The sequence below is a fragment of the Pseudomonas sp. PSKL.D1 genome, assembly GCF_028898945.1.
Classification (GTDB): domain Bacteria; phylum Pseudomonadota; class Gammaproteobacteria; order Pseudomonadales; family Pseudomonadaceae; genus Aquipseudomonas.
Window position 1 is genome coordinate 4,667,770 of record NZ_CP118607.1, and the last position, 57,671, is coordinate 4,725,440.

At 62.2% G+C, this 57,671-nt stretch carries 49 protein-coding genes and 1 pseudogene (2 of these 50 only partly in view); 11 read left to right on the forward strand and 39 right to left on the reverse strand.

What is annotated here, in order from left to right; all coding sequences use genetic code 11:
- From PVV54_RS20855 to PVV54_RS20930, 16 genes are all read right to left on the reverse strand, one after another.
- Positions 1–3,080: the 5' portion of an RHS repeat-associated core domain-containing protein gene (locus tag PVV54_RS20855; RefSeq protein ID WP_274907048.1), read on the reverse strand. The gene continues 1,156 nt to the left of window position 1, outside the view; 3,080 of the gene's 4,236 nt are visible here — the first part of the coding sequence; it begins with the start codon at positions 3,078–3,080; its stop codon lies beyond the left edge, outside the window.
- A 4-nt stretch (positions 3,081–3,084) separates the two neighbouring features.
- Positions 3,085–3,534 (reverse strand): DUF1795 domain-containing protein, encoded by a 450-nt coding sequence (locus PVV54_RS20860; RefSeq protein WP_274907049.1) that lies wholly within the window; start codon positions 3,532–3,534, stop codon positions 3,085–3,087.
- Positions 3,535–3,573: 39 nt separating this feature from the next.
- A complete protein-coding gene (locus PVV54_RS20865) occupies positions 3,574–4,155 on the reverse strand; it encodes a hypothetical protein (RefSeq protein WP_274907050.1) in 582 nt (193 codons plus the stop codon).
- 9 nt (positions 4,156–4,164) lie between these two features.
- Positions 4,165–6,000, reverse strand: coding sequence for a type VI secretion system tip protein TssI/VgrG (gene tssI, locus PVV54_RS20870; protein WP_274907051.1), 1,836 nt, complete (start codon positions 5,998–6,000; stop codon positions 4,165–4,167).
- 310 nt (positions 6,001–6,310) lie between these two features.
- Positions 6,311–6,970, reverse strand: a complete 660-nt coding sequence (locus PVV54_RS20875; protein ID WP_274907052.1) for a general secretion pathway protein GspN — start codon at positions 6,968–6,970, stop codon at positions 6,311–6,313.
- Complete coding sequence (gene gspM / locus PVV54_RS20880; protein ID WP_274907053.1) at positions 6,967–7,356, reverse strand: type II secretion system protein GspM; 390 nt, start codon at positions 7,354–7,356, stop codon at positions 6,967–6,969. The genes PVV54_RS20875 and gspM overlap by 4 nt, the downstream gene beginning before the upstream one ends.
- Positions 7,353–8,432, reverse strand: a complete 1,080-nt coding sequence (gene gspL / locus PVV54_RS20885) for a type II secretion system protein GspL (RefSeq protein ID WP_274907054.1) — start codon at positions 8,430–8,432, stop codon at positions 7,353–7,355. The genes gspM and gspL overlap by 4 nt, the downstream gene beginning before the upstream one ends.
- A complete protein-coding gene (locus PVV54_RS20890; protein WP_274907055.1) occupies positions 8,429–9,019 on the reverse strand; it encodes a type II secretion system protein in 591 nt (196 codons plus the stop codon). Before PVV54_RS20890 ends, gspL begins: the two co-directional genes overlap by 4 nt.
- Entirely contained in the window at positions 9,016–9,384 is a 369-nt protein-coding gene (locus PVV54_RS20895) for a type II secretion system protein GspI (RefSeq protein ID WP_274907056.1), read from the reverse strand. Before PVV54_RS20895 ends, PVV54_RS20890 begins: the two co-directional genes overlap by 4 nt.
- The gene (gene gspH / locus PVV54_RS20900; protein ID WP_274907057.1) at positions 9,381–9,812 is read right to left on the reverse strand and encodes a type II secretion system minor pseudopilin GspH; all 432 of its coding nucleotides are present in this window, start codon (positions 9,810–9,812) and stop codon (positions 9,381–9,383) included. Before gspH ends, PVV54_RS20895 begins: the two co-directional genes overlap by 4 nt.
- A 3-nt stretch (positions 9,813–9,815) precedes the next feature.
- A complete protein-coding gene (gene gspG, locus PVV54_RS20905) occupies positions 9,816–10,250 on the reverse strand; it encodes a type II secretion system major pseudopilin GspG (protein ID WP_274907058.1) in 435 nt (144 codons plus the stop codon).
- Positions 10,251–10,268: 18 nt separating this feature from the next.
- Positions 10,269–11,471 carry a type II secretion system inner membrane protein GspF gene (gene gspF / locus PVV54_RS20910; RefSeq protein WP_274907059.1) on the reverse strand — a complete coding sequence of 401 codons (1,203 nt, stop codon included), beginning with the start codon at positions 11,469–11,471 and terminating at the stop codon, positions 10,269–10,271.
- A 3-nt stretch (positions 11,472–11,474) separates the two neighbouring features.
- Positions 11,475–12,923 carry a GspE/PulE family protein gene (locus PVV54_RS20915; RefSeq protein WP_274907060.1) on the reverse strand — a complete coding sequence of 483 codons (1,449 nt, stop codon included), beginning with the start codon at positions 12,921–12,923 and terminating at the stop codon, positions 11,475–11,477.
- Positions 12,923–14,860 carry a type II secretion system secretin GspD gene (gene gspD / locus PVV54_RS20920; RefSeq protein WP_446731475.1) on the reverse strand — a complete coding sequence of 646 codons (1,938 nt, stop codon included), beginning with the start codon at positions 14,858–14,860 and terminating at the stop codon, positions 12,923–12,925. Before gspD ends, PVV54_RS20915 begins: the two co-directional genes overlap by 1 nt.
- A gap of 21 nt (positions 14,861–14,881) precedes the next feature.
- On the reverse strand, positions 14,882–15,307 hold the full coding sequence (locus PVV54_RS20925; protein ID WP_274907062.1) for a pilus assembly protein PilZ: 426 nt from the start codon (positions 15,305–15,307) through the stop codon (positions 14,882–14,884).
- Positions 15,304–16,941 (reverse strand): lipoprotein UxpA, encoded by a 1,638-nt coding sequence (locus PVV54_RS20930; RefSeq protein ID WP_274907063.1) that lies wholly within the window; start codon positions 16,939–16,941, stop codon positions 15,304–15,306. Before PVV54_RS20930 ends, PVV54_RS20925 begins: the two co-directional genes overlap by 4 nt.
- A gap of 225 nt (positions 16,942–17,166) precedes the next feature.
- Between PVV54_RS20930 and PVV54_RS20935 the strand changes: the two genes are divergently transcribed.
- Positions 17,167–19,245, forward strand: a complete 2,079-nt coding sequence (locus PVV54_RS20935; protein ID WP_274907064.1) for a PhoX family protein — start codon at positions 17,167–17,169, stop codon at positions 19,243–19,245.
- A gap of 57 nt (positions 19,246–19,302) precedes the next feature.
- Here PVV54_RS20935 and gspK read toward each other — a convergent pair whose 3' ends face one another.
- A complete protein-coding gene (gene gspK, locus PVV54_RS20940; RefSeq protein WP_274907065.1) occupies positions 19,303–20,268 on the reverse strand; it encodes a type II secretion system minor pseudopilin GspK in 966 nt (321 codons plus the stop codon).
- Positions 20,269–20,410: 142 nt separating this feature from the next.
- On the opposite strand from gspK, the gene tatA reads away from it, so the two are divergent.
- From tatA to PVV54_RS20960, 4 genes are all read left to right on the forward strand, one after another.
- Positions 20,411–20,629, forward strand: coding sequence for a twin-arginine translocase TatA/TatE family subunit (gene tatA / locus PVV54_RS20945; RefSeq protein WP_274907066.1), 219 nt, complete (start codon positions 20,411–20,413; stop codon positions 20,627–20,629).
- On the forward strand, positions 20,629–20,919 hold the full coding sequence (tatB, locus tag PVV54_RS20950; protein ID WP_274907067.1) for a Sec-independent protein translocase protein TatB: 291 nt from the start codon (positions 20,629–20,631) through the stop codon (positions 20,917–20,919). Before tatA ends, tatB begins: the two co-directional genes overlap by 1 nt.
- Positions 20,916–21,659, forward strand: coding sequence for a twin-arginine translocase subunit TatC (gene tatC, locus PVV54_RS20955; RefSeq protein WP_274907068.1), 744 nt, complete (start codon positions 20,916–20,918; stop codon positions 21,657–21,659). Before tatB ends, tatC begins: the two co-directional genes overlap by 4 nt.
- Before the next feature lie 165 nt (positions 21,660–21,824).
- Positions 21,825–23,774, forward strand: coding sequence for an HET-C-related protein (locus PVV54_RS20960; protein WP_274907069.1), 1,950 nt, complete (start codon positions 21,825–21,827; stop codon positions 23,772–23,774).
- Between the two features lie 76 nt (positions 23,775–23,850).
- Here the strand turns inward: PVV54_RS20960 and PVV54_RS20965 are convergent, their stop codons facing one another.
- Together PVV54_RS20965 and purL are read right to left on the reverse strand one after the other, a co-directional pair.
- On the reverse strand, positions 23,851–24,162 hold the full coding sequence (locus tag PVV54_RS20965; RefSeq protein ID WP_274907071.1) for an NGG1p interacting factor NIF3: 312 nt from the start codon (positions 24,160–24,162) through the stop codon (positions 23,851–23,853).
- Positions 24,163–24,165: 3 nt separating this feature from the next.
- A complete protein-coding gene (gene purL / locus PVV54_RS20970) occupies positions 24,166–28,065 on the reverse strand; it encodes a phosphoribosylformylglycinamidine synthase (protein ID WP_274907072.1) in 3,900 nt (1,299 codons plus the stop codon).
- Between the two features lie 242 nt (positions 28,066–28,307).
- On the opposite strand from purL, the gene mltF reads away from it, so the two are divergent.
- The gene (gene mltF, locus PVV54_RS20975) at positions 28,308–29,765 is read left to right on the forward strand and encodes a membrane-bound lytic murein transglycosylase MltF (protein WP_274907073.1); all 1,458 of its coding nucleotides are present in this window, start codon (positions 28,308–28,310) and stop codon (positions 29,763–29,765) included.
- A 16-nt stretch (positions 29,766–29,781) separates the two neighbouring features.
- Here the strand turns inward: mltF and tadA are convergent, their stop codons facing one another.
- Both tadA and PVV54_RS20985 read right to left on the reverse strand, forming a co-directional pair.
- Positions 29,782–30,261: a tRNA adenosine(34) deaminase TadA gene (gene tadA / locus PVV54_RS20980; protein WP_274907074.1), complete on the reverse strand. Its 480-nt coding sequence runs from the start codon at positions 30,259–30,261 to the stop codon at positions 29,782–29,784.
- The gene (locus tag PVV54_RS20985) at positions 30,261–31,643 is read right to left on the reverse strand and encodes a multicopper oxidase family protein (RefSeq protein WP_274907075.1); all 1,383 of its coding nucleotides are present in this window, start codon (positions 31,641–31,643) and stop codon (positions 30,261–30,263) included. Before PVV54_RS20985 ends, tadA begins: the two co-directional genes overlap by 1 nt.
- Here PVV54_RS20985 and PVV54_RS20990 point away from each other — a divergent pair.
- Positions 31,633–32,337 (forward strand): IclR family transcriptional regulator domain-containing protein, encoded by a 705-nt coding sequence (locus PVV54_RS20990; RefSeq protein WP_274907076.1) that lies wholly within the window; start codon positions 31,633–31,635, stop codon positions 32,335–32,337. The two genes, PVV54_RS20985 and PVV54_RS20990, sit on opposite strands and share 11 nt — an antisense overlap.
- A 5-nt stretch (positions 32,338–32,342) precedes the next feature.
- On the opposite strand, the gene PVV54_RS20995 is transcribed toward PVV54_RS20990, so the two are convergent.
- From PVV54_RS20995 to PVV54_RS21020, 6 genes and pseudogenes are all read right to left on the reverse strand, one after another.
- Positions 32,343–32,642, reverse strand: a complete 300-nt coding sequence (locus tag PVV54_RS20995) for a hypothetical protein (protein ID WP_274907077.1) — start codon at positions 32,640–32,642, stop codon at positions 32,343–32,345.
- A gap of 2 nt (positions 32,643–32,644) precedes the next feature.
- Positions 32,645–34,111 (reverse strand): annotated as a pseudogene (locus PVV54_RS21000) (DUF6861 domain-containing protein).
- 343 nt (positions 34,112–34,454) lie between these two features.
- Positions 34,455–36,032 carry a glutamine-hydrolyzing GMP synthase gene (gene guaA / locus PVV54_RS21005; protein WP_274907078.1) on the reverse strand — a complete coding sequence of 526 codons (1,578 nt, stop codon included), beginning with the start codon at positions 36,030–36,032 and terminating at the stop codon, positions 34,455–34,457.
- Positions 36,033–36,110: 78 nt separating this feature from the next.
- Positions 36,111–37,580, reverse strand: a complete 1,470-nt coding sequence (guaB, locus tag PVV54_RS21010) for an IMP dehydrogenase (RefSeq protein ID WP_274907079.1) — start codon at positions 37,578–37,580, stop codon at positions 36,111–36,113.
- Between the two features lie 86 nt (positions 37,581–37,666).
- On the reverse strand, positions 37,667–38,224 hold the full coding sequence (locus PVV54_RS21015) for a sugar ABC transporter ATPase (RefSeq protein WP_274907080.1): 558 nt from the start codon (positions 38,222–38,224) through the stop codon (positions 37,667–37,669).
- Between the two features lie 47 nt (positions 38,225–38,271).
- Positions 38,272–39,027 (reverse strand): sulfite exporter TauE/SafE family protein, encoded by a 756-nt coding sequence (locus PVV54_RS21020; protein ID WP_274907081.1) that lies wholly within the window; start codon positions 39,025–39,027, stop codon positions 38,272–38,274.
- A 113-nt stretch (positions 39,028–39,140) separates the two neighbouring features.
- Between PVV54_RS21020 and xseA the strand changes: the two genes are divergently transcribed.
- From xseA to leuA, 3 genes are all read left to right on the forward strand, one after another.
- Entirely contained in the window at positions 39,141–40,520 is a 1,380-nt protein-coding gene (xseA, locus tag PVV54_RS21025) for an exodeoxyribonuclease VII large subunit (RefSeq protein WP_274907082.1), read from the forward strand.
- A 3-nt stretch (positions 40,521–40,523) separates the two neighbouring features.
- Positions 40,524–41,351, forward strand: coding sequence for a M23 family metallopeptidase (locus PVV54_RS21030; protein WP_274907083.1), 828 nt, complete (start codon positions 40,524–40,526; stop codon positions 41,349–41,351).
- A gap of 401 nt (positions 41,352–41,752) precedes the next feature.
- Entirely contained in the window at positions 41,753–43,426 is a 1,674-nt protein-coding gene (leuA, locus tag PVV54_RS21035; protein ID WP_274907084.1) for a 2-isopropylmalate synthase, read from the forward strand.
- Positions 43,427–43,479: 53 nt separating this feature from the next.
- Here the strand turns inward: leuA and PVV54_RS21040 are convergent, their stop codons facing one another.
- The 4 genes from PVV54_RS21040 to zwf form a co-directional block, all read right to left on the reverse strand.
- On the reverse strand, positions 43,480–44,214 hold the full coding sequence (locus PVV54_RS21040) for a monalysin family beta-barrel pore-forming toxin (protein WP_274907085.1): 735 nt from the start codon (positions 44,212–44,214) through the stop codon (positions 43,480–43,482).
- Positions 44,215–44,446: 232 nt separating this feature from the next.
- On the reverse strand, positions 44,447–45,127 hold the full coding sequence (locus tag PVV54_RS21045; RefSeq protein ID WP_274907086.1) for a bifunctional 4-hydroxy-2-oxoglutarate aldolase/2-dehydro-3-deoxy-phosphogluconate aldolase: 681 nt from the start codon (positions 45,125–45,127) through the stop codon (positions 44,447–44,449).
- Positions 45,128–45,144: 17 nt separating this feature from the next.
- Entirely contained in the window at positions 45,145–45,858 is a 714-nt protein-coding gene (gene pgl / locus PVV54_RS21050; RefSeq protein ID WP_274907087.1) for a 6-phosphogluconolactonase, read from the reverse strand.
- The gene (zwf, locus tag PVV54_RS21055) at positions 45,845–47,314 is read right to left on the reverse strand and encodes a glucose-6-phosphate dehydrogenase (protein ID WP_274907088.1); all 1,470 of its coding nucleotides are present in this window, start codon (positions 47,312–47,314) and stop codon (positions 45,845–45,847) included. The genes pgl and zwf overlap by 14 nt, the downstream gene beginning before the upstream one ends.
- Positions 47,315–47,526: 212 nt before the next feature.
- Here zwf and hexR point away from each other — a divergent pair, with 212 nt between their 5' ends.
- Entirely contained in the window at positions 47,527–48,390 is an 864-nt protein-coding gene (gene hexR, locus PVV54_RS21060) for a DNA-binding transcriptional regulator HexR (protein WP_172960401.1), read from the forward strand.
- Here hexR and PVV54_RS21065 read toward each other — a convergent pair.
- The 8 genes from PVV54_RS21065 to PVV54_RS21100 all read right to left on the reverse strand — a co-directional run.
- A complete protein-coding gene (locus tag PVV54_RS21065) occupies positions 48,383–49,237 on the reverse strand; it encodes a D-hexose-6-phosphate mutarotase (RefSeq protein ID WP_274907089.1) in 855 nt (284 codons plus the stop codon). The two genes, hexR and PVV54_RS21065, sit on opposite strands and share 8 nt — an antisense overlap.
- A gap of 117 nt (positions 49,238–49,354) precedes the next feature.
- Positions 49,355–50,698 carry a carbohydrate porin gene (locus tag PVV54_RS21070; RefSeq protein WP_274907090.1) on the reverse strand — a complete coding sequence of 448 codons (1,344 nt, stop codon included), beginning with the start codon at positions 50,696–50,698 and terminating at the stop codon, positions 49,355–49,357.
- 41 nt (positions 50,699–50,739) lie between these two features.
- Entirely contained in the window at positions 50,740–51,894 is a 1,155-nt protein-coding gene (locus PVV54_RS21075) for an ABC transporter ATP-binding protein (protein ID WP_274907091.1), read from the reverse strand.
- A 3-nt stretch (positions 51,895–51,897) separates the two neighbouring features.
- The gene (locus tag PVV54_RS21080) at positions 51,898–52,743 is read right to left on the reverse strand and encodes a carbohydrate ABC transporter permease (RefSeq protein WP_274907092.1); all 846 of its coding nucleotides are present in this window, start codon (positions 52,741–52,743) and stop codon (positions 51,898–51,900) included.
- The gene (locus PVV54_RS21085) at positions 52,736–53,644 is read right to left on the reverse strand and encodes a carbohydrate ABC transporter permease (RefSeq protein WP_274907093.1); all 909 of its coding nucleotides are present in this window, start codon (positions 53,642–53,644) and stop codon (positions 52,736–52,738) included. The genes PVV54_RS21080 and PVV54_RS21085 overlap by 8 nt, the downstream gene beginning before the upstream one ends.
- Positions 53,645–53,798: 154 nt before the next feature.
- On the reverse strand, positions 53,799–55,085 hold the full coding sequence (locus PVV54_RS21090) for an ABC transporter substrate-binding protein (protein ID WP_274907094.1): 1,287 nt from the start codon (positions 55,083–55,085) through the stop codon (positions 53,799–53,801).
- Between the two features lie 104 nt (positions 55,086–55,189).
- Entirely contained in the window at positions 55,190–56,440 is a 1,251-nt protein-coding gene (locus PVV54_RS21095) for a D-mannose isomerase (RefSeq protein ID WP_274907095.1), read from the reverse strand.
- 106 nt (positions 56,441–56,546) lie between these two features.
- On the reverse strand, positions 56,547–57,671 hold the 3' portion of the coding sequence (locus tag PVV54_RS21100) for an ATP-binding protein (RefSeq protein WP_274907096.1). It continues 330 nt past the right edge of the window; only the last 1,125 of its 1,455 coding nucleotides appear in the window; its start codon lies off the right edge, out of view; it ends in the stop codon at positions 56,547–56,549.

The following is a 57,671-nucleotide window of genomic DNA, read 5'->3' on the forward strand; positions in this document are numbered from 1 at the left end:
TCTTCGCTGTCCAGCAGCGAGCCGGTGTGTTTGCTGTGCAGGCGGCCGTTGGCCTGGTAGGTGTAGCGGGTTTCGCCGCGTAGCTTGTCCAGCGTGCGGGCCAGTTCGCCGGCGGCGTCGTACTGGTAGCGGCGGTGGATCGGGTTGTAGGCATGTTCCACGTAGAGCGACGGGTGGATGCCGGGGTTCTGGATTTGCGAGAGCTTTTCGGCCGGCAGGGTCGTGGCGTATTGCCAGGCCTTGCGGCCCATGGCGTCGTAGCCGAAGCAGCTGGTGAGCTTGCCCTGGGTGCGGTAGACCTCGCGGTGCAGGTCGTCGCGCTCGAAGTCGCTGATCACCTGGCCGTCGAGGTTCAGCTGGTGCAGGTGGCCGCTGCCGTAGTACAGGTGGTTGAGCGCGCGGCCGTCCGGCAGGGTCAGGGTGGTGAGGTTGCCCAGGCGGTCGTAGGCGTATTTGAGTGTGCCGTTGGGGGCAATTTCCTCGGTCAGGCGACCCATGATGTCGTAGGCATATTCCAGCTTCTCCCGGGTCACGCCACGTTTCCGCGCTGTGTTGGTCGGTTCGCGCTGGATGCTCAGCAGACGGTCGGCCGGGTCGTACTCGAAGTCCAGCCGGGCATCGTCAGTGACCTTGGCCAGCAACCGGCCAATGGCATCGCGTTCGAACAGGGTGCTGCGCTCGGGCCGCTCACCCTGGTCGCCACAGCCGACCTCATCCAGCCGGGTCAACTGCCCGGCCACGTCGTAGCTGAAACGGCGGGTCAGGTTGTCCACGCGGATTTCTTCCGTCAGCCGGTCCGAGGCGTCGTAGGCAAAGCGGTAAGTGGCGTGGTTTTCGTTGACCAGCGCGGTCAGGCGCTGCGCGTGATCGTATTCGTAACGCACCCACTCGCCATTGGCATCCTGGCGGCTGCCCGGCAGGCCGCGGGAGGTGCGTTGCAGGCGGGTGGTCTGGCCTTTGCCGTCGGTGTGGGTCAGCACCTGGCCGAGCGCGTTGTAGGTGAAGGCTTCCGCCGTACCGTCGGGGTGGTCGATGCGCAGCACTTCGCCGTCGGGTTTGCGCTGCAGGGTGGTGGTGTGGTTGAGCGCGTCGGTCACGGCGACGAGGTGGTGGCGGTCGTCGTACTGGTAGTGGGTGCGTTTGCCCGAGCAATCTTCAAACCGCTCGACCTGGGCGTAGGCGTTCCACCACAGGTAGCGGGATTTGAAGTTGCTGTCGATGACCGTGTGCGGCAGGCCGTCGTCGCGGTTGAGGTACTGGGTTTTGTTGCCCAGCGGGTCGATCTCGGTGATGAGGTTGCCCTGGGCGTCGTAACGCGCCTGCCACACGCTGCCGTCGGGGAAGCGGGTTTCGCTGATCAGCGGCGTGCCGCGGTGGTACTGGTAGCGGATGCTGCGGCCAAGCGGGTCGGTTTCTTCGACCAGCCGGGAGAGTTCGTCGTACTTGAGCGCGAGCAAATTGCCGTCGGGCAGCTGGATGCCGACCAGGTTGCCGGTGGCGTCCAGCGTCATGGCGTAGTGTTCGCCGCCAAAGTCCTGGCTGGCGATGACGCGGTGGTCTTCGTTGTACTGCACGTGCAGCACGCGGCCCAGCACGTCGGTGGCCCAACTGCTGCGTTGCTCGAAGTCGTAGCTGAAATGGTAGCGCTCGCCGTCGGAGGTCCAGTGCTCGACCACGCGGGGCTGGCCGGCCAGGGTTTCCCAGCGGTATTCGCAGATCAGGCCCAGGGCATTGGTGTGCCGGGTCATGAGCTGGTCGGTGTAGGCAAACTGGCGTACCGCGTTGCCGTTGCGGTTGATTACCTCGTTGAGCTGGCCATGCTCGTCGTAGCGGTAGCGCACCAGGGTTTCGACGGCGTGGTCGGCCACCACGCGCTTGACCTCGGTGAGCCGGCCCAGCGGGTGGTCGTAGTGCAGGTGCACGCGCACGGCGCCGGGGGCGGTGATGTCGGTCAGGCGGTTTTCGGCATCGCGGGTGAAGTGCAGGTAGTGGCCGAGGGCGTTTTCCACCCGCTGCAGGGGCACGGCGGTGTTGTTGGCGGGCACTTCGCCGAAGTAGAAAAACACGTTGTCGAGGGTTTGCAGCAGGTAGTGGCCGCCCTGGGTGCGCACCAGGTGAATGCGTTCGTGGGGGTTGTAGATGCTTTCGCCGGGCTGCAGGTCGATGAACGGGACGCTGCGGCCCTGGTTGTCGGTGTGGTAGACGAAGCTGCCGCTGCGGCGCAGGGTTTGCTCCCACGGCAGGATCCAGCCTTGGCCCAGCACGCTGGGGGCGGTCAGGTCGCTGGCGTAGAAGCGCGACCATTCGATGGGCATCAGGCCCGGCAACACGAAGTCGGTTTCGTTGGCCAGCAGCTTGCGACCGCGCGTCAGGTCGACCGGGTTGCCCAGCAGCCCGCCCATGGCCCGCTCCACGGCAGGGCCGATGATGTAACGCCCGGCCAGGTAGCTGGCGGCAATGGTGGCACCCACTTGCAGTGCACAAGGCCCGGCTGCCTTGAGGCCGGCCTGCTTCGCCAGTTGCCCGACCGACCACACCGAGCGCCCCAGCGAGGCCACGACCATCAGGATGTCGACGGTGATGCGCAGCGGCTGCGGCACTTCGTCATCCACCGACAGGTAACGCTGGGTACCGCCACCAATGAACACATTGCTGGAGCCACTGGCAATGCTGGCGCCGCAGGTGAGCTTGTCGCCTTTGCGCGCCGCTGGCACCCCGTTGATGAAGACGTTGGACGAGCCTTCGGCGACCAGTGGGATGGGGTGCTGTTCGCACTTGGCCGTGCTCAGGGTGGCGTGGGCCGCATTGCGCCCGTTTATAAACACATTGGGTGAGCAGCCAATGCGCTCGATTTGCCCGGCCGGTGAGCGGTTTTTCATGCCGAGCGATTCGCCCAGCATCGGCAACGCGCTGGCGCCGATGCCGATGACCGCCGCCAGCAAAATACCGCCAAAACCGGCGGTGCAGAGGGTGAAGGTCGCCGCCGTGACAATGGCCAGGCCAATCACGGCACCGACCAGGAACCCGGCCAACGCCCCACTGTGTTCGATTTCGTCGTGTAACCGCGCAGCTTCGAACATGGCTTCAGCCCTGCATGGTGTTGAGCGGGTGAGGCTTGAAACTGCTCAACAACGCGCACCAGCTGTCGTTTTGCTGGCTGCTGAAGTCGGCCTGGCTGGTGAGGGAGAACACCAGAATGCGCCCCGGCGCTACCTCGAAGGCGGCCTGCCGTTGGTAGAGGGGCCTGCCTTCCTTCAGGTAGTAGCCATCGACCTGGATGCCGGCCAGCGGCTGGCTGGTCGAGAGCTGAGCGGAGGTTTGGCTGAGAATGGTGTAACCGCTAAGTTTGGATGCAATCAGCTTCACCTGACGCTGGACGTACGCGTCCAGGTCTTCGCCCTTCAACAAGTCATCCCGCGAGAGCGTGACGTTTTGCGGCGCAGGCATGCTGTCGCCCAGGATGAACAGGTTGACGGTGCGGTCCAGAAAGCCTTCTGGCAGCGTGAGAGTGCCTTCCTGCAGTAGGTAGTCCATTGCGTGCAAATTCCATGAGAACGTGAAAAGGGTCGGGCTTTACTGGGCAGTCACGCCCGCGAGCATGGCGTCGAAGGCGATCAGCCAGTCGGCGAGCTGCGGTATGTGGGGGTCGATTACCGTGAACACGCTCAGCCATTGGCGCGCGTTGCCATCAGCGGCATCGATGTGGCTGCAAGCCGCACGGCCGTGACGCGGCACCTGGCCAACCCTGAACTGGTAGTCGAGGCAGATGGCCGGGTGCCCTGCCAGCAAGGTTTCGGCCCGGCGCACCACGGTGATGTCACCGTGGTGCTGGCGAAGTTTTTCAATGAACTGGTCGACTGCCTCACTCAGGCTCAGGCCCTCGGCCACGCAGCGGCGGCGGGCACCGATGGCAACCTGACAGCCCGCGAACTCAAGCGTGGTTTCGAAGCGGCGGAACGCGAACCCCGTGGGTATCAGCAGATTCAAACCGGCAATGCGCAGGGCATTCTGCTCAAGGTCCAGTGCCAGTTCCGGCGGTGGCGCGTTGCGCGCGGCTTCAGCCGCGAGCCGCTCTTCCTCGGCTTGCTGGCGGGCGCGGGCCTCTTCGGCTTCTCGGTACTGCCAGAGCCGGTCGTAGATATTGCCTTTGCTCATCACCGCCCCTCACTCGTTGAGATCGACGCGGTCACCTTTGACGAAGGTGTTCCGGCCCAGAATGTCGATCTTGTCCGCTTCGAGGGTGATGCTTCGGGGGGTGAGCTTGAGGGTGCTGGTACCCACCTGCAGCAGGATGCTTTCGTGGGCGCTCACCTGAATGAACTGCTGGTCCACTTGCAGGGTGTAACTGCCTTCTTTCACGTTCACCCGGGTGTCTTTACGGATCACTTCGGTGTGCACGCCCCCGACGGTGATCGTGCGGTTGTTGCCCACCCCATGGGTTTCGTCGCACTCGACTTCCGTGTCCAGATTGCGCTCGGCATGCAGGCTGACCTGCTCGGCGCCCGTCTTGTCTTCAAAGCGCAGAAAGTTGGCAGTGCCGCCATTGCCCTTCAGTGAGCGGGTCAGCAAGCCACTTTGGGTCTTGTTCGCCGGCAGCGCCCACGGCGGTGTATTGCTGCTGTTGTAGACGCTGCCGGTGATCAGTGGCCGGTCGGGGTTGCCATCCAGGAACAGCACCACCACCTCATCGCCCACCCGTGGCAACTGGATGCTGCCAAAACCCCCACTGGCGCCGGCCTGCGCCACCCGTACCCAGCACGAACTGGCGGCGTTGAAATCGCCCAAACGGTCCCAGTGGAACTGCACCTTCACCCGACCCAATTCGTCGGTGAAGATTTCTTCGCCCGGGGGGCCAACGACGATGGCGGTCTGCGGGCCGTGCAGCGTCGGCCGGGGCGTGGCTGCCTGCGGGCGAAACGGGATTTTCGTGCGTATGCAGCTGAAGGTGTTGAAGTAGCTGGCTTGCTGGCCGCTGAGGTAGTTGTTGTGGCCTTCGCACTGCACGCGCAGCAGCAGGAAGGCGCGGTCCGTGTGGTGAGCCGGGTGCTGCAGCAACTCGAAACTGTAACCGGGGCGCATGGCGCGGCAGTTGCTGGCGCCTTCGAACACCTTGGCCTGCACTTCCAGTGCTTCGAGGCGCTGGCGCAGCAGGGCTTCGCCGTCGTTGTAGCTGCCATGGGTGTACTGGCCAGGGTCGTAGACTTCCAGGCGCTGCACATCGCCTTGCTCGTTCACGCTGCGCATCGTCACCGGCAGCCGGTTGCCGGGCTGGCGGTAATCGAAGGTTTGCGCGGCCAGGCTGCCGGATTGAACCTGGCGATTGCCGCTCCAGCGGGTGATGGCGTCGGCCGTTTCAGTCACCGCATTGCTGTGAAAGCGTACTTGGGGTTGCTCGGGGATTTCGCCGAGCTGGCGGGAGTCGTCAGCAATGACCAGGGTGTGGCCTTCGGCATCGTGTTCGAAGTAGTAGAACATCCCCGCCTGCTCCAGCAGGCGGTGCACGAAACTGAAATCACTCTCGCGGTATTGCGTGAGGTACGTGTGGCGGGTGTGTTCGCGGCCCAGGTTGAAGCGGTGGCGGGCGTAGTGCGGGTACAGGCTGAAGATTTCCCGCAGCACTTCTTCCACGGTGCAACCCTGGAAGATGCGTGTATCAACACGGTGCTTGAGCAGCGCTAGCCATGGGCTCAAGGTGGCCCCGTAGCGGTCCACGGCGCCATCGCTGCCCAGGCTGGCAAAACGGGTGAGATGGCCATTGATGAAGCGCGGTGCAGCGTTGGCCAGTTCGATCTCGATGCAGACTTGCTGGCCGATCATCGATTTGAGCGGCATCTGTGCGTGGCTGCTGATCAGTAGCAGGTCGTACTCAAAGGCCTGTGACAGGGCTTCGACGCCTGTGAAGCTGTCCAGCAGCAGGCTCGCCCCGGTGTCGGCAGGGTGGTGAAACTTGAACAGCCGGCGGTGCTGGGGGGTCAGCTGTGCGACCAGGTCCATGATCATTACGCACTCCTTGGCACGTTCGTACTCGAAGGAGGCGGAGGTTAGTTAAAGCGAAATTGACTGGCAATAAACACTTTTATCAGGCTAATCACTACGAAAAGACATTTCCTACAGAGCAATTCACTGCATCCTACACAAGCAGACGGATACGGCTCTGGACCGAAAATCTCACAGCTGCAACCAGCTCCCCAACGGCGAGGGTTTCAGCCGACCAAGCAATCAACGAGCGCTTGCCTGCGTAAGCGAGTCAAGCCCACGCTTACCCGAGTAATCGAAGCAAGCAGTTACAAAATGGCTGTAAATCACCTACCTACCACTTCACCTCACGCTGCCCGGAGGTCGCTTGCGGCCCCAGCCATTGCCCGCCACGCAGCGCCGGAAGCAGCGCCGCCTCTGGCTGCACGGCAAACGTCACCTGCGCCCGGCGCGCCAGCAGGTCGGCATCCAGTTGCATTTGATGCTGCCCCTGTTGCTCCAACTCCCCGCGCAAGCGCAAGCCTGCTCGGCAATCCAGCTCTAAGCCGCCCTGCCCCAAACCCAGCGACCACGGCTCGCTCAACGCCAGGTCGGTCACCGTGATGCGCCCCTGACTGGCTGTACATTGCCGGCCAGCGCCCTGCACACGCACCTGCCCTTGCCATTGCCCGGCCAATCGATAATCCGCCCGCACAGTCTGCCGTGAGCCAAGCGCGATGACCTCGCCCCGCCAGCGCCACGGCCAGCCTTCGACGCGCACCTGCCACCCCTGGCCTTGAAAACCGGCTTGAACGTTCGCCTGCAAGCGCCACGGCTGCACTGCCCAGCTCAGCGGCCCGACAGGGCCCCATTGCCGCGCCTGCCCTTGCCACACACTGCCGCTTGCATCATCCAGCGGCAGGCCAATGGCACGCGCCACCCACGACGCCGGCAGTTCGATCAGCAGCGTCAGGCTGAATACGAGCCCCAGCCATACCCGCCCCCAACGACTCATGGCTGAAGCACCACGCTGAAATGCAGGCCTTTTTCACCTCGCTCCAGCCCCCACTGCAGCGGCTGCGCACCTTCGGCCCGCAATGCCTGCAACCAGCCTTGCAGGGCCTGGTCATCCGGCACCTGCCCGCGCAGTTGCCACTGTTTGCCCTGGGTATCGACCTCGGCCAAATCCACCCGCCGCGCCTGGGCTGACTGGTTCAGGCGCTCCAGGCTCAGGGCCGGGCCAAGGCCCTGCAGCATGACCGCCTGTTCGGCCAGCCCACGCCACAGGCTGAGATCTCGCCACTGCGCCAAGCCTTCGCGTACCGACAAAAACACCAGCAGAACGCCAATCAGGCCCCACGCCAGCCAAAGGCGATGGTGTTGAATCCAGCCCCGGCTCATGTCGCGGCTCCCAGGTCGAATACCACGTGCGTGTTGTTTTGCACCTGCACCACGGCACCGGCTGCGGTGGCCATGTCAGCCCACGGTGGCGCATTCCCTTCCCCCTGAAGGTTCACGTGCCAGCGCTGCCCATCAAAGCGCACCGCTTGCAGGCGCCAGCCGGGGTTGCCTTGCAGCCAGGCCTGCAGGCGGGCCTGCAAGTCATCGAGCTGGCGCAGGCGCAATTGCTGTTGCAGTGACGCTTCGCGCAGGCGCCGGATGGCCTGGGCAGCCTCCCGTGGGTTGGCGTGCTCGCCCGCCACCGCCAGCACCTGAGCTTGCCAGGTTTGCACCTGGCGCCACTGCTGGCCGGCCCACAAGCCGCCCCACACCAACGCCAACAGCAGGCAGGCTGCAGTCAGGCGGTGCTGAACACGCGAAAGGGTCGGCACCGCCCATGCCCGACGGGGGCGTTCGGTCAGGCTTTGCAGCGTGTCCAGTGGCGCCAGTACAGGTGGCCAGTTACCCGCCAGTGGCGTCATGCGCAACGCAGACCAGGGTTGTTGCGGTTCATCGCCCAACCTGTGGGGCCAGGCCAGCCAGTGCACCTGCCCAGCCTCACTCAACCCTTGATAAAGGCTCATGCCAGCCCCCCGCTGCCACTGCCAACCGGTGCCGGGCTCTGGCGCCGGGAGCAACTGGAACTCGGCCCAGCAACGCTCTACGTCCAACCCCCAATCCACGCACTGCTCACGCCAGGTGTGCAGCGATGCCCGCGCCACCGTCAACAGGCGCAGTTGCCCGGCATGGCGGGACAAACACGCGCACACCACTTCATCGGGGTTTTGCTGCAAACGGTCTTCCAGCAGCATTGGCCATTCATCACGTTTCAACCCCGGTGGAGCGGCAAGCTGAAAATGGCTGCAATGCTCGCCCGGGATCACCAAGGCCACCCGGGCATCGAGGCTGGCCGGTGGCTTACCGTGCCCTTCCCGTTGCGCCTCGCCCTGCTCCACCAGCAGCCAGCTCCACACCTCGCCCGGGCGCAGCAACATCCAGGGCCGAGCCGGCGCGCGCCGCCGCCAATCACGTTTCATGAGCGCCCCCAAGGGAGTTCGAAGGTGCAGACATAGGGAGCTCCATCACGCTGCAATTCAAGACGCACACCCCGACCGGGGTGTGCAGGTTGATCAGAAGGCCAAGCCAGCCAGCGGCCGCCCTGGTGGTAAAGCACGTTCATGGCACTGACCCGCTGCAACTGCTCACGCAGCACCCAACGCGGTTCGGCGGCGGCGTACAGGTCTGCCGAACTTTCCAGCACCACGCGTTGTTCGCGGGCATCGAAGCGCAGGCGCTGACGCTGCAGCCGCGAGCCGCCCTCGGCTTCCGGCAGCGCAGTGCTGGCCACCCACAACAGCTGCTGGCGGTCGGGCTGCCAGTCAAGCCATCGGCTGGCCAACGGCAGGCGCTGTTCGTAAAGCCGCCGCAGCACGGGGCTGTCGAAACGCCGCTCCAGGGCAAGGCAAAATTCCAGCACGCCTGCCTCCCGCTGGTTCACCTGCAACCGCTCGCGCACGTTGAGCCAGCTGTTGACCAATGCTGCGAGCATCACCCCAAGCAGTGCAGTCAACGCCAGCGCCACCATCAGTTCGATCAGGGTCAAGCCCGCCTGGCGACGCTTCATGGCCGCGCCAGAAACACGGTGTACTGGCCCAACGGCAGGCGTTGGTCGCGGTCGGCGAACAGTTGCATCTCGCCACGGCGCAGGTCGCGCACACCGGTACGCCGCAGTTGCATGTGCCAATGGCAGGCCTGCCCGCCCTGGCTCAGCACGCCCTCGGCCTGATTGCTGGCCGGCCAGAACTGCTCCACTGCAAACCGCGCCTGCAACTCGCGGGCACACAGCACGCCAAGGCGATGCTGTTGCACGCTGTCCTGCACAGCCAGGCGCTGGCGCAACACCTGGCTGGTGATTACCGCCAGTACGGCGGCAATGGCCAGTGCAACGGTCACTTCCAGCAACGTGAAACCCTGTTGCTGGCGCCTCATTGGGACACCACCAAGCGGCCCTCGCGCCCCCATGTCCAGCGCTGGCTGCCTTCGGCCCAACGCCAATTGACCGCCCCGGGCGCTGCCCAGCCGTAGGGCGTGAACAGCAGGCGCGGCTGGGTACTGGGCGGCCAGTCCGGGCGCACGCCTTTGGGCCAGTTCGATATGGCGCTTTTCTCCACCACCCACTGGGCGCCTTCACGCCGCACGAACTCGGGCCGCTGGCCGTTCCAGCGCAGGCCACGCAACTGACCGGCATGCCGGGCCAGTGCACCTTGGGTACGGGCCTGTGCGGCCAATTGCTGCAGGGCCTGGTCGACACTGGCCTTGCCGCTGTCGAGCGATGCCACGGCAAGCCCGGTCATGAGCCCGGCAATGGCCAGCACCACCAACAGTTCGAGCAGGCTGAAGCCGCGCTGGCGCTGCATCACTCACAGTGCCCAGTTGCCCAGGTCGGCATCCTGGCCTTCGCCACCTGGCACGCCATCGGCGCCCAGCGAATACACATCAACGCGGCCATGCTCGCCCGGCATGCGGTACTGATACGGCGTGCCCCATGGGTCTTCGGGCAGGCGGCGGACATAGCCGTCACTGCGCCAGCCACGTGGCAGCGGCTCCTGGGTCGGTTTTTTTACCAGTGCGGCCAAGCCTTGTTCGTTGCTGGGGAAGCGCAGGTTGTCGAGGCGGTACATGTCCAGGGCCTGCTCCAGGGTGGCCAGGTCGGCCATCACCTTCTGCTTCATGGCCTTGTCCTGGTTGCCGAGTACGCTGGGCGCGACCACAGCGATCAGCAGGCCGATGATGAAAATCACCACCATGATTTCCATGAGGGTGAAACCGCGCTGGCGGTTGCGTCGTTGCTGCATGGGGGTACTCCTTGTCATTTACAGTTGCAGGCCCTGGTTGAGCTGCATGATCGGCAACAGCACCGCCAGCACGATGAACAGCACAACGGCGCCCATCACCAGAATCATCAGGGGTTCGAAAAGCGCCATGGCGGTGTCCACCTGGCGGGCAAAGCCGCGCTCCTGGTCATCGGCCACGCGCTCGAGCATGTTGGCGAGGGTGCCGCTGGCTTCGCCGCTGCCGACCATGTTCACCAGCAGCGGCGGAAACTGTTGGCTGGCGTCCAGCGCGCGGTGCAGGCTGGTGCCGCCCTGCACTTGCAGGCGCACCTGTTCCATGGCCAGGCGAATGCGCCGGTTGGCAACGGTTTCGGTGGCAACCTGCAGCGCTTCGAGCAGCGCCACGCCGCTGCCGCTAAGGATTGCCAGGCTGCGGGCCAGGCGGGCGCTTTCCAGCACTTGCAGCAGCGCGCCGACACGCGGCAGGCGCAGCAGCAGGTCGTCGCGGCGCAGGCTCCATTGGGGTTTACGCAACAGCCAGCCGCCCAACGCCACGCAGACTACCGCTAGCCCCAGCAGCCAGGGGCCGGCCTTTACCAGCCCTTGGCTGAGGCCGATCAACAACGAAGTAATCAGCGGTAGGCTTTGCCCGGCATGGGCAAATTGCTCGGTAAGCTTGGGCACCACGAAGGTCATCAGGCCAATGACCACCGCAAGCGAAACGCCCATCAGCACGCAGGGGTAGATCAGCGCAGTACGTGCCTTGTGCTGCTGCCGCTGCACTTGCTCAAGGTGGTCGGCCAGCCGCGTCAGCACCTGCGCCAGCCGCCCGGAGCGCTCGCCCGCCTCCACCAGCGCGCAATACAGCCCGGTGAACGGCGCGCCCTGACGAGCCAGGCTGCGCGCCAAGCCAAGGCCTTCTGCCAGGGAGCCACGCAGCGCCACCAGAACACCCTGCAGCGCGGGTTCGCGCAGTTGCCGTTCAAGGGTGGCCAGGGCATCGACCAGCGGAATACCGGCACCGGTCAGGGTCGCCAATTGACGCGTGAGTTCGCACAACTGGGCGCGGCTCAGGCGCTGGCGGCGCGGTTGCCGCACGCCCTCCTGCAGGCGCTGCACCTGGCGCGGGAACAAGCCTTGATCGCGCAACAGTTGCCGGGCATGGCGCTCGCTGTCTGCCTGCAGGCTGGCTTTGTGGGTCTTGCCGGCGAGGTCGACGGCCAGGTATCGAAAAGTCGCCATCGATCAGCCCTGCACCACGCGCAACACTTCGGCCAGGCTGGTTTCGCCACGGGCCAGGCATTCGCTGGCCATTGCCAGCAGGCTTTGCCGGCGCGGCGCCAGGTAGTCCTGCATGGCCAGTTCGCTGGCGCCGTCGTACAGCAAGGCAATCAGGCCGGCGTCGAGCTCAACGAATTCGTACAAGCCCAGCCGCCCCACATAGCCGCTGCCCTGGCACTGCTCGCAGCCCACGGCATGGTAGCTGCTGCCCAGTGCGGCCAGCTCTGGCCACAACTCGCGCTCTGCCGGTTGCACGGGTTGCGCCACGGCGCACTGGCACAGGCGCCGCACCAGCCGTTGGGCCAGCACGCCACGCAGGCAGGAGGCGATCAGAAACGGCTCGACGCCCATGTCGCGCAGGCGGGTTACCGCACCCACGGCGCTGTTGGTGTGCAGGGTCGACAACACCAGGTGGCCGGTGAGGCTGGCCTGCACGGCGATCTGCGCGGTTTCCTGGTCGCGGATTTCACCCAGCATGATGACGTCCGGGTCCTGGCGCAGGATGGCGCGCAGGCCACTGGCGAAGGTCAGCCCGGCGCGGGGGTTGATGGCGGTTTGGCCAATGCCGGCGATGGCGTATTCCACCGGGTCTTCGACGGTGAGGATGTTGCGGCTGCCGTCGTTCAGGCTGTTGAGGCTGGCGTACAAGGTGGTGGTTTTACCCGAGCCGGTGGGGCCGGTAGACAGCACGATGCCGTTGGGCCGAGCCAGGCAACTGCGCAGGCCTTGCAGCACGGCGGCGGGCATGCCCAGGTTGCCCAGCGCCAGCAGGCTGGCCTGCTTGTCGAGCACCCGCATCACCACACGTTCGCCGTGGATGCCGGGCAATGTCGAAACCCGCACGTCCACCTCGCGACCCGCCGCGCGCAAGGTAATGCGCCCATCCTGGGGTTGGCGCTTTTCGGCGATGTCCAGGCGTGCCATGACCTTGATCCGCGACACCAGCATCGCCGACAGCGCACGCGGTGGGCGCAGCACTTCACGCAAGTGGCCGTCCACACGCAGGCGCACGGCCAGGTATTGCTCGAAGGTTTCGATGTGGATGTCAGAGGCGCGCAGGCGCAGCGCTTGGCCGAACAGGCCATTGATCAGGCGGATTACCGGGGCTTCGTCATCACTTTCGAGCAGGTCTTCGATGCGCGGCATTTCGCTCATCAGGCTGTCCAGGTCGACTTGATCGCCAATGCCTTCAATCAAGGCCTCGGTGGCGGCATCACCCGCCTGGTAGAGCTGGCCAAGGCGCTCATCGAACGTGGCTGGCTCAAGGTACTCCAAGGCAACCGGGTGGCCGTGCACGCGCAGCAGTTCCTGCAACTGGTCACTGTCGGCATCGCGGCGCAGCCACAGTTGCCAGCCGCCGTCGACAGGTGCGATGGCCAGGCCGCTCTGGCGTGCCAGGCGATAGGCCAGCATCACCAGTTACCGCCTTCAAGACGTGCACGGCTGGCCGGGAACGCCTGCATCAGCGACGATCCTTCGGCCAGGTTCGGCAATTTGAGCGGGGTGGTCTGCTGAAGGGTGCGGTACTTGTCTTCACTCAGGCCCGCCAGGCTGGGGGCATCACGCAGGATGCGCGGGCGGATGAACACCATCAGGTTCTGCTTGGTGTTCTTGCTGGCGTCGGAGCGGAACAGCCGGCCCAGGTAAGGGATGTCGCCCAGCACGGGCACACGCTGGTCGCTGGTGCTGAGCTCGTCGCTGATCAGGCCACCGAGGATTACCAGGCCGTTGTCCTCGACCATGACCTTGGTCTTGATCTCACGCTTGTTGGTGATGACATCGCTGGCGGCGCTGGAGTCGGCAATGGACGACACCTCCTGCACGATGTCCAGGCGCACGCTGTTGTCGATGTTGATCTGCGGCTTGATGCGCAGCTTTACCCCCACCTCCTTGCGCTCGATGGTCTGGTACGGGTTGGCGTTGTTCTGGGTGACCGAGCCGGTGACAAAAGGCACTTCCTGACCAACCAGGATCGACGCCTCGGCGTTGTCCAGGGTCAGCAAAGTGGGGGTGGAGAGCAGGTTGAAACCGGTTTTGCCCTTCAGCGCGTTGATCAGCATGGCGAAGTTGAAGCCGCCGCCGATATGGCCGATGCCAGCGGTGGCGCCGGTGGTGGCCGACAACAGGTCGCCCAGCGCCTCGTTATCACCGCTGGCGGCGGCGCCAGCAATATTGGCGATGTTTACACCGTTGCTGCCGAAGTTGACGATACCGGCGCCGAACTTCTCGTCGGCAAACAGCCATTGCACGCCAAGCTCCTGGGCACGGCTGTCGGACACCTCGGCAATGATCGCCTCGACCACCACCTGGGCGCGGCGGATGTCCAGTTGCTCGACGATGGAACGGTACGCGGCCAGCTCGCTGTCTGGGCCGACCATCACCACCGCGTTGGTGCCCTCTTCGTACTCAAGGCGGATGCCCGAGTCGCTGGCGGTGGCCATCACCGGTTTGTCCTTGCCTTCGCCTTGTGCAGTGCCTTCGCTGCTGGGTGCCGCGCCTTCCTGGCTGAGGCCGCGCAGCACCTTGACCACTTCGCTGGCGTTGGCGTGGCGCAAGTACATCACCTGGGTGTTGCTGGTGTGCTGGTTGTCGCTGGGGCGATCGAGTTGGCCCAGCAGTGCACGCACGCGGTCGGTGCTGCCGCGTACCAGTAACGCATTGCTGCGCGGGTCTGCCACGACCTGGGTGCTGTCGGCGCCCTGCTCGCGGGCCAGCAGTTTAGTCAGCAACTGGGCAGTGTCGGCGGCGCTGGCGTGGCGCAGCGGCATCACCTGCAGTGGCTCGTCGCTGACTTGGTCGAGTTGGCGCAGCAGGCTGTCGATGCGTTCGAGGTTGCTGCGCCAGTCAGTTACCACCAACAGATTGGCCGCCGGATACGGGGTGATCACGCCGACGCGGGGGTCGATCAGCGGCTTGAGAATGCCCAGCATCTGTTCGCTGGCAGCGTTGCGCACGTTAAAGACCCGTGTGGCGACGCCATCACTGCTTTCGCCTTTTTTGCCCGCTGGCTCAACAGGCACCGGTTCAAGGCGGGCGGCCTGGTCGGGCACGATTTTCACGCTGCCGTTGGGCAGGTCGACAGCGGCATAGCCCTGGGCGCGTAACTGGGCCAGGAAGATGTCATAGATGGCATCGGCATCGTGACGGTCGACCGTGCGCACGGTGACCTTGCCCTTCACCCGGGGGTCGACGATGAACGTTGTGCCGGTAATGCGCGACACGCTGTCGATGAACTCGCCCAGCTCGGTGTCGACGAAATTCACCTCATACAGTGGTGTGCCGTTGTCATCGAAGACTTCCGGCTCTTCGGCCCAGGCAAGCGACAGGGCCAGGCTCAGGGCGGCGGCCACGCAAATTCTGACTGGCATTGTTCATCCTTGCCGTTTGAAGCCGGTCACGGCAGGGCGTGGCGGCCAGGGCAGGCGTTCGCGCCGCCCCTGGTTGTCGAAAATCAGGCCATCGGCGTCGATGTCCTGCAACACGATCCCCGGCGCCAGGCGCTGGCCACGGCCCAAGGTGCGCACCTGCTGGCCGTAGCGCAGCACCACCACGCTGGCGGACAGCGGCTGGGCCTTGAGGCCGCCCAGGTATTGCAGCGGCAGCCTCGTCAGGGCGACGGAGCCGTCGTCCAACGGGGCTTGCCAGTGGCCGATCATCAGCCCGGGCAGCGGCTTGTCTGCGGCGGCGACCGGGCTGGCCGGTTGCGGCTGGCGCCCCAGCTGCAACACGCACTGGGCGGCGAGCCAGCCTGCCAGGGTCAGCAGGCCGCCGGTGAGCACGCGGGCGGCGAGGGTCACGAGGCCACCTGCCGGGGGTGCCAGCCCGGGTGGCCTTGCACGTAGCGCACCTCGGGCAATTGCAATTGCGCCAGTTGCCAGCCCGTTGGCTGACGCCCAAGCCAGGCCTCGACCCGCTGCCACAACGGCTCACCGGCCTGGGCCTCGAACTGCAAACCAAAGGTGCGGCACAGGCCCTGCACTTCGTTGAGGCCGGTGATGCGCTTGCCTTGCGGGCTGTAGCTGACCCGCCAGGGCTGGCCTTGCCAGCGCGGCAGGTCCTGGCTGTTGTCGAGCAGCAACGGGTCACCGAACAGTTGCTCGGCAGCGTTTTCCAGTACCTGCTCGACCTGCCGGGCCGGGGCTTCAACCACGGGGGCCGGGTAGCCGCCGGTGAGGGCGATCAGGTGTTCGCGGGTGATCGGCTCGCCGGCGGCCAACGGGTAGTCGTAGCGCAGGCCCGGCAACAACACCGGCATGCTGCTGTCATCGGCCAAGGCCTGATGCAGCAAGCGGTCCCAACTGCCGCCAAGGGTGTCGCGGCGCCAGAGTGCATGCGGGGCGCGGGCAAGGGGTTGATCGAGCCACGCCGCGTGGCCGGCCCGCTGCTGGCGCAGTTCGGCCTGCAGTTGGCTGGCCCGTTGCCGCGCGATGGGTGAAAGTTGTTGTTCGAATGCCGGATAAAAGCGCCCCTCGAACTGCCATTGCCCGGCCACCTGCTGGCAACGCAGGCGGAACGCGCCACTGCCCCGGCAGCCGGCAAACAGCACCGGCACGCGGCGGCCACTGGCCTGGGTGGCTTCAACGGGCGCGGGCCACAGGTCCTGGCCGCGGGCACACAGCACCACGTCGATTTCCGGCACCCGCTCGGCCAGCCACAGGCCTGGGCCAGTGCCGACGTCGGCAAGCGCCACCACCAGGTCCGCCTTGCGGCGCGCTTGCTCGAAGGTAGGCAACAAGGATTGGTACCACTGTTTGAGCGACGCTTTCTGGTCTTGAGCATAGGGGTCGGTAATGCCGATCACGGCGATGCGAGCGCCTCCCCGTTCAAAGTACTGAACGGCTTCCAGGCCCAACGCGTTGCGCTGCGCTTCATCAAGCCCGGCACCCAGTGACGCGGCAGAGGCCTGGCGGTAAAGCGCCTGGCTGCGTTGCGGCCAGAGCACGCGCTCGTCGCTGCTCACCCGCACTTCGCTGCCCAGCATGCGGCTGCCTTGCACGCCACTTTCGCCCTGGGTCAGGTAGGCTAGGCCACTGCCGTTCCAGCCTTGGCCGTTTTCAAGGGTCAGGCTGTTGCCAGCCCCGGCTTCACCGCGCAGTTGCTCCAGCAGTGCGGCCAGCACCGCATAGCCGCCCAACCTCGAACCGCCTTGGCTCGCGTCGAGCAAGGGGGCGAGTTGCGGGTGGGCGAGGCCGGCGCTGCTACCTGTCATCCAGGGGGCGCGGCCCAAGTGGCTGACCGGGCCAAGGCGCGTGGCGGGCACCACAGGCAAGCCGGGTTGGCGCGCATCAAGGGTATCGGCCACATAAAGCAAGTCGAGGCTGGCACTACCACTGCTCTGCCCCGGCATTGCAGAACAGGCGCCGAGCAGCGGTACCAGCGCACCGATACCCATCCAGCTGATTACTTCGCGCCTGTGCACACTACTTGCCATGGGCCCCGCCGTCCTTTTTCCGTGTAAGTCAGGGCCCCGGATGTTGCGGCGTTCGCATGACAGTTTGATGGCAGAAATCCGACAGCCATTCCAAATCGGTCTGTCGCGCTCAGACGTAAGAACTTACAGTTTTAAAAGCCCGTTCATATTTCTGCCAAGGAATCATCATACTTGCGCTCTAAAGTCGCGGTTTCTTTCAACTCAGCCCACATAAGGACAACCCTGATGAGTCGAGAAACCGGCGACAACCTGGACCGGAACCACAGCGGCAACCTGCCGATGGCCACTGTCATGGACGCCTACCTGAGCCGCCGCAGCGTGATGCGCGGCAGCCTGGGCGCCGCCATCGCCATGATTGCCGGTACCGGCCTGACCGGCTGCTTCGACAGCAGTGGCGGTTCCGACGATGATCCGGTAACCGAGCCGCCAGTGACCGAGCCACCGGCGCCTGACCCGGAGCCGGAACCGAAAATGGCCCTGGGATTCCAATCCATCCCTGGCTCACTCACTGACGCCTGCGTGGTCGCTGCAGGCTACAGCGCCTTCGTGCTGGCGCCATGGGGCACGCCGATCAACAGCAACGGCAACCCATGGAAGTCGGACGGCAGCAACACCTCGACCGACCAGGCCAACGCCATGGGCATGCACCACGATGGCATGCACTTCTTCCCCATCAACGGCAGCTCTGAAGACGGCCTGCTGGCGATCAACTTCGAATACATCGACGCCGCCGCCCTGCACCCTGCGGGCCCGACCACCGATGCCAGCGGCAACCGCCCGGCCGAAGAGGCCCGTAAGGAAATCAACGCCCACGGTGCCGGTGTGGTGCGCCTGCAAAAGGTCAGCGGCCGCTGGCAGGTCATCGACAACGACCCGCTCAACCGCCGCTTCACCACCGCGTCGCGCATGGAAATCACCGGCCCGCTGCGTGGCACCGACCACGTCAAGACCAAGTACTCCACCGCCGGCACCCACTGCCGTGGCACCAACAACAACTGCGGTAATGGCTACACCCCATGGGGCACGTACCTCACCTGTGAAGAGAACTGGCCAGGCATCTTCGTCAACAAAGGCACCCGCCCGGAAGACCAGCGCCGCATCGGCGTGGGCACCTCCACCGGCCAGTACAAGTGGGAAACCGCTGCCGGTGACAGCACCGAAGTAAACGACGAGTTCGCCCGTTTCGACGTGACCGTCACCGGCGCCAGCGCCACCGACGACTACCGCAACGAAGCCAGCACCTACGGCTACATCGTCGAAATCGACCCGTACAACAGCAGCACGTTGGCCACCAAGCGCACCGCCCTCGGCCGCTTCCGCCACGAAGGTTGCTGCCCGGGCCTGCCCGTGGCTGGCAAGCCGCTGGTGTGGTACATGGGCGACGACTCCAACAACGAGTACCTGTACAAGTTCGTGTCCACCGCCGTGTGGGATGCCGCCGACGCCACCCCAGCCGACCGCCTGGCCACCGGCGCCAAGTACATGGACTCGGGCAAGCTCTACGTGGCGCGCTTCAACGCCGACGGTACGGGTGTGTGGCTGCTGCTGGACGTTGCCACTGCCACCAAGGACGGCAGCACCCTGGGCGCGCTGTACACCGACCTGCCGGGTATCATCCTCAACACCCGTGGCGCAGGCGATGCGCTGGGCGCAACGCCGATGGACCGCCCGGAGTGGACTGCCGTCAACCCGCTCAATGGCGACGTGTACCTGACCCTGACCAACAACAGTGCCCGCACCCCTGAAAAGGTCGATGCAGCCAACCCGCGTGGCCCGAACCGCCACGGCCACATCATCCGCTGGCACGACAGCGACGATCACCTGAGCTTCACTTGGGACATCTTCGTGTTCGGCGCCAACGCCGCTGGCACCTCCGACATCAACCGCTCTGGTCTGACCGAACTCAACCAGTTCGCCAGCCCTGACGGCATGAGCTTCGATAGCCGTGGCGTGCTGTGGTTCGAGACCGACAACGGCGAGAGCACCGTGACCGACTACACCAACGACCAGTTGCTGGCGGTGATCCCGACCGACCTGGTGGATGCCAACGGCAAACAGGTGCCGGTCAATGCCGAGAACCAGGTGGACCTGCGCCGCTTCTTCGTAGGGCCCAATGGCTGCGAGGTGACCGGCATTGCCTTCACCCCCGACAACAAGACATTGTTCGTGAACATTCAGCACCCGGACAACTGGCCGTATACCGACAAGGCGACCGACGCGACGCCGGCAGGTGGCACCGTGCGGCCGCGGGCTTCGACGGTAGTGATTACACGGGACGATGGCGGCGAGATCGGGACCGCCTGATGCAGGGCCGGCCTCTTCGCGGCGATTCAACGTGTGCCGCGAAGAGGCCGGCCAGCCCTACCAGGCCATTGGCGCTCGGCTGCGTACACGAACCTGCTGTGCCGGCACCCGCGCATGCCATTGCACCACCCCCAGCGCTTCCACCTGAAACTCGCTACGCATCTTCCTCCCCTGCTCCTCGAACGAAAGTTGCAGCAGAAAATACCCACTGTTGAGCAGCAACCCTTCGCTCAACCGCTCGAAGGTTTCGTCATCAATCGCCCCCAATGCCTGGCGCAAAGCGCCAGCGTCCACATACCCTGAGGCAGGCCTGCCGGTCACGATCCGGGTCAGAAGCGACCGGGGATAACGCCCTTCATACAACGCCTCCAACAGCGGCACGTGTTCCAGCCCCAGTGCATTGGCATTCAAACGCCAGCCGGTGGTTTGCGGCAGTGCACAAAGCATGGGGTACTGACGCTGACGGGAAGCGTCCGGCGCCAGCAACAGGTTCAGCTCGCTGGTATCGACCATCGCCTGGTTGGCAGCCAGCCGCGCAGGCTGCTGGCGCAGATACTGGGCACTCTCAGCGCCTTGCAGGCGCGCATCGCTGTCGTTGTCGAGCCAATCGGCCAACCCATCGACCAGGCGCTCGGCGGCCATGTCATCGCCCAGCAACATTCGCAGTTGGCGCTCGGCACGATCAGCGTCCGCCCCAAGCAGTGCATTGACGTTGAAGCACGTATGCAGGTCAACCACACGCAACTGGGCCTGCCCGGCACCAAAATCGTAGGCCAACGGCTGCCCGCGCAAGGCCTGCCAGAACAGCGGGCTCAGGCGCCATGCCGGGTCACGCAGTGCCTGTTCGGCATAAGCCAGCCCCGCCTGCTCCATGGCCCGCACCTGCACCCGCTGGCGTAACAGCTGCACTTCATCGACCTGCTGCCGCCCGTCCTCCACCAGCCAGGCCATGCCTGCTGCCAGCATCGCCAATACCACCATCACCATCAGCAGTGCTGCGCCCTGCTGCCGTTTGCGCGCCATCCGCCACTCCTTATGCCAATGAGGGCGCCAGTCAACACGGGGGTTGTTGCAGCGAGATGGCAATCACATTGCAGTCATGTTCGCGTCATCTGCTCGGGGCAGGATTAGCCTTTCTTTTCATGGCCTTACAGGAGTAGTCGAAATGGGTGGCATCGGTATCTGGCAATTGGTGATTGTTTTACTGATCGTGTTCTTGTTGTTCGGCACCAAACGGCTCAAAGGGCTGGGCAGCGATGTGGGCGAGGCAATCCAGGGCTTTCGTAAATCCATGGGCGGTGACGCCGACGCTCAGGTGCAGCAGCAACAACCACCGCTGACGCCCCAGGCCACCGTTCAACAGCAAACGGACCGGCAAGCCTGATGTTCGAGGTGGGCTTCACCGAGCTTCTGCTGGTGGGCATCGTCGCGCTGCTGGTGCTGGGGCCTGAACGGCTGCCGGTGGCGGCGCGCACCTTGGGCCGTGGGTTGGGCCAGGCGCGCCGGGCCATGCAAGGCCTGCGAGCACAAATGGAGCGCGAGATTGAATTGCCGCAGTTCGACAGCGCGCCGCTGCAACGCCTTGAGCAGGAAATACGCCAGGGCGTGAGCCTTAACCCAGCGCCTATGGCAGATGCAAACCCCGTCAACGTACCCCGTGAGAATACCCCATGAGCATTGCCGTGGATGGCGCAGCGCGCATGCCGTTGACCGAACACCTGCGCGATTTGCGCAAACGCTTGATGCGCTGCCTGCTGCTGCTCGCGCTGGTGTTCGCCGGCCTGTTCCCGTTCGCCCAGCAATTGTACACGCTGATTTCCGAACCCCTGCGCCGCTTCCTGCCGGAAGGCGCAAGCATGATCGCCACCAGCGTCACCTCGCCGTTTCTCACACCGTTCAAACTGACGGCGATGTGCGCGCTGTTCGTGGCCATGCCACTGCTGCTGCATCAGGCCTGGGGCTTCCTGGCGCCGGGGTTGTACCGCCGTGAACGGCGCATTGCCTTGCCGCTGCTGTTGTCGAGCATCGTGCTGTTCTATGCCGGTATGGCCTTTGCGTTTTACCTGGTGTTCCCGATGATGTTCGGCTTTTTCGCCAGCGTCACGCCAGAGGGGGTGGCAATGATGACCGACATCAGCCAGTACCTGGATTTCATCATGGCGCTGTTCCTGGCCTTTGGGCTGGCCTTCGAAATTCCGGTGGCAACCTTCATCGTGGTCTGGGTGGGCTTGGCGGATGTGGCGACGTTAAGGCGCAGCAGGCCCTACGTGATCGTCGGCTGCTTCGTCGTGGGGATGATTCTTACACCGCCGGATGTGTTTTCACAGACCATGTTGGCGGTGCCGATGTGGCTGCTGTTTGAAGTAGGGCTGTTGGCCTGTACGGGCTTGAACACTTCTGCCGCCAAACCCTGAACAACGCCCGGCAGTACGCCCCGAGAGGGATGCATTGCCCGCTCCTTCGCGCCGGGACGCACTTGCATGCTGAGGGCTTCGTCGATATGAGGAGCCCTCTACATGACCGCCTGGCCACCCACGCTAACCTCAGCTTTTGCCCTGAATCGTCTGACAGAACTTGCCATGCGTTTACCCGCAGAGTCATTCAGGCGTACCCTTACGCCAGTGTTTGGCAGCGACTTGCCGGCTCGACACTACAACCGTCTTCACACAGACCTGTGCAACGGCGAGCTTTTGAACCCCGCTTGCTACCTCACTGCCAAAGGCGACGCCCTGGCCAGCTATGACAATGCAACCCGCACAATCTACCTCCACCCCGACGTGATCACGCGTGCTCTTGAACAACCCGATGCTGCGAATGAGCTGCTGACTATCCTGCTGCACGAGTTCGGCCACCATGTCGATAACATGCTACGACAACCCTTCGCCACAAGCCTGCCCTCTGGGGAAGCTCAAGTGGCGCAGGACGCTGCGCTGGAAGAAGGCGCCCGCTTCGCCCACCTGATGGGCTCGATTGCCATCGCCAACACCGAGACCCAGCCAGTTGCACGTTACTTCGACAGCTCCCGTGATGTGATCTTCAGGGTCGATGGCTTACAAGCGCGGGATTACATCTGGCAAAGCCAGGACCATGACGCACAACACGCCTGCACCAACAACGGTACGCGTGAAGGGTTTTCTGCAGGCAGCGGCAATGAAGACTATCCGGAGCATTCCTGGGGGCACGGTTCTATCGAAGAAGACCTCAAGCTCTCGGGCTTCAACGAACAGCAGCGCAAGGCGATCTATTTCGGCAACTGGTTACGCGACTATTCACAGCTGATTGACCCCAAGCTGGTGCGGGCGCCTGATGCGCCGAAAGACTTCCCTGCCAAACTTTCGCGAGAGGTGCTGACACAACTGGTCGACCTGCTGGCGCTCAAAGCGTTTCCCAGCCTGCAAAGCACCCCGGAAGAACGCGCCCACTACACAGTCACACCGCAGATGCTTGGGGTCTATCGCCCCAGCGAACACATTGACAACCCCTACACCCCAAGCCCTTCGGCCTGCGACCCACGTACCATCGATGAGGATTTCGAGGCGCCTGTCGGCCCGGATGACCCGCTGCTGCAGGTCGACCCGGACACCTCCATGAAGCGCTACATTTTCACCTCGGTCGACTACATGTGCGAACGCCTGCGTGATGCCATGGCTGAGGGCCCGACACCCCGTGGGCTGCGGGAATTCGGTGCAGCCCTGCATGTGCTGGAGGATTTTTTTGCCCACTCCAACTACGCCGAGCTGAGCCTGCGCAAACTGGGGCACGAGCAGGTGCTGCCATGGACCGGCAAGGCTGACTGCAAGCACGAGTGGCCTGTAGTTACCGGTATGTTCGCAGGTTGCGATGTGATCGCCAGCCTGGCCGAACCGATGGCAAACATCCTGTTCAAGAGCTCTGGCAGTTTCGAAAGCGTCACGCCCGGCCAGCGCGCGGACTCGGAGCTTGCCCTGCTGATTCTGCTGCGTGACCACCCCGACCCAAAATGGCAGGAATACCTGCAAACATCCCTCGAGGTTCGTGACACGCTGGCAGACATTCCAGGCTTTAACGGGCTGCGGCTGATTTCCTGGATCGTCAGCTCCCCCATTCGCAGTACACAGGGCTTGATGAACATGGGTTACCAAACCCTGATCAACCTGGTCGGCAACACCGTCGATGACTACCAGACTATCTGCATCGATAACCCCAATACATCGGGTTCGACCAACCCCACCCACTCCCAACTCGCCAAGGACCATGATGTGCACCCCCTGCATACCCTGGCTTCGCTGATGGCGCGCGTCGCGGTGCGTAACGTGGGCCTGGCCATGAACAAGTATTGGGAAGGCGGGAGGCTTCTCGACCCGGCCAAGGTTGCGCGCAGTTATTTCACCCACCCCAACGACAGCGACTGGCAGGATGAACTGGTTGAAAAATGGGCGAGTGATAACCGCGATGCGGTTGCAAGAACCTACGAAGCCACGTGCTTTAACACGCGCTTCCTGGGCCTGGACACTAGCGTGTGGGAACGCATGCGCGGGCTATTCAGCTAACCGCCTGTAAAAACGACAAGCCCCGGCAGCGGACTGCCGGGGCTTGTCGATTCAACGCGGCGAGGTTTCAGTACAGTTAGAATTCAGCCAACTGCCAGACCTCATACGCCGGGGTCTCGTAGGGGTGGCTCTGCTTCAAAGCAGTGACAACCTGGTTTATCAGGCCATCGGCCACCACCAGCTCCACCTTCCACTCCTCCACCACCTCGACCTGGCCGGTTTGCCCGAGGTACGGCTGGCTGCCGTCCAACGGGCGGAACTGGCCCTGGCCCAAGGTTTGCCAGGCGCAGTGGTCATAGTCACCGATACGCCCGCCACCGGCGGCGAACACGGCAGCCTTGACCACTTCAACGTGGCTGGCGGGGACGAAGAAGGCGAGCTTGTACACCCCTTAGTTCACCCAGACGCGTGCGTTGCGGAACATGCGCATCAGGGCCGCGTCTTCCTGCCACTCATCCGGGCGCCAGGAGTTTTGCACGGCACGGAATACGCGCTCCGGGTGCGGCATCATGATGGTCACACGGCCGTCACGGCTGGTGAGGCCGGTGATACCACGCGGCGAGCCGTTCGGGTTGGCTGGGTAGGCTTCGGTGACCTTGCCATGGTTGTCGACGTAGCGCAGGGCCACGCAGCCGGACAGGTCGGCTTCCAGCAGTGCCTCTTCGCTGGCGAACTCGGCATGGCCTTCGCCGTGGGCGATGGCAATCGGCATGCGCGAACCGGCCATGCCCTGCAGGAAGATCGAGTTGGACTTCTGCACCTCAACCATCGCCACACGCGCCTCGAACTGCTCCGAACGGTTGCGCACGAAGTGCGGCCAGTACTCGGTGCCCGGGATCAGTTCGTGCAGGTTGGACATCATCTGGCAACCGTTGCACACCCCGAGGGCGAAGCTGTCGGTACGCTCGAAGAATGCCTGGAAAGCATCGCGGGCACGGGTGTTGAACAGTGCCGACTTGGCCCAGCCTTCACCGGCACCCAGCACGTCGCCGTACGAGAAGCCGCCACAGGCCACCAGGCCCTTGAACGCTTCGAAGTCGACACGGCCCGCGAGGATATCGCTCATGTGCACGTCGATGGCGGCGAAGCCAGCGCGGTCGAAGGCGGCAGCCATCTCGACCTGGCCGTTGACGCCCTGCTCACGCAGGATCGCCACTTGCGGGCGCACGCCCTTCTTGATGTACGGCGCGGCGATGTCGTCGTTGACGTCGAAGCCCAGTTTGACCGACAGGCCCGGGTTGTCTTCTTCCAGCAGCGCGTCGAATTCCTGGTCGGCGCAGTCGGCGTTGTCACGCAGGCGCTGGACCTGATAGCTGGTTTCGGCCCACTGGCGTTGCAGCATGCGGCGGTCGTCGTCGAACAGCACTTCGCCGTTCAGGCTGATGGACACTTCTGCATTGTTGACCGGCTTGCCGATGACCGCCACGCACTCTTCACCCAGGCCAGCGGCGCTGAACTGCGCCAGTACGTCCGGGGTGGCGTCCTGGCGAACCTGAATGACCGCGCCCAGCTCTTCGTTGAAGAGGATGGCCGGCACATCCTTGCGGTTGTCAGTCAGCGGGTCAAGTTGCAGGTCGAGGCCGCAGTGCCCGGCGAAGGCCATTTCCACCACGGTGGTCAGCAAGCCGCCGTCGGAACGGTCGTGATAGGCCAGCAGGTGGCCGTCGGCGTTCAGGCCCTGGATTACAGCGAAGAAGGCCTTGAGGTCTTCAGCATCGTCCACATCCGGCGCCTGGGCAGCGATCTTGCCGTAGGTCTGCGCCAGGATCGAGGCGCCCATGCGGTTCTTGCCGCGGCCCAGGTCGATCAGGATCAGGTCGGTTTCGCCCTTGTCCATGCGCAGTTGCGGGGTCAGGGTCTTGCGGATGTCGGTCACCGGGGCAAAACCGGTGATGATCAGCGACATTGGCGAGGTGACGCTCTTCTCGACGCCGTCATCGCTCCACTTGGTCTTCATCGACATGGAATCTTTGCCGACCGGGATGGTGATGCCCAGCTCCGGGCACAGCTCCATGCCGACGGCCTTGACGGTGTCGTACAGACGGGCATCTTCACCAGGGTGGCCAGCAGCGGACATCCAGTTGGCCGACAGCTTGATATCGGACAGTTTGTCGATCTGCGCGGCAGCCAGGTTGGTCAAGGTTTCGCCGATTGCCATGCGGCCGGACGCCGGGGCGTCAAGCAGGGCCAATGGCGTACGCTCGCCCATGGCCATGGCTTCACCGGTATAGACGTCGAAGCTGGTGGCGGTGACGGCGCAGTCGGCCACCGGTACCTGCCAAGGGCCAACCATCTGGTCACGGGCAACCAGGCCGGTGATGGTACGGTCGCCGATGGTGATCAGGAAGCTCTTGCTGGCCACTGCCGGGTGGTTCAGCACGCGCTGCACAGCCTGGTCCAGGTCCAGCTCGCTCGGGTCGAAGTCATCGCCCAGCTCGGCCTCACGGGTAACCGAACGGTGCATGCGCGGCGGTTTGCCCAGCAACACGTCCAGTGGCATGTCCACCGGGGTGTTGTCGAAGTGGCTGTCGGTAACAGTCAGGTGCTGCTCTTCGGTGGCTTCACCCACCACTGCGAACGGGCAACGCTCACGCTCACAGATGGCCTTGAAACGCTCGAAGTCGACGGCGCTGACCGCCAGCACGTAACGTTCCTGCGATTCGTTGCTCCAGATTTCGTGCGGGGCCATGCCCGGCTCGTCGTTGGGCACGTTGCGCAGTTCGAAGCGGCCACCGCGGCCACCGTCGTTGACCAACTCAGGGAAGGCGTTGGAAATACCACCGGCGCCCACGTCGTGGATGAAGGCGATCGGGTTGGCGTCACCCAGCTGCCAGCAACGGTCGATGACCTCCTGGCAACGGCGTTCCATTTCCGGGTTTTCGCGCTGTACCGAGGCGAAGTCCAGGTCGGCGGAGCTGGCACCGGTGGCCACCGACGAAGCGGCACCGCCACCCAGGCCGATCAGCATGGCCGGGCCGCCAAGCACGATCAGCTTGGCGCCGACGGTGATTTCGCCCTTCTGGACGTGGTCTTCACGGATGTTGCCCATGCCGCCAGCGAGCATGATCGGCTTGTGGTAACCGCGAACTTCTTCACCGTGCGGGGTGTTGATGGCCTGCTCGAAGGTGCGGAAGTAGCCGGTCAGGGCCGGGCGACCGAACTCGTTGTTGAACGCAGCACCACCCAGTGGGCCTTCGATCATGATGTCGAGGGCGTCAACGATGCGCTCCGGCTTGCCGTAAGCCTGTTCCCAAGGCTGCTCGAAGCCTGGGATACGCAGGTTGGACACGGTGAAGCCGGTCAGGCCTGCCTTGGGCTTGGCACCACGGCCGGTAGCGCCTTCGTCGCGAATTTCGCCGCCAGAGCCGGTGGAAGCGCCGGAGAACGGGGCGATGGCGGTCGGGTGGTTGTGCGTTTCGACCTTCATCAAGATGTGCACCGGCTCCTGCACCGCACCGTACTGGCGGGTTTCAGGGTTCGGGAAGAAACGGCCAGCCACGTTGCCGACGATTACCGAGGCGTTGTCCTTGTACGCAGACAGCACGCCTTCGTTGTGCATCTGGTAGGTGTTCTTGATCATGCCGAACAGGCTTTTTTCCTGAGCCTGGCCGTCGATGTCCCAACTGGCGTTGAAAATCTTGTGGCGGCAGTGCTCGGAGTTGGCCTGGGCGAACATCATCAGTTCGATGTCGTTCGGGTTGCGCTTGAGGCCCTGGAAGGCGTTGACCAGGTAGTCGATCTCGTCTTCGGCCAGGGCCAGGCCCAGGTCGATGTTGGCCTGGGCCAGGGCCGCACGTCCACCGGCCAGGATGTCCACCGAGGTCATCGGCTTTGGCTGGGCGTGGCTGAACAGGTCGGCGGCCTGCTCCAGCTGGCCGAGCACGCGCTGGGTCATGCGGTCGTGCAGTTCGGCTGCAACCAGTTCGGCATCTGCGGCGCTCAAGTCGCCGGCTACGTAGTAGGCGATGCCACGCTCAAGGCGCTGAATCGACTGCAGGCCGCAGTTGTGGGCGATGTCGCTGGCCTTACTGGCCCATGGCGAAATGGTACCCAGGCGCGGCACGACCAGGAACAGGCGGCCGGTCGGCTCCTGTACCGGCACGCTCGGGCCGTATTTGAGCAGACGGCCCAGCACCTGCTGCTGGTCGGCGGTCAGCTCGCCGTCAATATCGGCGAAGTGGGCAAATTCGGCATACAAACCAGTAACAGCGGGGACTTTCTGGCTCAGTTGCTCGAGTAATTTACCGTGGCGAAAGGCAGAAAGGGCAGGAGCGCCGCGCAGGATCAACATCGTCGGGACAGCCTCAGGAAGGGGTGTGCTTAGAGGCCGTGCATTCTAGCCTAATTCCGCGGGTTTCGGCACCCGTCCGAGGTCAATGCTGCCGGGCGGCGGAACCGGACTTCGGGGTCAAAAAAACCACCTGTATTTTGCGCTTTTCCTACAGACCCTGGCTTTAACGGAAATTCGGCTACCAGACAAGCCACCCGTTGTCGAGATATGGCAGGGCCGGTCCTTTGCGTATACTGCACTCTATGTTCGCCCACACTGCTTTGCGCCAGCGTTGCGCCAAATGGCTTTTTGCAACCGGACTCTTTCTGATGCTCGGTGCCTGTGTTGAAAAACCCAGCACCCTTGAGCGTGTGAAGGAGGATGGCGTGCTGCGCGTAATTACCCGCAACAGCCCGGCCACCTACTTCCAGGACCGCAACGGCGAAACCGGCTTCGAATACGAACTGGTCAAGCATTTCGCCGACGATCTGGGCGTCAAGCTGGAGATCGAGACGGCCGATAACCTGGACGAACTGTTCGACGACCTGGGTAAGCCCAACGGCCCGGTGCTGGCGGCCGCTGGCCTGGTCAGCAGTGAGCGGCGCACGGCCCAGGCAAAGTTCTCGCACCCGTATCTCGAGGTGACCCCGCAGGTCATCTATCGCAACGGCCGCCCCCGCCCTACCGAAGCCAAAGGGCTGGTCGGCAAGAAAATCATGGTGCTCAAGGGCAGCAGCCACGCCGACCAACTGGCCCAACTGAAACGCCAGTATCCCGGCCTTGAGTATGAAGAGTCCGATGCCGTTGAGGTGGTCGACCTGCTGCGCATGGTGGACGAAGGGCAAATCGACCTTACCCTGGTCGATTCCAATGAACTGGCGATGAACCAGGTGTACTTCCCCAACGTGCGGGTGGCCTTCGACCTGGGCGATACCCGTGACCAGCGCTGGGCGGTGGCGGCCGGGGAAGATAACAGCCTGCTCAATGAAGTGAACGAGTTTCTCGACAAGGCGCAGAAAAATGGCACGCTGCAACGCCTGAAAGACCGTTATTACGGCCATGTCGACGTTCTGGGCTATGTGGGCGCCTACACCTTTGCCCAACACCTGCAGCAGCGCCTGCCCAAGTACGAGAAGCACTTCAAGAATTACGCCAAGGTCGAACAGGTTGACTGGCGCCTGCTGGCTGCAATCGGATACCAGGAATCCATGTGGCAGCCGGAAGTCACCTCCAAAACCGGTGTGCGCGGCCTGATGATGCTGACCCAGCGCACCGCCCAGGCCATGGGCGTGTCGAACCGGCTGGACCCGCAACAGAGCATCCGCGGTGGCGCCAAGTACTTCATGAAGATCAAGGAAGAACTCGACGACAGCATCAAGGAGCCGGACCGCACATGGTTCGCCCTGGCGGCCTATAACGTGGGTGGCGGACACCTTGAAGATGCGCGCACCTTGGCCCGACGCGAAAAGCTCAACCCGAACAAGTGGCTCGATGTGAAAAAGATGCTGCCTCGCCTTTCACAGAAGCAATGGTACCGGCAAACCAAGTACGGCTATGCACGTGGCGGTGAACCAGTACACTTCGTGGCCAACATCCGCCGTTATTACGACATTCTGACCTGGGTGACCCAGCCGCAGCTGGAAGGCCAGGTGGCCGAGGGCAACCTGCATGTGCCAGGGGTGAACAAGGACAAGCCGGCGGAGCAGTCGCCGCCGATGTAGGCCCGCACGGCCGCGCCTACGCCTTGGCGCGGCGGGCTTTGAAGAACTCGCTCAAAATCTGCCCACATTCCTCCGCCAGTACCCCGCCTTCCACCATCACCCGATGGTTCAGAAAACCCTGACCGAAGAACTGCCCCTGGCTCTGCACGATCCCCGCCTTGGGTTCCAGTGCCCCATACACCACCCGCGCCACCCGCGAATGCACGATCAACCCCGCGCACATGCTGCACGGCTCCAGCGTCACGTAGAGGGTACTACCCGGCAGCCGGTAGTTGCTGGCGGCCTTGGCCGCCGCCCGAATGGCCACCATCTCGGCATGGGCGCTGGGGTCACTGTCGGTGATCGGCCGGTTGAACCCTTGCCCGATCACTTCTCCGTGCTGCACCAGCACGGCGCCAACCGGCACCTCGCCCATGGCTGCACCTTCGGCAGCCAAGGCCAGGGCCAGGCGCATGAATTCCTGATCGCGGCTGCGATCGATGATCTGCGGGCGCATCACACCACCGCAATCGCGGCCATCAGGCCGGTTTCCATGTGGTCGATGACATGGCAATGGAACATCCAGGTGCCGGGGTTATCCGCCACCAAGGCCACCTGGGCGCGCTCGTTCTTCCCCAGCAGGTAGGTGTCAGTGAACCAGGGTTCGACAATCTTGTGGCGATTGGACGCGATCACCTTGAAACTCATGCCATGCAAATGGATCGGGTGCTGATACTGGGTCATGTTCTTCAACTCGAAGATGTAGCTCTTACCCTTCTGCAAGGTGGCAATCGGCCGGTCGGCGCAGGTCTTGTCGGTAATGTCCCACGCCTGGCCATTGATCTGCCACAAGCTTGGCGGCTTACCGTTCTCGGTATTGACCGAAACCTTGCCCACCCATTCGAAATTGAAGTTGAGCTTTTCGGCATTCTCCAGGTCCGGCTCGGCCACTGGGTTGGGAGGAAGTGCTGGCGGCCAATCGCTTGGCGTGTCATTGCTGGCCACCGAGCGCAGGGTGCCCAAGCGCACGAAACCGTCGCGCAGCGAAATTTCCTCACCGGCTTGGGGAATGCGCACGGCCAGGCAAATGCGCATGCCTGGCCCCAGCCAGTAATCGTCATCCAGCGGGCGCGGGGTAATCGGGTTGCCGTCCAGGGCATAGATGCGCGCTTCGCAGTTGCCCTTGAGGTTGATGCGGTACGTCCAGGTATTGTCGAGATTGAGCAGCCTCAGCCGCACTACCTGCCCGGCTGGCAACTCAGTGACCGATTCGGGGTCGCCATTGATGGTAATCAGCCGCCCGGCGGTGCCATTGCGCGCCGCTTCCCGGGGGATGCTGAAAGGCAGCCAGGCGCCCTGCTCGTCTACGTGCCAGTTTTTCAGGCTGAGCGTGCGTTCATGCTGAAAGCCCGTGGGCTCGCGCTCCTCGACGATCAGCGGGCCGACCAGGCCACGGCCCAGCTCTTCGGAGCTGCTGACATGCGGGTGATACCAGTAGCTGCCCGCGTCCGGTACACGGAACTTGTAGTCGAAGTACTCCCCGGGCTTGACCGGCAATTGCGACACGTAGGGCACACCGTCCATTTCAAGCGGCAGGCGGATGCCGTGCCAGTGGATAGTGGTTTCTACCGGCAGGTGATTGATAAAGCGCACCCGCAGCCATTCGCCCTGGCGCACTCGCAGCTCCGTGCCGGGCGCAGACGGCCCGAATGCCCAGGCTTCGGTCTTGAACCCAGGCACCAGCTCGACATCCAGCGGCGCGGCAATCAGCTCGTAGTCGTGCCCGGCATTTTCGTCCTCGACCTTGCCCATCCAGTAACGTGCGGCGCCCCCGGCGCCCAGGCCAACCACAACCAGGCCGGTCAGGCCTTTGAGCATTTGTCGACGGGTGAAGGACATCGGTGCGGGTACCTCGTTTCTGCGCAATCAGCCTGCCAGCAGGGCTGGCGATGAAGGGCGAATACGATACACCTGCAAATGGGAAATATTAAGTGAAGGATTGTCGCAAGATTGTCTGCCTGATCGAACTCAGCTAGCTATTATCCATCCATTGCTCGATCGAGTCGCCACTCTTCATCTGCACATTCGCCAAGCCCTGACGCCCGAGCACAACCCGCCGGGAGCGGATCTGCGTCAGCACTTCACCCCGGCATTGCGAGCCTTCAACAAATTGTGTGGCGCTGACTGCTTCCTGACGGTGGCCAGCGGCAGCCATACTTACCTGACACTCGCAGGGCTGAATCGCGATGGCTCGCCCCTCGCCCTTCCTGCCAATGCGCGACGAGACGCGCTGCGCACTTCTGCAGCGGGCAAGGTTTTGCTAGCCAACAACCCCGAACTCGCTCGCCAAGCCCAGCGCGTGGCGCCGCTGGACCATGCTTTGGAGCAGGAGTTGTTACTGGTCGCCGAACAAGGCTTTGCCTTCGATGTGCAGACGGCTCTCAAGGATTTGAACTGCTTGGCCATTCCGTTACGCCACAACGGCAAGGTAGTGGGCGCTCTGGGCACCACCGGTGCACCAGATGACCTCGAGCGAACGGCTATTACAGCACAGGTCGGCTTGCCCGTGCTGACTTGCTCAGAGAGTCCCTGACGCTGCTATTTTAGTAATTCTCGAAAATATTTTAGCGCTGGGGTTTCCCCGCCCGTAATCTCGATCGAAAATTTAGCGTAAGCCTCTTCAAGCTCGCCGTATTGTTGAAGGTTTCTTTCTGTAAAACGATAGCGGCCTGGTACCGCGCCTACCTCAATGGGCTCTGTCACGTTCCCTGTCTTGGCATTCTCGAGTAGCTGCTTCAAATCGGCATGGAGCGCTATGGCTTCAGGGTCTATTTTCGAGTGGATATTTAATTGCTCTTCGAGATGCAGTGCCGTTTTTTTTAACTCAATGATATTCATGATTAATTTCCTATTAAACCTATGGGCCTTGCTGGAGCCCAAAGCCCTCGATTTGGGACGACATACTGCATGGCACCTCCCGTGCGTTCTATGATACCACCCAGTTCCGTGGTGGGGGCAATCTCACTTATATACACTCTTGCAGGTGCCAAAGGCGTGATTTCATAAATCGTATATTTCGATCCCTCGCTAACGACCGGAAGGCCGAACACATCAGCCAGGGACCGTTGCGAACTGGCGGCTTTTTTAAATTCTTCGTAACTCGTGAAGTAAGGTGAGAATTTAGGCTCACTACCACCTTCCACTACGATCTTTATGAGGGGTTGGTTAACCACTTTACTAATGGGAAGTTCTTTGCCAGAGGCTAGTTGCCCCCTGACACGTTCGTAAATTACGTCGGCCGATTTTGTGGGATCTGCTGCCGCCGCCTCTTTAAAGTAGTTTATACCTTCTTCAGTCTTGAGGTATTTCTCTATATCTTCCGCCTTCACACCCAGCGGTTCAAACGTTGTAGTGCCATTAATTTGTTTTTCCAGCGGAACAAAATCTTTGTCCAGCTTTCCGTAGTGCTCTCTCATCAATTCAATTTCAGGCTCTACTGTTTTGAACCGCGATATGTCCTCAGTACGCAAGCCCGGCTCCGCGAGAATGCTGCGCTCATTCTTGGCCAACCACTCAGCAAATTTTTTGTTCCGAATATCCGCCTGAAGCCGAGCACTGCGCGTCGCAATGCTTTCCACGCTGCCCACAACGCTGGCTTTCATCTGGCCGCGAGTCAGGTAGGTAACGATGGCAGTGAGCAGCAACAACACCAACTGCTCCTGTCCACGTGCCAATTGCCGTGCAGCGCGCTCGGTGCGCTCTTGAATTAGCGCCGCTGAACCACCGGAGGGATCAAGCCCCGCAGGCTTCACGCCATCTTCAGCGGTCCATGCAGTGGCAAGACCTTCCTGCAACGTGGACAGGCAAGCCGGTAGCCCTTCGTAAAAATATTCAGCGATGGCGGCCAAGCCCAAGCCCATAAGAATCAGGTTGCCGACTTGAAAACCGATGCCGCTGCCCACCATCGTACCGGGCAACGCGCCCACCCCAAATGCCAGTGAACCAGCGGCGCCGCCGGCAGCGCCAAACACTGCAACGCTGCCCCCCAGAATCATCACCACTTCTTGAACCAGCTTGAGCAGCGTCGGCAGAATTTCAGCGATGTTGATTGACGCCCACTTGCGTGAGAGCTCCATCTGCATAATCGGGTAGGACAACGCCATGGCTTGCCGAACGTTGTCGATCCGGTGACCTCCTAGGGCGCCATAAGCATGACTGGCACTGTTGCTGAGGCGACGGGTGAAACCGTCCCAACTGTCATGCGCACTTTGCCAACCGCTGCTCGCGCTCTGGTTAAGCTCGCTGAATTTTTAGTCCAGGTTTCGTTCAATTTCGTCCCAACTAGGGACGCGGGCTAAAAGGTCCATTTTCTATATCACTGTCCTTGGGTGGAAAGCACGACAGGCCCCGACGAGCCTTGTCGCCTGGCGCTTGATCACGCGAAAGGGATGCTCAACTTTCGCCCGTGTCTGCGTTTTGACCTTCTCGATCTAACGTTTGGCTTTGTAGAGAATACCGCGGCCAGACGACCGCCTTCATCCTTATGGCGTTAGATGCAGTCAGTACCCCGTACCATGCCACATGAACATCGTGCTTGGCGATGCAGGACGCTACCCGAATTTGCCAGACCCAAAAAGCCGAAAGCCCGCAATTACGCGGGCTTTCGGGGTGTTTCTTGCCACTTGGTGCCGGCCTATGCCGGACGCGGGATCATTCCCACTCGATAGTGGCAGGCGGCTTGCTCGACACGTCGTAAGTCACGCGGGAGATACCGTCGATTTCGTTGATGATACGGCCGCTGACAGTCTCCAGCAGTTCGTACGGCAGGTGTGCCCAACGCGCGGTCATGAAGTCCACGGTCTCGACAGCACGCAGGGCCACGACCCAGGCGTAGCGACGGCCGTCGCCGACGACACCCACCGATTTAACCGGCTGGAACACCACGAACGCCTGGCTGGTCTTGTGGTACCAGTCGGCCTTGCGCAGTTCTTCGATGAAGATGTGGTCGGCGCGACGCAGGATGTCGGCGTATTCCTTCTTCACTTCACCCAGAATGCGCACGCCCAGGCCCGGGCCCGGGAACGGGTGGCGGTAGACCATGTCGTACGGCAGGCCCAGCTCCAGGCCGATCTTGCGCACTTCGTCCTTGAACAGCTCACGCAGTGGCTCGACCAGCTTGAGGTTCATTTCCTCTGGCAGGCCGCCAACGTTGTGGTGCGACTTGATCACGTGGGCCTTGCCGCTCTTGGCGCCGGCCGATTCGATCACGTCAGGGTAGATGGTGCCCTGGGCGAGGAACTGGATGTTTTCCAGCTTGCTGGCTTCGGCATCGAACACGTCGATGAAGGTGCGACCGATGATTTTGCGCTTCTTCTCCGGGTCGGCTTCGCCTTCCAGGTTATCGAGGAACTGCTTCTCGGCGTCGGCACGGATCACCTTGACGCCCATGTTCTCTTTGAACATGGCCATCACCTGGTCACCTTCGTGCAGGCGCAGCAGGCCGTTGTCGACGAATACGCAGGTCAGCTGATCGCCGATGGCGCGGTGCAGCAGTGCGGCAACCACCGAGCTGTCGACGCCGCCGGACAAGCCCAGCAGAACGTTGGCCGAGCCGACTTGCGCACGCACTTGGGCGATGGCGTCTTCGACGATGTTGGACGCAGTCCACAGGGCTTCACAGCCGCAGATGTCCTGCACGAAGCGGGACAGGATGCGACCACCTTGCTTGGTGTGGGTCACTTCCGGGTGGAACTGCACGCCGTAGTAGCCCAGCGCGTCGTCGTACATGCCGGCAATCGGGCAGCTCGGGGTGCTGGCCAGCACGTGGAAGTTGGCTGGCATCTGGGTGACTTTGTCACCGTGGCTCATCCACACGTCCAGGCCCAGTACGCCGTCATCGTCGACGTGGTCTTCGATGCCGTCCAGCAGGCGGCTCTTGCCGACTACGTCCACGCGGGCATAGCCGAACTCACGCAGGTCGGACCCTTCAACCTTGCCGCCCATCTGCTCGGCCATGGTCTGCATGCCGTAGCAGATGCCCAGCACCGGGACTTTCAGGTCGAACACGGCTTGTGGGGCGCGCGGGCTGTTGGCTTCGTGAACAGACTCTGGGCCGCCGGCCAGGATGATACCGCGCGGGTTGAATTCGCGGATCGCTTCATCGTCCATGTCGAACGGATGCAGTTCACAGTACACGCCGATTTCGCGCACGCGGCGGGCGATCAGCTGGGTGTACTGGGAACCGAAATCGAGGATCAGGATGCGGTGAGCGTGAATGTCGAGGGCCATGACTCAATCTCGTCAGTGGAAATCGGAAACGACACGGGGCTGTCATGACAGCCCCGCTTGCTAGTGTTGCTTGAAGCCTCAGCCTACGCGGTAGTTCGGGGCTTCTTTGGTGATTTGCACGTCATGCACGTGGGACTCGGCCATGCCGGCACCGGTGATGCGCACGAACTCCGGCTTGGTGCGCATCTCTTCGATGGTCGCGCTGCCGGTGTAGCCCATGGACGAACGCAGGCCGCCCATCAACTGGTGGATGATCGCCGCCAGTGCGCCTTTGTAAGGTACGCGACCTTCGATACCTTCCGGTACCAGCTTCTCGGCGCCGGCCGAGGAGTCCTGGAAGTAACGGTCGGACGAGCCTTGCGCCTGTGCCATGGCACCCAGCGAGCCCATGCCGCGGTAGGCTTTGTACGAGCGGCCCTGGAACAGTTCGACTTCACCCGGTGCTTCTTCGGTACCGGCGAACATCGACCCCATCATCACGCAGGAAGCACCGGCAACGATGGCCTTGGACAGGTCACCGGAGAAGCGGATGCCGCCGTCGGCGATCAGTGGCACGCCAGTGCCTTCCAGTGCGGCGGCGACGTTGGCGATAGCGCTGATTTGCGGTACGCCTACACCGGCAACGATACGGGTGGTGCAGATCGAGCCTGGGCCGATACCGACCTTGACTGCGTCAGCGCCCGCTTCAGCCAGGGCCTTGGCAGCGGCGCCGGTGGCGATGTTGCCGCCGATCACCTGCACTTGCGGGTAGGTCTCTTTCACCCAGCGAACACGATCGATCACGCCTTTGGAGTGGCCGTGGGCAGTGTCGACCACCACCACGTCAACGCCGGCGGCAACCAGGGCAGCAACGCGCTCGCCGGTATCTTTGCCGGTACCGACCGCAGCGCCGACGCGCAGGCGACCCTGGTCGTCCTTGCTGGCCAGCGGGTAGGCCTTGGCCTTTTCGATGTCCTTGACGGTCATCATGCCCTTGAGGCTGAACTTGTCGTCGACGATCAGGACTTTTTCCAGGCGGTGCTTATGCAGCAGCTCGCGGACTTCGTTCTTGTCGGCGCCTTCGCGCACGGTGACCAGGCGCTCTTTCGGCGTCATCACGTCGCGGACTTTGGCATCCAGGCGGGTTTCGAAGCGTACGTCACGGGAGGTGACGATACCGACCAGGTCGCCGTTGGCCAGCACCGGCACGCCGGAGATGTTGTTCAGGCGGGTCAACTCGAACAGGTCGCGCACGGTGGCGTCGGCGTCGATGGTGATCGGGTCCTTGACCACGCCAGCCTCGAACTTCTTGACCTTGCGGACTTCGCCGGCCTGTTGTTCGATGGTCATGTTCTTGTGGATGATGCCGATGCCGCCTTCCTGAGCCATGGCGATGGCCAGACGCGCTTCGGTCACGGTATCCATGGCGGCGGAAACCAGTGGAATGTTCAGCTCGATGCCACGGGTCAAACGGGTCTTGAGACTGACTTCATTGGGCAGTACCTCGGAATAGCCAGGTACAAGGAGGATATCGTCGAAGGTCAGGGCTTCTTGGCTGATACGCAGCATCGCGGGGGCTCCCGGGCGGGAAAAATGGAAGCGCGCCATTATACTCATCCACGGCGCGCCGCTCAATGCAAAATAAGGGCCTTCGGTCAGCCTTGTGGCAGTTTTACCTGCACAACCGCCACCGGCTGATCCAGCCAGTCGGCGAAGCTGTCGAGAAAGGCCTGGGTAAAACCGGCCTCGCCCCAGTTGTTGAAGATGAACCCCAGGTTGGAAAAGGCACATGGCTGTAGAAAAATGAAGCCATTGATGTCGTCTTCAAAGCCGCACAGCGGGCAGGTGAAGTTGTCGCTTACGCCCGGCATCCACTCCTCCAGGCTTTCGAACAGCGGCTCACCTACCTCGCGCCGGCACTCAGGGCAGCCCGCTTCTTCCACAAAACCGTCTGTCGGCGTGTAGATGCAGCGTTTGAGCACCACTTCCAGGCCATTGAGCTGCTCACCCAACGGCAGCTTTTCCGGGTGCAGTGCAATTTTGCGGGCACCCTCAGCAAGCGCATGCCCCATACGGTTACCGGTGCGCCCGCATGTGGTGAGTTGCTCTTCGACGATCTTCTCGCGCACCAGCCAGCGCAGGATGGCGCGGGCCCGGGCTTCGTGCACCGGCACGGTGGACAGTTTGGGGACAATGATGCTCTGGGTATTCATGAACGGTGCAGGGCCTGCGAACTTCGATATTGGTGCAATTCTACCGCTCAGCCGCTCAGGTAGCGACCTATCAGCGCCAGGCCGCTGGCCAACACTAGCCAGGTGACCAGCCGTACAAAGGCCTCGCGGGACAGTTTCAGGGTCAACCGCCGCCCGACCCAGAGCCCCAGGCACATAACCGGCAACAGGCAGCCAGCCAGCAACAGCAGGCTGCTGTCGGCGTAAACACCCGCAATGAGGAACAGCGACAGACGCACAATGGTGCTGCAGCTGATCAAGGCGCTCTGGGTAGCGCGCACGTGTTCTTTGATATCCAGCCGCGCGCTGAGGTAGATCGCATAAAGGAAGCCGCCACTGCCGAACAACGCCCCGAACAGCCCGCCGACCGTGCCCATCGGTATTGCCCAGGTACTTGAAAGCCTGGCCGGCCGCACCTTCACCGCCAAGCCATAGATCGCGTAGGCGGTCACGAACAACCCCATCAACAGCAACAGCAGGTCGGATTTGAGATGCAGCAGGAAAATCACGCCCAGTGTGCAGCCCAGCGCCATGCACGGCAGAAGGCGGAGTAACTCGCTGCGCACCACGTCACGACGCGACGGCAGCAGGTTGCCGAAAGCCGCCACGAAGTCCAGCAGCACCAGCAACGGGATGATGCGCGACAGCGGCATGAAGTGGATGAGCACGGGGCCTGCCACCAGCGCGGTGCCGAAACCGGCGATACCGAAGACGATGTAGGCACAGGCGATGGCGAAGAAGATGCAAAACCAGTCGAAGACAGCGAACGAAAGCTGGGCGAGCATGGTGCGATTTCCAAAGGCAGTGCGCACAGGTTAGGCCATCTTTCCCGGCCTCATGCATAAATGCTCACACAACGAAACAGACAACCCGGCATCACTCCATTAAGATGCCCACCATGATCAAAGACCCCTTCGAACGCCTCGGCCTGGACCGCGAAGTCCTTACCGTCAGCCAACTCAACGGCCGCGCCCGGGTGCTGCTGGAAGATGTGTTCCGTAGCGTCTGGGTAGAAGGCGAAATTTCCAACCTCGCCCGCCCGGCCTCCGGCCACATGTATTTCACCCTAAAGGACAGCGGTGCCCAGGTGCGCTGCGCGTTGTTCCGGCAAAACGCCCTGCGCGTGCGCCAGGCCCTGCGCGATGGCCTGGCGGTGCGGGTGCGTGGCAAGGTTTCGCTGTTTGAAGGGCGCGGCGACTATCAGCTGATCCTCGATACCGTCGAACCTGCCGGTGACGGTGCGCTGCGCCTGGCCTTCGAGGCGCTGAAGGAAAAGCTCGGCGCCGAAGGCTTGTTCAGCACCGAGCGCAAAAAACCGCTGCCAGCCCATCCGCAACGCATCGGCATCATCACCTCGCCCACCGGCGCTGTGATCCGCGACATCATCAGCGTATTCCGCCGCCGTGCGCCACAGGTAGAACTGAACCTGATCCCGACTGCCGTCCAGGGCCGCGAAGCCATCAACCAGATCGTCCGCGCCCTGCAGCAGGCCGACCGCATGGGCTTCGATGCACTGATCCTCGCCCGCGGTGGTGGCTCGCTCGAAGACTTGTGGTGTTTCAACGAAGAAGCCGTTGCCCGTGCGGTGGCAGCCTGCGTCACGCCCATCGTCAGCGCCGTGGGCCATGAAACTGATGTGTCTATCAGCGACTTCGTGGCTGACGTTCGTGCGCCGACGCCGTCAGCCGCCGCCGAGCTGCTGGCCCCGGACAATAGTGGCCTGCAGCAACAGCTCGAGAGCCTGCAGCGGCGCCTGCTGCTGCGCATGCGCAATCGCCTGGCTCACGATCACCTGCGCCTGGACTCACTGACCCGGCGCCTGCGTCACCCCGGCGAGCGCTTGCGCCAACAAGCCCAACGCCTGGATGACCTGGACATGCGCTTGCGCCGGGCCTTCATGCTCAACCTGAACCAGCGCCGCGAGCGCCTGGCGCGGCTGGAGACACGCCTTGCAGCCCAGCACCCGGGGCGCAACCTGAAACTGCTCGGGCAGCGCCTGGACAGCCTTGCCGAACGCCTGCCACGGGCGATGCGCGAGGTCATCAAAGACCGTCGCCAGCGTTTTCAGGCGCAATTGCAGACGCTGCAGGTGGTCAGCCCGCTGGCGACACTGGCTCGCGGCTACAGCATCCTGCTCGACGAACAAGGCAATGCCATCCGTAGCGCTGAACAAACGCGCAACGGCCAACGACTGACCGCCCGCCTCAACGAAGGCGAACTGCAAGTGCGGGTCGAGGACAACCACCTGACCCCGGTCACTCTCTCCTTACTGGACTGATAAATGCCCCGCCTGATCGCCCCCCTGCTCGCCCTCTCCCTCTTGTTGCTGGCTGGCGGCGCCCAGGCCAGCTACATCACCCGCACACTGAACAAACCGGTACCCGGCGGCGTGGCGGTGGTCGACCTCGGCCCGGCAGCCGCCGCGCCAAGCGCACGCTTTGACGGCAAGCCGGTGCTGGTCGTGAAGGAGCAAAACAACTGGCTGGCGATTGTGGGGATTCCGCTGACCCAGAAACCCGGTACCGCCGTAGTGACCCAAGGTGGCCGCAACCTGACATTCAGCGTGGGCAGCAAGAAGTACCCCGAGCAGCGCATCACCCTGAAGAATACGCGCCAGGTCAACCCGAACCCGGCAGACCTCAAGCGCATCGACCGCGAACTGGCCGAGCAGATTGCCGCTTACCGCAGCTTCAGCCCTAACCTGCCGAGCAACCTGATCCTCGACAAGCCGGTCAACGGGCCACTGTCGAGCAAGTTTGGTGTGCGCCGTTTCTTTAATGGTGAAGAGCGCAACCCGCACGCGGGGCTGGACTTCGCAGTGCCCGCGGGCACACCGATCAAGACCCCGGCCAACGGCAAGGTGATTCTGGTCGGGGATTACTTCTTCAATGGCCGCACCGTGTTCGTCGATCATGGCCAAGGCTTTATCAGCATGTTCTGCCATATGTCGAAGATTGATGTGAGCGTGGGGCAGCAACTGCGCCGGGGCGAGGTGGTCGGGCGTGTGGGGTCGACCGGGCGCGCGACCGGGCCACATATGCACTGGAACGTGAGCTTGAACGACGCGCGGGTGGATCCGGCGATTTTCATTGGGGCGTTCCAACCCTGAAACAGCGCTGCCCCTTCGCGGATAAATCCGCTCCTGCAGGCCTGTAGGAGCGGATTTATCCGCGATGGGGGCAGCACAGGTCAACTGCTTCCCATGTCTTGCGCCTTCGAAAAACACTGCGCAACAAAAAGACCACATCCATAAAAAGTAAGCCACAAAATCTCGCCATGGCGACTTTTTTAAGCATTCCTCTCAATTTTCTCCAAACGCTTGCCATCCCCCACCCCACTGGTTAGGGTTGAAAGCATGAAAACCTTCAGCACCCTCATTCTGCTCCGACAACATCGCAGCCTCTGCCTGGTCAGCGCTCGACTACCAGGCTGATTCGCGTCGCCTCGCCTCTTCATCTTGTTATCGCCCGGCAGGCCCCGATCTCGGCCGCACACAAAAGGATTGCTTCCATGACCATGCTCAAAGACCCATCGAAGAAGTACCGCGCCTTCCCGACCATCGACCTGCCCGACCGCACCTGGCCGTCGAAAACCATCACCGCCGCGCCGATCTGGTGCAGCTCCGACCTGCGTGATGGTAACCAGTCGCTGATCGAGCCGATGGACTCCGAGAAGAAGCTGCGCTTCTGGAAGACCCTGGTGCAGGTTGGCGTTAAAGAAATCGAAGCCTCGTTCCCGTCTGCCTCGCAGACCGACTTCGACTTCGTGCGCACCCTGATCGAAGACGGCCACATCCCGGACGACACCACCATCCAGGTGCTCACCCAGGCCCGTGAAGACCTGATTGCCCGGACCTTCGAGTCGCTGCGCGGCGCGAAAAAGGCCATTGTCCACCTGTACAACGCCACCAGCCCGTCGTTCCGCCGCATTGTCTTCAATCAGGACAAGCAGGGCGTGAAGGACATCGCGGTGAACGCGGCCAAGCTGTTCGTCAAATACGCCGCCCAGCAACCGGAAACCCAGTGGACGTTCCAGTACTCGCCAGAAACCTTCAGTGCCACCGAACTGGAATTCGCCAAGGAAGTCTGTGATGCAGTGATCGAGGTGTGGAACCCGACCCCTGAGCACAAGCTCATCCTCAACCTGCCAGCCACCGTGGAAGTCGCCACCCCGAACATCTACGCCGACCAGATCGAGTGGTTCTGCCGTAACATCAGCCGCCGTGACAGCGTGATCATCAGCCTGCACTGCCACAACGACCGTGGCACCGGCATCGCTGCCACCGAGTTGGGCCTGATGGCTGGCGCCGACCGCGCCGAAGGTTGCCTGTTCGGCAACGGCGAGCGTACCGGCAACGTCGACCTGGTAACCCTGGCATTGAACCTTTACACCCAAGGCATCGACCCCCAATTGGACTTCTCCGACATCGATGGCGTGCGCAAAGTGGTGGAAGAGTGCAACCAGCTGCCGGTGCACCCACGTCACCCATACGTTGGTGACCTGGTCCACACTGCGTTCTCCGGCTCGCACCAGGACGCCATCCGCAAGGGCTTCGCCAAGCAACAGGAAGGCGAACTGTGGGAAGTGCCGTACCTGCCGATCGACCCGGCCGATATTGGCCGCAGCTACGAGGCGGTGATTCGCGTCAACAGCCAGTCCGGCAAAGGCGGTATCACCTACCTGCTTGAGCAGGAATACGGTATCAGCCTGCCGCGCCGGATGCAGATCGAGTTCAGCCAGGTGGTCCAGGGTGAAACCGACCGTCTGGGCCTGGAAATGACTGCCCAGCAGATCTACAGCCTGCTGCACAAGGAATACCTCCAGGCCAACAGCCCGTATGCGCTGGTCAGCCACCGCCTGCAGGAAGAAAACGGCCACAGCGCTGTGGAAGTGGAAGTCGCCGGGGAAGGCGAGACCACGCTGCACTGGCGCGGTAAGGGCAATGGCGCACTGGAAGCGTTGGTTGCCGGCCTGCCAATCTCGGTTGAGATCATGGACTACAACGAGCACGCGATTGGCGCGGGCACCAATGCCAAGGCGGCGGCTTACATCGAGCTGCGCGTGGCCGGTGGTCGTCCGGTACACGGGGTGGGTATCGATGAAAACATCACCACTGCCAGCTTCAAGGCGCTGTTCAGTGCACTGAACCGGTCGCTGAGCCAGCAAGAGGCCAAAGCAGCCTGATATCTGCAGCTGAAAAAAACCGCATCTACGATGCGGTTTTTTTTCAGCACTATTTAATAACAGCTGCCCGGCTGATTGTAGGCGTCGTAATTAAATCTCCACATGCCATTATTGACGGGAAACTTATATGCCGTCATCAAACACGCCGCTTGAATTTCCTCCCACTCCAACGGCTTGACTGCATTTCTAGCCGCCACAGTAATGAGTGAACTGGTGGCAATAGATGTCAAAATACAAAGGTCCGTAGAGTTACGGCTTGTGACGTGTCTCGCCTGAGCATACTTAAAGAAATCAATAAATTTTCCAGCCCCCGTCAGGCAATGAGCGAACACCATGTGCATCTGATAAAAGTGAAAAACCCCCGGCCCTACAATTTCAATCTCACGGGATTTAGTCGTTGAATGACTAATCCCCTCAGTCATACTGGATGTCAACTTCCCGCCTAGAACGCTACCCAAAAAGCCTGCCCCCAGGTGAACTTCAGTTTCCAGAGCAGACGTAAATGACTTGCTGTATCCCTCTACCGAGGAAACCTGCTCTGTATGGGTCACGCTACTGGGAACACGCGCCAGCCCCAAGTGCACGAGATAAGCGAATACTGGCCGTGAGAAGGTTCCCCAATTCTGGTCCCCGAGGTACATATCGCCATACACTGTATCGCCAATCACCCAGCAACCGGGATTGATTTCCCCTTCAGTGCCATATAAATGACTCTCAACTTCGAAACTTCCGCGCTTGCGCTCATAATTACGAAAAGCATTGATCGTTTCTGGAGTAACGACTCCCATAAAACGCCTCCTAGATGGCCAGCAGTCAAACCTGAAACGCCATCTTAGTGATTGCTGCTCAGCCTTATAATAAGGAAAGGCTTCTGGTTTCATGAGCTGTGAACAGGCAGAAAGGCGTAACTGATCAACACTACTTGGATTTCAGACCACCCAGTTTCAAAGCACAAAAGTGACAGGCAAAAAAAGGGGGCGCCGACCAAGCGCCCCATAAACTGTAAAGCACACAATAAATTCAGTTGGCGTCCAGCAGCGCAATCGCCTCCGCACTGCACTGCTCGATCCGCGCCCAATCACCGTTCTTGATCCAGCTGCTATCGAGCATCCAGGTACCGCCCACGCACATGACATTGGGCAACGCCATGTAGTTGCGCACATTGGCCGGGTTAACCCCGCCCGTAGGGCAGAAGCGGATATCGCCGAACGGGCCGGCAAAAGCCTTGATCGCTGCCACGCCACCACTGATCTCGGCAGGGAACAGCTTGAAACGGCGGTAGCCCAAGGCGTACCCCATCATGATTTCAGATGGGGTACTAATGCCGGGTAGCAACGGGATACCGCTGTCCACACCGGCCTGGAGAATGTCCTGAGTAATACCCGGTGTAACAACAAACTGCGCACCCGCAGCTTCGACCGCCTCGTACATGTTGCGATCAAGCACGGTGCCCGCGCCCACACACAGCTCCGGGCGTTGCTCACGCAGTACCTGGATGGCCTTGAGGCCATGCTGGGAGCGCAAAGTCACCTCCAAGGTGCGGATGCCGCCGGCAGCCAGTGCGTCGGCCAACGGCAGGATGTCTTCCTCACGGGCGATGGTGATTACCGGCAGGATGCGCGCCTGGTTGCAAATGGCGTCTATCCGCGCAGCTTTCTCGTCCATCGAGAGCTTTGGCTGTGGGCGTTCAAGGGTGGTCATGACAGTTGATCCTTGGCTCAAGGGCACCAGTAGATGTCCAGGGGGTCGTGTAGGAAAGCGCGAATCGGCATTTCAGTAAGTTCGTTGCCCGCCAGCGCGGCGCGCAGGGTAGCGAGTTTGCCCGGGCCCTGCACGGACAGCGCGATGAATGCGGCACTGGCCAGCAACGGGCGGGTAAGGGTCAAGCGCTGATGGGGCACGCTCGGCGCCATCATGGCAAGGCATCGACGAGGGCTTTGCAGGTCGAGGCCTTCCTTGAGGTTCGGGCTGTTCGGGAACAGCGAGGCCGTATGACCATCGTCACCCATGCCCAGCACGAGTACATCGATGGCCGGCAATTTGGCCAGTGCGGCATCAGCAAGTTCGGCGGCGGCTTCCAGATTGGCGGCCTGTTGGTAGATCCCGATAAAGCGAGCCTTGGCCGCCGCCCCCTTGAACAGGTGACGAGCCAGCAAACCGGCATTGCTGTCAGCATGCTCCACAGGCACCCAGCGCTCATCAGCCAGGCTTACCGTGACTTTCGACCAGTCCAACAGCTGCTGCGCCAACTGCTCCAGAAACGGTACCGGGCTACGGCCGCCGGACAGCACCAGGCAGGCCTGGCCGTTGCTGGCAATGGCTGCTTTCAGGCGCTCGGCCACGTCATGGGCCAGCGTCGATGCCAAGGTGCTGGCATCCGCGAGCGAATGGGTTTTCACCGTCGCCGGCATCTGCAGTTCAGATATCCCCATACCACGCCCTCCCATCGCGTGTAATCAATGCAATTGAGCTCATAGGCCCCCATGACCCAGCCGCGTAGGGCTTGGGCGCATCGCCGGCATTACGCCAGCCGGCGATCAACTGGTCGCACCACTTCCAGGCGTACTCGATTTCGTCCTTGCGCACGAACAGGTTCTGGTTGCCGCGCATCACTTCAAGCAGCAAGCGCTCGTAGGCATCCGGAATCCGTGTACTGCGCCAGGTGTCGGAAAAATTCAGCTGCAACGGGCCGCTCCGCAACTGCATGCCCTTGTCCAGGCCCTGCTCTTTGGTCATCACTCGCAACGAAATGCCTTCGCTCGGTTGCAGGCGGATAATCAGCTTGTTGCCGATTTGCAAACGCTGTTCCGGTGCAAAGATGTAATGCGGGGTTTCCTTGAAGTGGATGACGATCTGCGACAGCTTTTGCGGCATGCGCTTGCCCGTACGCAGGTAGAACGGCACGCCAGACCAGCGCCAGTTGCGGATGTCGGCCCGCAACGCGACGAAGGTTTCGGTATCGCTCTGGGCATTGGAATTTTCTTCTTCCAGGTAACCAGGCACCGGTTTGCCATCGCTGTAACCGGCGATGTACTGGCCACGTACCACACTCGTGCTCAGGCCTTCGCCAGTAATCGGCGCCAAGGCCTTCAGCACTTTCACTTTTTCGTCGCGGATGGCATCGGCGGACAGTTCGCTGGGCGGGTCCATGGCTATCAGGCACAGCAGTTGCAGCAAGTGGTTCTGGATCATGTCGCGCAACTGCCCGGCTTTGTCGAAATAGCCCCAGCGGCCTTCGATACCGACCTTTTCAGCAACAGTGATTTCCACGTGCGAGATGGAATTCTGGTTCCACTGGGTCTCGAACAGGCTGTTGGCAAAGCGCAGGGCAATCAGGTTTTGCACCGTCTCTTTGCCCAGGTAATGGTCGATGCGGTAGACCCGGCTTTCAGGGAAGAAGCGTGCTACGGCATCGTTGACCCGGCGAGACGACTCCAGATCGTGCCCGATAGGTTTCTCCAGCACCACGCGAGTGCGGCCAGCCAGGCCTGCCTTGTCGAGGTTCTCGCAGATCGCCCCGTAAACTGCAGCCGCGGTTGCAAAATAGGCAATCAACGGCTCATCGCCCTTTAACTGCTCAGCCAGTGCCAGATAACCCTCTGGCTGCAGAAAATCGAGGTGCTGATAGCTCAAACGTCCAAGAAAGCGCCCCAACACGGCAGGCTCAATGTCAGCCTCGCTAACATGTCGACGAAGGTGGGCCTCAATGGTGCTCAGGTGGTCTTCGGCACTGCCGGCCTCTCGGGCCAAAGCCAGCAGGCGCGTGTCAGCGTGCAACAAATTGGCGCGGTCGAGCTGATAAAGCGCAGGAAACAGCTTGCGCAACGCCAGGTCGCCCAAGGCGCCAAAGAGGGCAAAGGTGCAAGGTTCGACACTGATCACAGCCATGATGTTGGTTCTTTCCTAAAGTTGGCCTAGGAATACCGCTTTCACTCACGGTTTTCAAGGGATAATGTAGTAAAAACCACAACATTAGACACAAGCATTACAGACAAGTGGTGCGCCAATCGCGCCGACAGTACGATAGACCACCCTGCAAAAGGCCTGCTGCTTCGGCAGCCGCCTGTCTTCCCGACCCAAGGACCCCTCCCATGGACCGCGTGCGAAACCTCCTGGAACAGATCCAGGGCCGCCTGGACGAGCTGAACAAGGCCGAACGCAAAGTCGCCGAAGTCATCCTGCTCAACCCGCAACAAGCCACTCGCTTCAGCATTGCTGCACTGGCACAGGCGGCCAAGGTCAGCGAGCCGACCGTCAACCGCTTCTGCCGCTCATTCGGCGTTAGCGGCTACCCGGAGCTGAAACTGCAACTTGCGCAAAGCCTGGCCAGCGGCGCCGCTTATGTGAGCCGCGCAGTAGAGGCTGACGACGACCCGGCAGCCTACACCCAAAAAATTTTCGGCAGTGCCATTGCCTCGCTCGACAGCGCTTGCCAGCAACTGGACCCTCAGCAGGTCAGCCGGGCAGTAGACATGATGATCCAGGCCCGGCAGATCCACTTCTTCGGCCTCGGCGCTTCTGCCCCGGTGGCCCTCGACGCCCAGCACAAATTCTTCCGCTTTAATTTGGCGGTGTCAGCCCACGCCGATGTGCTCATGCAACGCATGCTGGCTTCGGTAGCCCACACCGGTGACCTGTTCGTGATCATCTCCTATACCGGGCGCACCCGGGAGCTGGTCGAAGTGGCGCGCGTGGCCCGGGAAAATGGCGCCTCGGTATTGGGCCTGACCGCTGCCGGCTCGCCGTTGGCCCAGGCCTGCAGCCTGAGCCTGCACATTCCGCTGCCGGAAGACACCGACATCTACATGCCGATGACCTCACGGATCATCCAGCTCACCGTGCTCGACGTGCTGGCCACCGGCATGACCCTGCGCCGCGGCGTGGACTTCCAGCCACACCTGCGCAAGATCAAGGAAAGCCTCAACGCCAGCCGCTACCCCATCGAGGACGACGAACTCAATTGAGCCGATGCGCCTGCAACCGCAGGTGCGCGCGCTGCCCGGGCGCAAGGCTCAAACCCTCGCCGCTGCCGCTGGCCGCCTCGACACAGACAAAACCCTGGCTCTCGCGACCGCTCACGCCCATTAGCGGACGATTGCCCGGGTGCCAGACCACGGTGTCATCGCTGTCGCCGGTATCGATGCACAGTTCGCGCTGCCAGGCAGGGTCCTGCAACTGAACGCGCGGGGTGCCCGGGTAGACTTTCTGGCAGCCCCCCTTGAGTTTCAGGGCGCCCTCTTCCCGGCAGGCCTGCCGGCTCAGGCGGTCATAACCTTCGATATCCTCAAGCCCGGACAGCGCTATCTCGGAGACGTCACTAATTCGCCAATAGGCCAGCAGCGCATGGCTCAGCTGACAGGGCTCACTGTCTTGATGCTCGGTGCTCAGGCTTAGCTCCATGCGGTTCCCCAGGCGAGCATGCAGATCTACCTGCCAGTCGCAGAGGTCCAGCCGCCACTTCAGGGTTACGCCCTCCTCGTCCTCACGGCTGTCCACCAGCTTCCAGTCCAGCAGGCGCGCCCAACCATGGGCTGGCCAAAGGTCTTCGCTGGGGTGGCGACCGTACCAAGGCCAGCACACCGGGACGCCACCACGAATCGCCCCTACCTGTGGCCACTGCTCGGCACACCACAGCCATGGCCGCTCGCCGGCCGGCTGAAAGTGCAGCAGTTGCGCACCCTGACGGCTGAACACTGCCTGGCAACGGGGGTGGTCGATGATCAGGACATCGCGCTGTTGGTAACGCTCCCACTCGAACGTCGGCCTGGGCCGTTGCGTGGAAAAGAAGCGATGTAGCGGATGTTCAGGCATGGTTCCAAGCTCTTGTTGTTTGAGATAGCGCTGTCTCGACCCTACCCCGACAACCACTGCAAGCCAGTGGGTGCCGGGAGCCGAGATTGGATTGGCGTAAATTTACAACAAATGTGCTCAGAATGACGACTGAATCTTCAAGCCGGCGACCAGTGCGTTGTCCACTTCGTCCACAGCGCCGGGGCTTTTGATGTACTGCAGGTTGGGCCGTACGGTCAGCCAGTTGGTGACGTGGAAGCCGTAGTAGAGCTCGGCGTTGTACTCGGTGCGTTGCAGGGGCACGAACCCCGGGTTGTCGTAATCGTCGATGCCGCTCTGGGCGTTGAGCAGTTCGGCGCGCTTCTTCACGTCATCGTTGACATGGATACGGGCGACGCCAAAGCCGATGTCATCCTTGGGCCGGGCATCGAAGGCGCCTTTGTACACCAGTCCAACTTGCTGGTAGTTGTCGACCACGTTGGTGGCCTTGTCGTGCACCGTGAAGTTGGCGAACAGGCTAAGGCCACGGTTGATGTCGCCTGCGTGAGCCGTTACCTGCTGCTGGGCCACCACCCACCAACCATGCTTACTCGAATGCGACTTGAATGCTTCACCGGTAAGCGCCTGCGGGTTGCCGTTGATGTCGTCGTACACATCGTCGGCCTTGGCGGTGCTGTAGTAGTAACCCAAACGGTATTCGCCAGGCAGGCCATTGACCTTGGGCGACCAGACCATTTCTACCGGCAGAATCGCTCCTTTGGTGCCGCTGCCGCTGAGCTTGAAGCCATTACCGGTCTCCAGGTTAGACGGGTTCTGCTCGTAGGCCCCCACCTGCACGAAGAACTCAGGGGTGATGTTGTATTTGACCCGTAGCGCCCACTGGCTGACCGGCCAGTTATACCAGATGCCGCCCACCCAGTTGCCTACCTGGGAGCCGCAGAAGGCCAGGTTCTGGAAGTCGCAGGGGAAGCTGTTGAAGTCTTCGCCTTCACCGAAGCGGCCGAATTTAACGTCCAGGGCGCCGTCGAAGTACTTTTGCTTGATCCACATCTGGGTCAGCCGCCAGGTCTGGCCGCGACCCCACACTTCCTGCACCGAACTGAACTGCCCGGCACGCGGGTCGCTGATGCGGTCGTTGGAAAGGTTGCGGCCACTTCGCTCGGTAATTGCCAGCTTGAACTCGGTGTCGTTCCAGCCCAGGATCTTCTCCAGGTCCAGGTGAGCGCCCAAGGCAAACTGGTCGCTGTAGCGGGCAGTCTTGTCGTCGTTGTAGCCACCATTTAGATTACCGGCCACCTCACCTACGTAATCGAGGGTGAAGTCGTAGCCCTTTTCCAGCAGTTCGGTACGGGTACCGCCCCAGTCGCCAGTCATCCATTTTGACTCGCTTGAAAATGCTTCGGCAGCCTGCGCCCCGTTGCTACCGACGATGGCAAGCAGGGCCAGCGAGCCCAAGGTGCTGATGCGTTTGCGCTGTTCCATCCCTTTGCGTCCTCTTTTTGTTATTTATGGGTGTAGACGTTTCAACGGCCCTTGAAGCGGGTGACGTTGTCCTTCGTTGATGCGTTGGCAGCGCTCAAATCCAGGCGTTCGCCGCTGGCGGCGTCAAACAGCAGTACCCGCGCGGGGTCAAACTGCAGGTTCAGGCTGTCGCCCACACGGCAGGCCACATCCGGCGCCAACCGGCAGCACACCTTGGTTTGATTGAGGGTTACGAACACCAGCAGGTCAGGGCCGGTGGGTTCGGTTACCTGCACTTCGGCACGGATGCCCGGCAGGCCATTGCCCTCCCCTGCACCCAGTGCAATCTGCTCAGGCCGGATACCGAGGATGATCTCGCGGCCGTCCAACTGGTCACCGGCCAGCCCCAACGGCAGCTCGCACCGGGCCTGACCACTGTCGAGCAGCGCCAGCAAGCGGCCGTCCTGCTTCGCCAGGCGCACCGGGATGAAGTTCATCGGTGGCGAGCCTATGAAGCTGGCCACGAATTGATTGGCCGGGTCGTTGTAGATCTGTTGAGGGGTGCCAAACTGCTGGATGATGCCGTCCTTCATCACCGCCACCTTGTCACCCAGGGTCATGGCTTCGATCTGGTCATGGGTGACATACACCGTGGTGGTTTTCAGCCGCTGGTGCATCAGCTTCATCTCGGTGCGCATCTCAACCCGCAGCTTGGCGTCGAGGTTGGACAGCGGCTCATCGAACAGGTAGATCTTCGGCCGCCGCGCCAACGCCCGGCCCATGGCCACCCGCTGCTGCTGGCCACCGGACAACTGGGCGGGTTTGCGCGCCAGCAAGTGCTCGATCTGCAGTAGCTTGGCCACCCTCGCCACTTCCTCGTCGATGGCCGCCTGGGGCATCTTGCGGATCTTCAGGCCAAACTCGATGTTCTCGCGCACGCTCATCGTCGGGTACAGCGCGTAGGACTGGAACACCATGGCAATATCCCGGTCCTTGGGGCTCATGCCGCTGACATCCTGCTCGTCGATGAGGATTGCACCGCCGGTGATGTTTTCCAGCCCGGCGATACAGTTCATCAAGGTTGACTTGCCGCAACCCGAAGGGCCGACCAGGATCAGGAACTCACCATCCTTGATCGACAGTTGAATGTCCTTGAGGGTGTCTGGCAGGCCGCTGCCGTAAGTCTTGTTCACATTGCGAAGTTCAAGCGTTGCCATGTCTTACCCCTTGACGGCGCCGGCGGTGAGGCCGCGCACGAAGTACTTGCCTGCCACCACATAGACCAGCAGGGTTGGCAGGCCGGCGATCATCGCCGCCGCCATGTCGACGTTGTATTCCTTGGCCCCGGTACTGGTGTTGACCAGGTTGTTCAGGGCCACGGTGATCGGTTGCGAGTCGCCGCTGGAGAACACCACCCCGAACAGGAAGTCGTTCCAGATCTGGGTGAACTGCCATATCAGGCAGACCATGATGATCGGCGTGGACATCGGCAGGATGATGCGGCGGAAGATGGTGAAGAACCCGGCACCGTCCAGGCGCGCGGCCTTGACCAGCGCATCGGGGATGCTCACGTAGAAGTTGCGGAAGAACAGCGTGGTAAAGGCCAGGCCGTAGACAACGTGCACCAGCACCAGGCCCGTGGTGGTGCTTGCCAGGCCCAGCTTGCCGAGCGTAAATGAGGCCGGCAGCAGCACGGTCTGGAACGGCAGGAAGCAGCCGAACAGCAGCAGCCCGAAGAACAACTGCGAACCACGGAAACGCCACATCGACAGCACGTAGCCATTGAGTGCCCCGATCGCCGTGGAGATCAGCACTGCTGGCACGGTGATCATGATCGAGTTCCAGAAGTAGCCACTCACCGTACCCCAGGCCTTGACCCAGCCGATGCCGGTAATTTCCTGCGGCCAGCTCAGCAGGTTGCCGGTGCTGATGTCTTCCGGAGTTTTGAAACTGGTCAGCAGCATGACCACCAGCGGCACGAGGTACAACAGCACGGCGCCCAGCAGTACGGCGTGAATGGCGATACGGCTTGCGCTCAACGGAGGCTTTTCGGCAGGGCTATGCATGGCGCTTGCTCCGCAGTTCCGAGTACAAGTACGGCACAAGAATCGCCAGAATCGCCCCGAGCATCAGGATGGCACTGGCCGAGCCCATGCCCATCTGGCCGCGGCTGAAAGTGAACGAGTACATGAACATTGCTGGCAGGTCTGAGGAGTAGCCCGGCCCCCCGGCAGTCATTGCCGCCACCAGGTCGAAGCTCTTGATGGCGATGTGCGAAAGGATCATCAGCGAGCTGAAGAACACCGGGCGCAGGCTTGGCAGCACCACGGTCCAATAGATACGCGGCAGGCTGGCGCCGTCGATCTGAGCGGCGCGGATGATCGACTGGTCAACGCCGCGCAGGCCGGCGAGGAACATGGCCATGATAAAGCCCGAGGCCTGCCATACGGCGGCAATCACCAGGCAGTACACCACCCGGTCAGGGTCGATCAGCCAGTCCAGGCGAAAACCTTCCCAGCCCCAGTCGCGCAGGAGTTTGTCCAGGCCCATGCCGGGGTTCAGCAGCCACTTCCATGCGGTACCGGTAACGATCATCGACAGCGCCATGGGGTAGAGGTAAATGGTGCGGATGAACCCTTCGCGCCGGATACGCTGGTCAAGCAATACCGCCAGCAGCACGCCAATTGCCAGGCTGATGGCGATGAACAGCCCGCCAAAAACCAGCAGGTTCTTGCTCGCCACCCACCAGCGGTCGTTGTCGAACAGCCGGGTGTACTGCGCAAGGCCCGCCCACTTGTAGGTTGGCAGGAAGGTCGAGGTGGTGAAGGACAGTACGAATGTCCAGAGGATGTAGCCGTAGAACCCCACCAGGACGATGAACATGCTCGGCGCGAGTACCAGTTTCGGTAGCCAACGCTGAAGCGCGTCCAGGGGTGAGGCCCGCAGTTGGGCGGTTGTTGTGGTCATGGCTTGATTCCCAAGATCTTGAGAGCACCACGCCCCCTGTGGGAGCGGGTTTACCCGCGATGAAGACACCTCGGTGCATGGCAAGGGCTTCGCCCTTGTTCTCGGGTAAACCCGCGCCCACAAAGGCGGGCCGGGTTTACAGTTCTGGGATCGGCTACTTGGCCGCCTTGATCGCTGCCGCCAGCTTCTTCGCCGCATCGGCCGGGTCGGCCTTGGGGTCGTTGATGTAGTTGGTCACCACATCGAAGAAGGCGCCCTGCACGGCCAGCGTGGTGGCCATGTTGTGCGCCATGCTCGGTTGCAGGCCACCAGTTTTCGCGTCAGCCAGGAAGTCTTTGGCCGCCGTCTGGGCGCAGGCATCGAAGCCATACTTGCTCATGTCAGCGAGCATGTCGTTGCGCACCGGGATGGAACCCTTGTTGGTACTGAAGACCTTCTGGAAGTCCTCACCCAAGACCTTCCTGGCGATGTCCTGCTGGCCTGCAGAAGTGCCTTTGTCCTTCTGCTTGAACACTGCCAGCGAATCGATATTGTAGAGAAATGCCTTGTCGGTGCCGGGGAATGGCACACACTGGTAATCGGTGCCAGCAGTCTTCTTCGCCAGGGTCCATTCGCTCTTGGCCCAGTCGCCCATGATCTGCATGCCGGCCTTCCCGTTGATGACCTTGGCGGCTTCGAGGTTCCAGTCCTGGCCCTTGCCGTCAGGGTCCATGTAGGTGGCGATCTTTTTCAGTTCGGTCAGCGACTTGACCATTTCCGGCCCGGTCAACGCGGCATTGTCCAGGTCGACCAGTGCCTTTTTGTAGCCGTCAGCCCCCATTACGGCGAGCACCACGCTCTCGAACACGGTGCTGTCCTGCCACGGCTGGCCGCCGTGGGCGAGCGGGATGAAGCCTGCAGCCTTGAGCTTGTCTGCGGCGACGTAGAATTCGTCGAGCGTAGCCGGAGCTTTCTCGATACCGGCCGTCTTGAACACCTCGGGGTTGATCCACAGCCAGTTGATGCGGTGTATGTTCACCGGCACGGCTACATAGTCGCCTTCGTACTTCACGGTGTCGGCGACTTTCTTGTCGAGCAGCGAATCCCACTTCTCCTGTTTGGCCACATCCTTGAGTACGTCCGTGTCGAGCAAGCCGGTAGAAGCCCACTCCTGAATATCCGGCCCCTTGATCTGTGCGACACCTGGCGGATTGCCGGCCACGGCACGGCTCTTGAGCACGGTCATCGCCGTGGCGCCACCGCCTCCGGCAACAGCACCATCCTTCCAGGTGAAGCCATCTTTCTCAACCTGAGCCTTGAGCACATCTACAGCCGCTTTTTCGCCACCAGAAGTCCACCAATGCACCACCTCGACGCTGCCTTTGGAATCGGCGGCGGAAGCACTCAAGGGAAGGAGAGAGGCGAGAGAGATCGCGGCAGCGAGACGGAGCGTGGAATTCATCGGAGTACCTTTCTTGTTGTTATGCCAGGCAAGTCGGTTGCTTGCATTGCATGGAGTCTAATCAGAGTGCTCGCCGCGTCAGGTAACGAAGCGATGCGTGAATGTCATCGTTTGGTTACATTGCGGGCCAAACCCGTAGCCAGGCTCGGCGCCAAGGGCAACCCGGGCAACAGCACGGCCTGATAGGCATGGTAGAGGTCAGGTTTGCCTGCCCAAATGCTCTCGGCAGACCGGTTTGTGGGGTCAAGCTCGTGGTGCCAGCTGCCGTCGACACGATCGATGAAGTGGCCATCAATGAAGTCCCAGAAGCATCGATACCAACGCTCGTACGCGCGCTCGCCAGTACGTTGCAGCAGCGCCGCCGCGCTGGCGCAGGCCTCGGCATGTACCCAATGCAGGCGCTCACGCACCCTCGGCCGGTTGCCCCAGTCCAGCGTGTAGACGATGCCCGCGGCACCATCGACGCACCACGCCTGCCGGCAGGCGCTATCGAACAACCCACGGGCAGCGCCAAGCAACCACTCGGGCACCTGCAACCCTGCCAGCCGCCGTGCAGCTTCTAGATGCAGCAGCAGGCGCGACCATTCGAACGCATGGCCCGGTGTGGTGCCAAACGGGCGGAAATGATCGGCCGGATTTTCGCGGTTGTAATCCGGCAAGGGCTGCCACTGCACATCGAAATGCTCGATGACGCGGTAACCGTTGGCGGTGGCATGGATGAGAATGAGGCGCTCGGCAATGCGCAGGGCACGATCCAACCACACGGTATCGCCAGTCACATCGGCCAGCGCCAGAAATGCCTCAGTGGCGTGCATGTTGCTGTTGGCCCCGCGATAGGCCTCTGGGTGCTGCCAGTCACGGGAAAAGGATTCACGCATTGCGCCCTCCTCTTCGCTCCAGAAGCGGCCCTCGATAATGCGGATCGCGTCCACCAACAGCCCTTGCGCGCCCGTGGCTCCGGCCACCACGGCGGAACTCGCGGCCAGTGCGACGAACGCATGCAGGTAGGCGGCCTTGCCGTCATCACCCTGGCCGTGCGGGCGAGCGAACCAACCACCGTGAAGGGCATCGTGCAAGGGGCCGCGCAGGGCAGCCACACCATGCTCAACCAGTGGCAGACACCCCGAAACACCCTGAATTTGAGCAAGGGCAAAACTGTGGGCCATGCGGGCGGTGTTCATCGTTTCGGCAGTGGCCGAAGGTGGCAGATGGCCTTGGGCATCGAGGTTGCCGAAACCATCGGGCACCTGAGACGCTTTGGCAAAAGACAGCAGACGCTGTCCTTCGGCCGACAGCCAGCCCCTATGCTCGGTAGATTCGAGCCAGCTGTGAAAGGAGGTATTGTTATTGTTCATGGGCCAGCTTGCTCCTTGCGCGTTGGCCAGTGAGTTTATCCAGACGTGCCAAGCGGGAGGTCACGAAGGCACGCGGATGTGTCACGGGCCAGTGACATTGGTGCCATCAGTCCACGCCCCGAGGCAGATACAACGTCACCCTTAGGCCACCCTCACGCAGGTTCAACAAGCTCACTTCGCCCCCATGGCTGTGAGCAATGTTGCGCGCAATCCCCAGCCCCAACCCATACCCCTGCTGCTGCCCGGCCAGACGAAAGTGCGGCTCGAACACGTGCTCCATCTGCTGCTGGGGTACACCTGGCCCCTGGTCATCCACTTGCAGCACAAACCCTTCTGCACTGTCGATGATGCGCAGGCGTGCACGTTCCCCATACTTGATGGCATTGTCGATCAGGTTGCCGATGCACCGGCGCAGCGCCAAAGGCTTGCCCGGGTAGGCTGCCATCGCACGCCCCTCCATGAGGATACGACCATCGCCCAGATAGGGCTCGGCAAGAATCTCCAGCACCTGATTGAGGTCGACCGGCTCGATGTTTTCGTGGATATCGGTGTCCTTCACGCACTGCAAGGCCCCTTTGACCAGCAGCTCCAGTTCGTCCAGGTCCTGGCTGAACTTGGCCTGCATGCGCTCATCCTCAAGCAGCTCCACCCGCAGCCGCAGGCGCGTGATCGGCGTACGCAGGTCGTGGGAAATGGCACTGAACAGTTGCGAACGTTCGGTAAGGTAGCGGCTGATGCGCTCGCGCATGCTGTTGAACGCTCGCCCCACCTCCACCACTTCACTGCCGCCGCCTTCGGCCACTGGCGCCACGTCCGCACCTAGCGACATCTCGCGTGCAGCACGGGCCAGGCGCTTGAGTGGCCAGCTCTGCCAGTGCACTAGCAGGCCGATGAACAACAGCAACATGGCAGTGGTCAGCACGATGAAGCCGATCTGCTGACGCGGCAAGCGCTCCGCCTCAAGGCTGGTGTAAGGCTCGGGCAACAATGAAGCGATGTACAGCCATTCCCCCTCACCCAGACGGATCTGCGTGACCAGCACAGGTGGGTTCAGCGGCTCAAGGGTCAGCGAATAATGCGCCCACGAGCGCGGCAGCTCGTCGAGTTTCAGGCCACTGTTGAAAATCCGCAGGTCGTCCGGTGCCACGAATTCGACAGAAACCTCCATCTGCGCGCCCAGCCGCTCGTGCAGCACTTGCTGGAACACATCGATGACAGCCTGTTTGCGTGG

Bases quoted from the DNA above. Each gene is read 5' to 3' on its own strand.
- gspG (WP_274907058.1), bottom strand. From the start codon at position 10,250: ATGCAGCAACGACGCAACCGCCAGCGCGGTTTCACCCTCATGGAAATC.
- tatA (WP_274907066.1), top strand. From the start codon at position 20,411: ATGGGTGGCATCGGTATCTGGCAATTGGTGATTGTTTTACTGATCGTG.
- PVV54_RS21040 (WP_274907085.1), bottom strand. From the start codon at position 44,214: ATGGGAGTCGTTACTCCAGAAACGATCAATGCTTTTCGTAATTATGAG.
- PVV54_RS21095 (WP_274907095.1), bottom strand. From the start codon at position 56,440: ATGAACAATAACAATACCTCCTTTCACAGCTGGCTCGAATCTACCGAG.
- PVV54_RS21070 (WP_274907090.1), bottom strand. From the start codon at position 50,698: ATGGAACAGCGCAAACGCATCAGCACCTTGGGCTCGCTGGCCCTGCTT.
- pgl (WP_274907087.1), bottom strand. From the start codon at position 45,858: ATGGGGATATCTGAACTGCAGATGCCGGCGACGGTGAAAACCCATTCG.
- gspL (WP_274907054.1), bottom strand. From the start codon at position 8,432: ATGAAACGTGATTGGCGGCGGCGCGCGCCGGCTCGGCCCTGGATGTTG.
- tatB (WP_274907067.1), top strand. From the start codon at position 20,629: ATGTTCGAGGTGGGCTTCACCGAGCTTCTGCTGGTGGGCATCGTCGCG.
- PVV54_RS21085 (WP_274907093.1), bottom strand. From the start codon at position 53,644: ATGACCACAACAACCGCCCAACTGCGGGCCTCACCCCTGGACGCGCTT.
- zwf (WP_274907088.1), bottom strand. From the start codon at position 47,314: ATGGCTGTGATCAGTGTCGAACCTTGCACCTTTGCCCTCTTTGGCGCC.
- PVV54_RS21020 (WP_274907081.1), bottom strand. From the start codon at position 39,027: ATGCTCGCCCAGCTTTCGTTCGCTGTCTTCGACTGGTTTTGCATCTTC.
- PVV54_RS20960 (WP_274907069.1), top strand. From the start codon at position 21,825: ATGCGTTTACCCGCAGAGTCATTCAGGCGTACCCTTACGCCAGTGTTT.
- gspM (WP_274907053.1), bottom strand. From the start codon at position 7,356: ATGAGCCGGGGCTGGATTCAACACCATCGCCTTTGGCTGGCGTGGGGC.
- PVV54_RS20915 (WP_274907060.1), bottom strand. From the start codon at position 12,923: ATGCTGGCCTATCGCCTGGCACGCCAGAGCGGCCTGGCCATCGCACCT.
- xseA (WP_274907082.1), top strand. From the start codon at position 39,141: ATGATCAAAGACCCCTTCGAACGCCTCGGCCTGGACCGCGAAGTCCTT.
- PVV54_RS21075 (WP_274907091.1), bottom strand. From the start codon at position 51,894: ATGGCAACGCTTGAACTTCGCAATGTGAACAAGACTTACGGCAGCGGC.
- leuA (WP_274907084.1), top strand. From the start codon at position 41,753: ATGACCATGCTCAAAGACCCATCGAAGAAGTACCGCGCCTTCCCGACC.
- PVV54_RS21045 (WP_274907086.1), bottom strand. From the start codon at position 45,127: ATGACCACCCTTGAACGCCCACAGCCAAAGCTCTCGATGGACGAGAAA.
- tadA (WP_274907074.1), bottom strand. From the start codon at position 30,261: ATGCGCCCGCAGATCATCGATCGCAGCCGCGATCAGGAATTCATGCGC.
- PVV54_RS20895 (WP_274907056.1), bottom strand. From the start codon at position 9,384: ATGAGGCGCCAGCAACAGGGTTTCACGTTGCTGGAAGTGACCGTTGCA.
- tatC (WP_274907068.1), top strand. From the start codon at position 20,916: ATGAGCATTGCCGTGGATGGCGCAGCGCGCATGCCGTTGACCGAACAC.
- PVV54_RS20865 (WP_274907050.1), bottom strand. From the start codon at position 4,155: ATGAGCAAAGGCAATATCTACGACCGGCTCTGGCAGTACCGAGAAGCC.
- PVV54_RS20930 (WP_274907063.1), bottom strand. From the start codon at position 16,941: ATGGCAAGTAGTGTGCACAGGCGCGAAGTAATCAGCTGGATGGGTATC.
- mltF (WP_274907073.1), top strand. From the start codon at position 28,308: ATGTTCGCCCACACTGCTTTGCGCCAGCGTTGCGCCAAATGGCTTTTT.
- PVV54_RS21065 (WP_274907089.1), bottom strand. From the start codon at position 49,237: ATGCCTGAACATCCGCTACATCGCTTCTTTTCCACGCAACGGCCCAGG.
- PVV54_RS20985 (WP_274907075.1), bottom strand. From the start codon at position 31,643: ATGTCCTTCACCCGTCGACAAATGCTCAAAGGCCTGACCGGCCTGGTT.
- PVV54_RS21015 (WP_274907080.1), bottom strand. From the start codon at position 38,224: ATGAATACCCAGAGCATCATTGTCCCCAAACTGTCCACCGTGCCGGTG.
- purL (WP_274907072.1), bottom strand. From the start codon at position 28,065: ATGTTGATCCTGCGCGGCGCTCCTGCCCTTTCTGCCTTTCGCCACGGT.
- PVV54_RS21080 (WP_274907092.1), bottom strand. From the start codon at position 52,743: ATGCATAGCCCTGCCGAAAAGCCTCCGTTGAGCGCAAGCCGTATCGCC.
- gspF (WP_274907059.1), bottom strand. From the start codon at position 11,471: ATGGCGACTTTTCGATACCTGGCCGTCGACCTCGCCGGCAAGACCCAC.
- PVV54_RS21090 (WP_274907094.1), bottom strand. From the start codon at position 55,085: ATGAATTCCACGCTCCGTCTCGCTGCCGCGATCTCTCTCGCCTCTCTC.
- gspK (WP_274907065.1), bottom strand. From the start codon at position 20,268: ATGGCGCGCAAACGGCAGCAGGGCGCAGCACTGCTGATGGTGATGGTG.
- guaA (WP_274907078.1), bottom strand. From the start codon at position 36,032: ATGGCCCTCGACATTCACGCTCACCGCATCCTGATCCTCGATTTCGGT.
- tssI (WP_274907051.1), bottom strand. From the start codon at position 6,000: ATGATCATGGACCTGGTCGCACAGCTGACCCCCCAGCACCGCCGGCTG.
- PVV54_RS20935 (WP_274907064.1), top strand. From the start codon at position 17,167: ATGAGTCGAGAAACCGGCGACAACCTGGACCGGAACCACAGCGGCAAC.
- gspH (WP_274907057.1), bottom strand. From the start codon at position 9,812: ATGCAGCGCCAGCGCGGCTTCAGCCTGCTCGAACTGTTGGTGGTGCTG.
- PVV54_RS20875 (WP_274907052.1), bottom strand. From the start codon at position 6,970: ATGAGTCGTTGGGGGCGGGTATGGCTGGGGCTCGTATTCAGCCTGACG.
- PVV54_RS20860 (WP_274907049.1), bottom strand. From the start codon at position 3,534: ATGGACTACCTACTGCAGGAAGGCACTCTCACGCTGCCAGAAGGCTTT.
- PVV54_RS21030 (WP_274907083.1), top strand. From the start codon at position 40,524: ATGCCCCGCCTGATCGCCCCCCTGCTCGCCCTCTCCCTCTTGTTGCTG.
- guaB (WP_274907079.1), bottom strand. From the start codon at position 37,580: ATGCTGCGTATCAGCCAAGAAGCCCTGACCTTCGACGATATCCTCCTT.
- PVV54_RS20890 (WP_274907055.1), bottom strand. From the start codon at position 9,019: ATGAAGCGTCGCCAGGCGGGCTTGACCCTGATCGAACTGATGGTGGCG.
- PVV54_RS20995 (WP_274907077.1), bottom strand. From the start codon at position 32,642: ATGAATATCATTGAGTTAAAAAAAACGGCACTGCATCTCGAAGAGCAA.